This is a genomic window from Ochrobactrum teleogrylli, from assembly GCF_006376685.1.
In the GTDB taxonomy this organism is placed as follows: domain Bacteria; phylum Pseudomonadota; class Alphaproteobacteria; order Rhizobiales; family Rhizobiaceae; genus Brucella; species Brucella teleogrylli.
Genome location: NZ_VEWL01000017.1, coordinates 1 through 57,214 on the forward strand (window position 1 = coordinate 1; position 57,214 = coordinate 57,214).

Genomic DNA, 57,214 nt, shown 5'->3' on the forward strand with positions numbered 1-57,214 from the left:
CGAAAGCTCGCAACCATTCTTAACACCATCCTGCGAAGGCGAACTCCTTGGACCTCTCAACAACACGGTTGCTGAGGGGCGGAGCAAAGCGACACCTCATCCTGAGTTCATCGAAGGATCGGGTAAAAATCCCCTCACGAATTAACTGGCCGATCTGAATGACCGAGATCGCGTTCCGGCCAGACGAGATCGCGCACGCGCTGTTTCAGAACCTTGGCTTCCGGAAAGCCACCATCGCGCTTGCGTTCCCAGATGAGTTCCTCGTTGCCATCGGGCATCAGCACCCGGATTTCAAAAACCCCGCCAGTGCCCGGACGCAATGCGACTTCCGCCAGATCCTGCCCGAAAGTCTGCAACAGCTCCTGCGCCATCCAAGCAGCGCGCAACAGCCAATTGCATTGGGTGCAGTAGGTGATAGAGATGCGGGGATTTGCGGACACGGCTTATCTCACCTTGCTTAACTTCAATTAGAATCTTACTCCTGTTAGTATATCAAATATTAGAACCATGTAATATAAATACAGCCTCTTTGATATGTAAAATTCACCCCTATATTATTATATCTATATTAGAACGGAGCACTCATGCCCAATTTCGGAATTTCTTCATTTCTTAAAATTCTACACTTAAACGAAAAACCTCAAAAGACAGAAATTCGCAAGCGCCTGAATCCTAGTGACGGAGGAGGCTACGACTTTCACGGAAGCGTTCGGAGACTTTGTGCAGAGTTGGCGCTGAATAACGCTAATCCAAGGGCGGTCATTGAACGCCTCAAAGATATTAAAAAAGCATCAGAGAGAGATTCGGCTCGAACCGGTCTTCAAGCGTTTATAAAATGGAAGAATGAATACCCAGCCCAGTTTGTGATGGCCAACAACGTTATCTACAACAGCCCTAAATCTCTGTTTAAACTGACATTTAAACCAAACTTCAGTTTGATTACTGATGACAAGGTTGCTGCGGTCCATATTTGGAATACTGCCCGGCCAGCACTCGATGATCATCTTGTCAGAGCGGTATTATCTGTATTCCCGGCGCTATATACAGTGAACAAGCCCGATGATCTTGCCGTTCTTTGCCTAAGGTCAAAGCGGCTCATTCGGCTAGGCGCACCCGATCCAAAAATACAAGGACTTGGAATTCTGCTAATTAAGAAAGTCGATAAAATTATTACTGACTTAAACGAAGGCGGTGATGGAAAGCCTTACGATACTGGCGACCATCCAACACCACCGTTCTTGCATTAAAGCGCGCACTTGCCTGCCCGCAAAGGCAGGCAATCAATCATCGCCCATCTTGAGCGCCTGAATGAAGGCCTCCTGCGGGATTTCGACCTTGCCGAACTGGCGCATGCGCTTCTTGCCTTCCTTCTGCTTTTCCAGAAGTTTGCGCTTACGCGTCACGTCGCCGCCGTAGCACTTGGCCGTCACGTCCTTGCGCAGCGCCGAGATGGTCTCGCGCGCCACGATGCGACCGCCAATCGCTGCCTGAATCGGAATCTTGAACATGTGCTGCGGGATCAGCTCTTTCAGCTTCTCGCAAAGCGCGCGGCCACGCTTTTCCGCAGCCGAACGGTGCACCAGCATCGACAGCGCGTCGACCGGCTCTTCGTTGACGAGGATCGACATCTTGACCAGATCGCCCTCGCGATATTCCGAGAGATTATAGTCGAACGAAGCATAACCCTTCGAGATCGACTTCAGGCGGTCGTAGAAATCGAACACCACTTCATTGAGCGGCAGTTCGTAGGTGATCATGGCGCGCGGTCCAACATAGGTAAGGTCCACCTGAATGCCACGACGTTCCTGACAGAGCTTCATGATCGCGCCGAGATAATCATCCGGCGTCATGATCGTGGCCTTGATCCACGGCTCTTGGATGGCCGAAATTTTCACCACATCCGGCATGTCGGCGGGGTTGTGCAATTCCTTCTGCGACCCGTCGATCATGTTCAGCCGATAGACAACCGAAGGTGCGGTCGTGATGAGGTCGAGATTGAACTCGCGCTCAAGGCGTTCCTGAATGATTTCGAGATGCAGCAGGCCGAGGAAACCGCAACGGAAACCGAACCCCAGCGCTGCGGAGGTTTCCATTTCGAACGAGAACGAAGCATCGTTGAGGCGCAGCTTACCCATGGCACCGCGCAGATCTTCGAAATCCGCCGCATCGACCGGGAACAGGCCGCAGAACACCACCGGCTGCGCAGGCTTGAAGCCGGGCAGCATTTTCTCGGTCGGGCGGCGATCCTCGGTGATCGTATCGCCGACGCGCGTATCGGCCACTTCCTTGATGGAAGCGGTGATGAAGCCAAGCTCGCCGGGGCCGAGTTCGTCCATCTGCACCATTTTCGGCGTGAAGACACCGGTGCGTTCCACCGGATATTTCGCGCCCGTGCCCATCATGCGGATGGTCTGGCCCTTTTTTAGCACGCCGTCGATGACGCGCACCAGAACGATGACGCCGAGATAGGAATCGTACCAGCTGTCGACCAGCATCGCCTTGAGCGGTGCATTGCGATCGCCTTCCTTCGGCGCTGGAAGCTGGGTGACAATGGCTTCCAGCACATCTTCGATGCCGAGGCCGGTCTTGGCGGAAATATGCACGGCCTGCGACGCATCGATGCCGATGACTTCCTCGATCTGCTCCTTGACGCGCTCAGGCTCGGCAGCGGGCAGATCGATCTTGTTTAGCACGACCACGATTTCATGGTTGTTGTCGATGGCCTGGTAGACATTGGCCAGTGTCTGCGCTTCCACGCCCTGGGAAGCGTCGACCACCAGAAGCGAACCCTCGCATGCCGCCAGCGAACGCGAGACTTCATAGGCGAAGTCAACATGTCCGGGGGTGTCGATCAGGTTCAGCACATAATCTTCGCCGTTCTTCGCCTTATAGGTGAGACGAACGGTCTGCGCCTTGATGGTGATGCCGCGCTCGCGCTCGATATCCATCGAGTCGAGAACCTGATCCTTCATCTCGCGCGTATCCAGACCGCCCGTCAACTGAATGAGGCGGTCGGCCAGCGTCGATTTGCCATGATCGATATGGGCGACAATCGAAAAATTGCGAATATGGTCAAGTGGTGTGCTCATGCGCGCGATTTAACAGCAAGCAGCGAAATCTCAAAGCTCTATTGCGCTTTAATTGCGGGAAAAAGCCCTGCTATCATGATCGTGACAACAAGTCCCCTTTGCCTTGTGGCAAAAAGGCGATAAATCACCGGCAATACAGACACATTGCGGCTGCTGCTCACAAGCGGCGCAACTGGCTTTCATGCAGGAGTTTAGGATGAAGACCGAACCGAACGAAGTCCACAACAGGCCGAAACTGGTCACCGTTTTCGGCGGCTCCGGCTTTGTCGGACGCGCGGTCGTAGCAAGTCTCACCAAGCGTGGCTATCGTGTGCGCGTTGCCGTGCGCAAGCCCGAAGTGGCTTATTACATGGCGCCGCTCGGCAATGTCGGGCAGATCCAGATGGTGCAGGCCAATGTCCGCCATCGCGCTTCGGTCGATCTGGTCGTCAAGGGTTCCGACCATGTCGTGAACCTGGTCGGCATTCTGGCCGAAGGCGGTCGCCAGCGTTTCAACACGGTTCAGGTGCTGGGCGCGAAGAACATCGCCGAAGCCGCCAAGGCCGCCGGTATTCCGATGACCCACATTTCGTCGCTCGCTGCCGATGTAAACTCGGCTTCGGACTATGCGCGCACCAAGGCTGAAGGCGAAAACGCCGTGCTTTCCGTGCTGCCGGAAAGCGTTATCCTGCGTCCTTCGATTATTTTCGGTCACGAGGATCGCTTCTTCAACCGCTTCGCCAATATGGCGCGCTTCTCGCCCTTCCTGCCGGTCATAGGTGGTGGTGAAACGAAGCTCCAGCCGGTCTATGTCGGCGATGTGGCGGAAGCCGTTGCGCGTTCTGTCGATGGCAAGCTGATGCCGGGCGGCATCTACGAACTCGGCGGCCCGGATGTGCAACCGTTCAAGAACTGGATGAAGGACATGCTGCGCGTCATCGACCGCAAGCGCATCCTCATTTCGCTGCCATGGTGGGCTGCCGGTCTTCAGGCGACCGTTCTCAGCGTGCTGCCGAATCCGCCGATCACCAAGGATCAGATACGGCTGTTGAAATCCGACAATGTGGTTTCGCAAGCCGCCATCAAGGAAGGTCGTACATTGCAGGGCATGGGCATTACCCCGGAAGGCGTCGACGCCATTCTGCCCGCCTATCTCTGGCGCTATCGCGTGGCCGGTCAGTATACCAAGACCGGTTTTGCGTGAGATATCGATAGTCGGAAATGAATAAGGGGCCTCACGGCCCCTTTTCTTTTGCTCATCCCCAAATGAGGAGTGCGGCAAGACCAGCCGAGCCGACAATCAGGCGCCACCAGGCAAATAGTTTGAAGCCGTGACGCGAGACATAATCGAGCAGGTAGCGCACGACGAACACGCCCGAAATGAAGGCCATCACGAAGCCGACGCCGATCAACGCGCCATCATTGACCGTGAGCATGTCGCGGCTCTTGTAAAGATCATAAGCGAAGGCACCGGCCATGGTCGGCATGGCGAGGAAGAACGAGAATTCAGCAGCCGAGCGCTTGTCGGCGCCGAGCAGCAGCGAGCCGACAATCGTGGAACCCGAACGCGACACGCCGGGGATCATCGCAAGGCACTGGATGAAGCCGATGGCGAGGCACATCGGCAGCGGATAATCCATCACATCATGATAGCGCGGGCGCAAATTGAGCTGATCTACCCAGAGAAGGATCAGACCGCCGAGGATCAGCATGATGCAGACCAGCATCGGCGTTTCGAAAAGCACACTTTTGATGAAGCCATGCGCCAGCGCGCCAATGACAGCGGCGGGCAGGAAGGCGATCAGGATACCGAAAACAAAACGCCGCGTGCGCGCGTCCCGCGGAAAATCCGCCAGAAGCTTGAGCAATTTCGCCGAATAAACGGTCAGAATGGCTAGAATAGCGCCGAGCTGGATCAGCACCTCGAACGTCTTTCCTGTGGATTCAAAGCCCAGAAAATGCCCGACCAGCAACAAATGCCCCGTGGAGGAAACCGGGATAAATTCGGTCAAACCTTCGATCAGACCGAGAAACGCGGCTTCCAGCAGATTAAAAATATCCATGAAGTCAGTACCTTAGAATGATGAGCACAATGGAGGCATCTGAACTGGCCCGCGATTGCGGGTGTTGAGGTGAAAACGAGCACGTCCAGCGATTGCTTGTCTCCCGCAAACATAGGTCTTATAGACTTTATATTCCGTTGAGGCGGCGCCGAATCGCTTGGCAGCAGAAATAGCCTGCTGCATGCGCAAACGCCATGCCAATCTCCGGACGTTCAATTCAAGCTGTGTCAGTCGAGAGTACCGCGTCGATCATGCTTACGCTGTTTCATCATCCCATGTCTTCAGGCTCGCGTTATGTGCGGCTTATCCTCGGCGAATATGGCGTGGAAGCGGAATTGATCGAGGAAAGGCCGTGGTCGCGCCGCAAGGAATTCCTGGCGCTGAATCCTGCCGCCACTTTGCCGGTGCTGCTGGCGGAAAACGACCTGCCGGTCGTGGGCGCAACGGTGATTGCCGAATATCTCGATGAGACACGCGGCGCATTGAAGCGCAACCGTCGCCTTTTGCCGGAAAGCCCAATGGAGCGCGCCGAAGTGCGCCGTCTGGTAGACTGGTTCCTGCTGAAATTCGAAAACGAAGTCACCCGCCACATCACCCGCGAGCGCGTTTATAAATTGCAGATGGCGGCTGAAATGGGCGGCAGTGCACCGGATTCGACCGCGATCCGCGCAGCCCGCACCAATATCCGCCAGCATATGAAATATATCGACTGGCTGGCCGCCACCCGCGACTGGCTGGCAGGCGCGCATCCAAGCTATGCCGATATGGCGGCGGCAGCGGCAGTTTCCGTGCTGGATTATCTCGGCGAAATCGAATGGGGCGAAACGCGCGCGGCGCGCGACTGGTATGCGCGCATGAAGTCGCGTCCCGCTTTCCGCCCGCTTCTGTCTGATCGCGTGCGCGGGCTTGCCCCGGTGGCCCATTATGGCGATCTCGACTTCTAATTCGAAAACAGAAAAACTGAAGCGCTTCCTCATCGAAGAAGCGAAAGCCGTGGGGTTCGACGCCGTCGCCTTCACCACGCCCGATGCTATCCCGCAGGCGCCTGAACGCCTGCGGCAATATATTGCCGACGGCCATCACGCGGATATGCTCTGGATGGAAGAGACCGAAGAGCGCCGCGCCAATCCCGGCGTGCTGTGGCCCGAAGTCCGCTCCATCATGATGCTGGCCATGAATTACGGGCCGGACACCGACCCGCTGGCTATCCTCGACCAGAAAGATCGTGCGGCCATATCGGTCTATGCGCAGAACCGCGATTATCACGACATCATCAAGGGCAAGCTGAAGCATGTGGCCAGCCGCTTTGCCGCGCGGGCCGGGCAGGATGTCAAAGTCTTTGTCGATACCGCCCCCGTCATGGAAAAGCCGCTGGCGGAAGCCGCAGGGCTTGGCTGGCAGGGCAAACACACCAATCTGGTCAGCCGCGAACTGGGGTCATGGCTGTTTCTCGGCTCGATCTTCACCACGGCGGAAATGCCGCCAGATGAGCCAGACCGGGATCATTGCGGCTCCTGCCGCGCTTGTCTCGACGCCTGCCCGACCAAGGCCTTTCCAGCACCCTATCGCATCAATGCAGGCCGCTGCATTTCCTATCTCACCATCGAGAACAAGGGGCCCATTCCGGCGGAGTTCCGCAAGGTGATGGGCAACCGCATCTATGGTTGCGACGACTGCCTTTCGGTCTGCCCGTGGAACAAATTTGCGCAGGCAACCAGCGAAATGAAGCTGAAGGCGCGCGACGATCTGAAAGCGCCCCGTCTCAGCGACCTGCTGGCGCTCGACGATCCGGCGTTTCGCGCGCTTTTTTCCGGCTCGCCGGTCAAGCGGATCGGGCGCGACCGCTTCATCCGCAATGTGCTGATCGCGGCGGGCAATTCCGGCGATACAACGCTTTTGCCGCAGATCGAAGCGCTGCTTGGCGATGCCGCACCTGTCGTACGCGGGGCGGCAGTCTGGGCCTTGAAGCAACTGGCCGAGCCGGGCCATGTCGATGCCTTGCAAAAACGTCTGGCCTCCACGGAGGAGGATGCTACGGTGCAGGAAGAGTGGAATACGGAGACAGTCTGATATGCGCATTTTCCTGTTCGGGGCCGGATATTCGGCGCAAGCCTTTGCCAAGCGGATGACTGGAGAAATAGAGCGCATCGACGGAACCACCCGTCATGAACAGAAATTCCCGATCCTTGAGAAATCCGGCATTGCGCCGGTCTTGTTCGATGGTGAAACGCCCTCGCCCGACCTTCTGGAACGGCTTGCCAAGGCAACCCATGTGGTGGTCTCGGTTGCGCCCGGCGAAGCGGGCGACCCGACGCTCGCATGGGTCGAAGAAGCGCTGCGCCGCCCAGACAATACGATTCGCTGGATCGGCTATCTCTCGACCGTCGGCGTTTATGGCGATCACAAGGGCGCTTGGGTGGATGAAACCACACCCTGCAAGCCGGTTTCGCGCCGCAGCCTAGAACGCGTCGAGGCGGAGCAGGCCTGGACAGAATTGAGCGAGCGGCATGGAACGCCGCTGGCTATTCTGCGGCTGTCGGGCATTTACGGTCCCGGTCGCAATGCTTTCGTCAATCTGGAGCGCGGCACGGCGCGACGTCTCGTCAAGCAGGATCAGGTTTTCAACCGCATCCATGTGGAAGACATTGCGGGCGCTTTGCGCTTTCTCGCGGGCACCGATACGGGCGGTATTTTCAACATTACCGACAATGAGCCATCGCCGCCGCAGGATGTCGTTGCCTATGCAGCGGAACTGATGGGCGTCACGCCGCCGCCGGAAGTGGCGTTCGAAGAAGCAGAACTGACACCGATGGCGCGCTCCTTCTATGGTGAGAACAAGCGCGTCTCCAATAAGCGTATTGAAGCGCTGGGCTATTCCTTCGCTTATCCCGACTACAGAACCGCCTTTTCGGCCATGTGGCGCGACGAAAACTGGCGCTGATTGCATGCGCGCGCACCTTCGGGTAAAAGCGCTGATACAAATTCAAACCGGGACAAGAACGATGGGTAACAGCAAGTCAGCAGATAAATAAGCCGCAACAGCTTTTCCAACCTGTTGCGGCATCTGTCCCGGACCAATTTCTTCCATTGCAGGCAGATTGCCGCCCGATTGTCTTCGAGCGGATGCTTTGTCATGCCATTTGATCCTCAGAAAACTCCATCCTGGAGCTTCACCTTGCCATTCGCGCTTGCGCTGATGGCTCCCTTCGACATTCTTGCCTCGCTGGCCATGGATATCTACCTGCCGGTGGTGCCCTCCATGCCCGCAATTCTGCAAACGACGCCTTCCATGGTGCAACTGACACTCAGTCTCTACATGGTGATGCTGGGCGCCGGGCAACTCATCTTCGGCCCATTGTCGGACCGCATCGGGCGCAAGCCGGTGCTGCTTGGCGGCGGGGTCGTCTTTGCGCTTTCTTCCTTCGCGCTGGCAGCGACCGATAGCGCCACGCTTTTCGTCGCCTTGCGGTTCACCCAGTCTGTCGGCGCGTCGGCAGCACTTGTCGCAACTTTTGCCACGGTGCGCGACGTCTATGCCAACCGCCCGGAAGGCGCGACGATCTACGGCCTTTTCAGTGCCATGCTGTCCTTCATTCCGGCGATTGGCCCAATCGCTGGTGCACTGATCGCCAGCGGTTTCGGCTGGCGCGCGATCTTCACGACACTCGGTCTACTTGGCCTTATCGCAACAGGACGGGCCTACCGCCACTGGCCCGAAACGCGCCCTGAATGCACTGGCGCGAACAATACAAATACCTTGAAAATATTGAAGGATTTCCCGTTCTGGACCTACACGCTGGGTTTCGGCACCGCGATGGGCACCTTCTTCGTTTTCTTCTCCACCGCGCCGCGCATTCTGATCGAAAGAGGCGGCTACGGAGAAACGGAATTCAGCCTGGCATTTGCAAGCGTTGCCCTTGTCATGATTGCCGCCACGCGCCTCCTGTCGCGTCACACGCGGAAATGGGGTGTGCGCAAAAGCGTGGCGCTGGGCATGGTCGTGCTCCTTGCCAGCGCGCTGGCTTTGCTCCTCACCGAACAGCTGCTGCTGCCATCCTTCGCCAGCCTGATAGCGCCGATGTGGCTGGGGGCCATCGGCATTGTTTTGACAGCATCCATGACGGCAAACGGCGCTTTGGCGGCCTTTGACGACAGCGCGGGCATGGCTGTCGCGCTTTACTTCTGCATACAGAGCCTGATGGTCAGTCTGGCGGGAACGGTCCTCGTCATTTTGCTGCCCGGCGACACGGCATGGCCGCTGATCGCGTTCTGTACCGTCATGCCCCTTGTGGTCCTGACCATGCTTGCAAGGTTGCAACGGAGCTGATCGAAAAGCCGGTCGGTTGTCACAAACCGCCGACCGGCATTGCTGGCCAGCATTTCACACAGCATAATGCCCGCAGTTTCGCTGTTTGATTCGCAATCGCAGCGCCCTTTGGCAAACCATGGAATTGCCCCATGATCGCAAACAAACTGAAGAAATTTGTCCTCATCGCCTCGCTGGCGGCGATGATCGCGCCCGATTTCGTGCCCGTGGCCATGGCGGATGATAGGCCCGCCAAGCAGGCATTCGGTGCGGAAAAGCTGCCCGTGCTGGCTCAATCGCCACAATCGATCGGCTTTTATGCCAAGGGCTGCCTTGCGGGCGCTGTCGCGCTGCCGACAGACGGCCCGAACTGGCAGGTGATGCGCCTGTCACGCAATCGCCGCTGGGGCCATCCGCGTATGATCGGTCTTCTGGAAAAACTCTCCCGCGATGCTGCCAAGGATGGCTGGCCGGGACTGCTTGTCGGCGATATTTCGCAGCCGCGCGGCGGCCCGATGCTGACGGGTCATGCCTCGCATCAGGTCGGCCTCGACGCCGATATCTGGCTGACGCCGATGCCTAAGAAGCGCTTCACCGATGCCGAACGCGAAAGCGTTTCCGCCGTGTCGATGCTGAAGGGGGATTCGCTTTACGTCGATCAAAAGAAATGGACCCCTGCCCGCACGGCGCTGATCAAACATGCCGCGAGCTATCCGGAAGTCGAACGCATCTTCGTGCATCCCGGCATCAAGAAGCAGCTTTGCGATACGGTGACCGGCGACCGAAGCTGGCTTGGCAAGGTTCGCCCCTATTGGGGGCACTTCTACCATTTCCATGTGCGCCTGACCTGCCAGCCCGGCTCGCCGCAATGCAAGTCGCAGCCCAAGGTGGCCGCTGGCGACGGTTGCGACAAGTCACTTGCATGGTGGTTTACCGATGAGCCGTGGAAGCCAGCCAAGCCATCGAAGGAACCGCCGAAGAAGCCCCGCCCCGTCATGGTATCCGATCTTCCAAAGGCATGTGCCGCTGTGCTGGATGGTCCGGCTCCCAATTCGGTCGCCGAAGTGACCTATGGGGTGCAGTAAACAACTATCATGCCCCGACGCTTGACGGCGGGGCATTTTCTCTAAGCCCTCTTTTCACCAGCCTATGCCTCAGCTATAGGTTTAAAACGATTTAGAGCCGAATGACAAGGTTATCAACTTCATGACAGAGCGCCTGCGGATCGCATTGATCGCCCACGATTTGAAGAAAGACGACATGGTCGCCTTTGCGCGCGCGCATGAAAAGGCGCTGTCGCGTTTCGATATCGTCGCCACGGGCACGACCGGCGGGCTGATCCTCGAAGCCTGCCCTTCCCTGACGATCCAGCGCGTCAAAAGCGGCCCGCTCGGCGGCGATCAGCAGATCGGCGCGATGATAGCAGAAGGCACCGTCGAAGTGCTGATCTTCTTCATCGACCCGCTGTCGCCGCTTCCGCATGATGTGGATGTCAAGGCGCTGACGCGGCTTGGCAGCGTCTACGACATTCCGATGGCGTTGAACCCGGCCACGGCGGAAAAGCTGATCAAAGCTTTGGACTGATACGAGCGAAGAAATAACAGCCTTTGGTAAGCTCCCAAGGGCCACAAGAAACGACAGGGAGAGAGAATGCAGGCCATGATCGACGCCGAACAGAGTTTTCAGTTTCCAGTCCTTGTCGGCGATATCGGCGGCACCAATGCCCGCTTTGCGATCCTTGTCGATGCTAACTCCGACCCGAAGGAATTTCCGGTTCTTCAGACGGCGGATTATGCGACCATCGATGAAGCCATTCAGACGGCTATTCTCGACCAGACGTCGCTGCAGCCGCGCTCGGTCATTCTGGCCATTGCCGGGCCCGTCGAAGGCGATGAAATCGACCTCACCAATTGCGATTGGGTTGTGCGCCCGAAGAAGCTGATCGCCGATCTCGGCTTCAAGGATGTGACCGTGCTCAACGATTTCGAGGCGCAGGCGCTGGCCGTGGTGTCGCTCGAAGGTCACCATATGGAACAGATCGGCGGCAAGCCCGACGAGGTGGTTGCAACCCGCGTCGTACTCGGACCGGGCACTGGCCTCGGTGTGGCCGGTCTGGTGCGCACCCGCAAGGCCTGGGTGCCGGTTCCGGGTGAAGGCGGCCATGTCGATGTCGGCCCGCGCAGCGAACGCGACTATCAGATTTTCCCGCATATTGAGCAGATCGACGGGCGCGTTTCCGCCGAGCAGATTCTGAGCGGACGCGGCCTGCACAATCTCTATGTGGCAATCTGCACCGCCGACGGTGTAACCCCGACGCTGGAAACGCCCGCCGACATCACCTCTGCCGGTCTCGATGGTAGCAATGCGCAAGCCAGCGAAACGCTCGACCTGTTTGCGACCTATCTTGGCCGTGTGGCGGGCGACATGGCGCTTGTCTTCATGGCGCATGGCGGCGTTTACCTGTCGGGCGGCATTCCGCAGCGCATTATTCCAGCCTTGCGGGCGGGCGGTTTCCGCGCGGCCTTTGAAGATAAAGCGCCGCATCAGGCTATCATGCACGACATTCCGGTCCGCGTGATCACCTATCCGCTGGCGGCGCTGAACGGCTTGTCGGCTTTCGCCTGCGCACCATCGCGCTTCGAAGTCTCGACAGACGGGCGGCGCTGGCGCATCGGCTAAGTTCTGCCAGCAAGAGGATCAGGGTGTCTGAATCAAAAAGCGGCAGGCCGTGGCGAAAATGGTGATTTCGAGAACCGGAGCGGAGCGTACTTTTAGGTACGTGAGCCTAGGTAAGCGCAGAAATTGCCATTTGCAGACCGGCATGGCGACTTTTGGATCAGATACCAGGGATGGATAATTACGCGACTTAAAGCTATAGAAACGCGTCGGGGAATTGGCTTTCGGCCTTTTCACCGCCGCGTTTTTGGTTTTAATACCAACGCATTTTCAACGGCAGTCTCGGACATACCGAGCTCAGGAATGAAGCGCTTTTGCACGTGAGCCTATTCAAGAAGAAAAAGAAGAAAATCGACACGGGCGAAGCGACCCGCGTAATCCGGCGCATGATGTCGGAAAACATCGGTGAATATAAGAAGAACTATATCATCGCCATCATCGCATCTTTGATCGTCGGCGGATCGAACGCCGCGCTTGCCTATATGATGAAGCCGATGATCGACAAGATCTTCTATGAGCAGAACCTGCCGCTGATCTGGGTCATCTGTGGCACGCTTCTGGCGATCTTCATCCTGCGCGGTCTGTCTGGCTATGTGCAGGCCGTCGAGCTTGCCAAGATCGGCAATAATCTGGTCGCGCGCTATCAAAAGCGCATTTTCGACCATCTGATGAAGCTCGGTCTCGACTTCTATAACGACACCCGCTCCGGCCATCTGGCGGCGCAGATCAACCAGAATGTGTCCGGCATCCGCGACCTTCTGAACATGACGATTTCGTCGATTGCGCGCGATTTCATCTCGCTGATCGGCCTGATCGCCATGATGTTCTACATGGACCCGATGCTGTCGGTTGCGATCTTCCTGATCGGTCCGCCGCTCATTCTGGCCGTCGCCTATATTTCGCGCCGCATCCGCTCGGTGACGCGCGATCTGGTGCATCTCAATTCGCATCTTCTCGGCGCCATGCAGGAATCCGTGCAGGGCATTGCCGTCGTGAAGGCTTTCACGATGGAAGATCAGCTGCGCGCGAAGATCGGCAATCTGATCGACCTGTCGGAAGGACGCAGCAACAAGATCGCCAAGGTGTCCGAACGCACCACACCGATTTCCGAAATACTGGCTGGTATCGCCGTATCCGGCGTTCTGGCCTATAGCGGCTATCGCGCCATCCTCGAACAACAGCCGCCCGGCGCAACCTTTGCCTTCATCACCGCCATGTTGCTGGCCTATGACCCGGCCCGCCGTCTTGCCCGCCTTCAGGTCGGGCTGGAAAAGGCGCTGGTCAATGCCCGCATGATCTATGAAGTGCTGGATATCAAGCCGCACCAGCGCGATTCCGCCGATGCGGTGCCGCTGAACCCCGGCCCCGGCGAAATCCAGTTCGAGAACCTGCATTTCTCCTATAGCGAGCTTGCGCCGGTTCTGCATGGTGTCAGCTTCACCGCCAAGGCAGGGCAAACCACGGCGATCATCGGCGCATCGGGTGCGGGCAAGTCAACGCTCATCAATCTCGTGCAGCGGTTCTACGATCTCGACAAGGGAACGATCCTGTTCGACGGGCAGGATATTTCCAAGGTCACCAAGCGCTCGCTGCGCCACGCCGTGGCCTATGTCTCGCAACAGCCCTATCTGTTCGAAGGCACCATTGCCGACAATATCCGCTATGGACGCCCGGATGCGACCGATGATGAAATCGTCAAGGCGGCCAAGCTTGCCCATGCGCATGATTTCATCCTGCAACAGCCGCAGGGCTACGACACACCGATTGGTGAAAACGGCGCAACGCTTTCCGGCGGCCAGCGGCAGCGCATTTCGATTGCGCGCGCCATCGTGCGCAAGGCGCCAGTGCTGCTGCTTGATGAAGCAACATCCGCACTCGACAACGAATCGGAAAAGCGCGTCCAGCAGGCGCTGGAAACGATCATGAAGGGCCGCACCACCATCGTCATCGCCCATCGCCTGTCCACGGTCGTCAATGCCGACCGTATCGTGGTCATGGAAGCGGGGCGCGTGGTGGAAGAAGGCCGTCATGAACAGCTGATCGCCATACCGAACGGCGTCTATGCCCGCTTCTATCAATTGCAGAGCGGCAGCGCCGACAGTATGACCGAACCGACAATCGAAGAACTGACTGCGGATGATGTGCCTGCGGGCACAGGAGGACAAAATGACCGGTGAACCGGATAGCCGAAACAGCGAAATGGGCCTCGTCGTCGTCGGCGCCGGTGGCCGCATGGGCCAGACCCTTATCCGGACGATCCAGTCGATAGACGGCGCGAAGCTTGCGGGCGCTATTGAGCGCCCCGGCTCGCCGCTGATCGGCAAGGATGCCGGTGAAGTGGCCGGTGTCGGCGCGCTTGGTGTGAAGATTACCGACGATCCGCTGCCGGTCTTTGCAAAGGCGCAAGGGGTACTCGACTTCACCAGCCCTGCCGCGAGCGTGGCATTTGCCGGGCTCGCTGCACAGGCCCGCATCGTCCATGTCATCGGAACCACGGGATGCTCGGCAGAAGACGACGAGAAATTCCGCGCCGCCGCCCGCCATGCAACCATCGTCAAGTCGGGCAATATGAGCCTTGGCGTCAATCTGCTTTCCGTCATGGTACAGAAGGCCGCAAAGGCGCTGGGACCGGAAGATTTCGATATCGAAGTTCTCGAAATGCACCACAAGCACAAGGTGGATGCGCCAAGTGGCACCGCCCTGCTTCTTGGCCAAGCGGCCGCCGAAGGCCGCGGCATCAGCCTTGAAGACAACAGCGTGCGGGCGCGTGACGGCTATACCGGCCCGCGCACGGAAGGCACCATCGGCTTCGCCACGCTGCGCGGCGGCTCGGTAATCGGCGACCATTCGGTGATTCTCGCTGGCCCCGGCGAACGCATTGTGCTGTCGCACCATGCCGAGGACCGCACCATCTTCGCACGCGGCGCCGTCAAGGCCGCACTCTGGGCTTATGGCAAAAAGCCCGGCCTCTATTCCATGCTCGACGTGCTCGGGCTGAGTGACTAGAGCGCGTTTCGATCTGATTGCATCAGATCGGCGCTCTACTATTTTGTTTGAACGCGCATCTTTTCCGAAAACCGTTTCACACTTTTCGGGATGCGCTTTGATTTACCCACCAACGGAGCCTTGCCTATGTCTCGTACTCTCGTCCTGGTTCGCCATGGCCAAAGCGAATGGAACCTGAAGAATCTTTTCACCGGCTGGCGCGATCCGGGCCTGACCGAACAGGGCCATGCCGAAGCCAAGGCCGCTGGCCAGCGCCTCAAGGCCGCAGGTCTCAAGTTCGATATCGCCTATACGTCAGTGCTGACCCGCGCGCAGACCACCTGCCAGCACATTCTGGATGAGCTGGGCCAGCCCGGCCTTGAAACGATCCGCGATCAGGCGCTGAACGAGCGCGATTATGGCGATCTGTCCGGTCTCAACAAGGACGATGCCCGCGCCAAGTGGGGCGAAGAGCAGGTTCATGTCTGGCGCCGTTCCTATGACGTGCCTCCTCCGGGCGGCGAAAGCCTGAAGGATACGGGCGCGCGCGTCTGGCCTTATTATCTGCATCAAATCCAGCCGCATGTGCTGCGCGGCGAGAGCGTTCTGGTGGCTGCACACGGCAATTCGCTGCGCGCGCTGATCATGGCGCTCGACGGCCTGACGCCGGAACAAATTCTCAAGCAGGAACTGAATACCGGCGTGCCGATCATTTACCGGCTCAATGCTGATTCGACTGTGGCCTCGAAGGAAATTCTGGAAGCCTGACATGCAGTTGGCGGCAAATTTATCGGGCGCGACACCGCGCCCGATAGCGTTTTCAACATGGAAAACGGACAGCTTGAAAAAAAGCTGACATTATTTCGAAAACGCGATTGACAGAGGCAAGCCGACCCCTTAGATGGGTCCTCGTCGCCCAGATGGCGGAATTGGTAGACGCACCAGCTTCAGGTGCTGGCGCTCGCAAGGGCGTGGAGGTTCGAGTCCTCTTCTGGGCACCATTTCCAAGTCTTCGGACCACTACCAAGGTTCAGAAGCACCCCAAAAAGGCCCGCGCAAGCGGGCTTTTTTGCTTTCTGGGCCCGTCGCATTCCCAAGCGTCCAAACCCCGGCCTGAGCTTCAGGAAGACAGATATGCAATTCACCGACGCTGATCGCGACACCTTTTTCGAGCTTCTGAAATGGCGGCGGGATGTTCGTCATTTTCGCAGCGATCCGATAGACGAAGCGATGGTCGCGGCGTTGCATAGGACAGTGAGCGGCCCGACACGCCTATCGGTCACGAGACGTTAATTTGCGCGGCAGACGATCAAGCAATAACTTCGCGACGCCGTCCTTGTCCTTGAGCTCACACTCCCAGACAGTCGTGACGTTCCAGCCGAGCGCGGTCAACTCCGCCTCCGTTTTCGCATCTCGCGCAATGTTACGTGCTATCTTTGCCGCCCAGTAGTCGGTGTTGGTCTTCGGCTTACGCATTCCTCGCGGACAATCATGGCCATGCCAAAAACATCCCTGGACACGTATCACCGCGTTCCTGGCCGGCATCACGATATCCGGCGTGCCCGGCAAGTCTTTTCTATGAAGCCGAAACCTGATTCCCAGAGAGTGAAGCGCTCGGCGCACCGTCAACTCGGGAGCGGTGTTCTTTGACCGAACAAACGACATTTCGGCGCTTTTCTTTGCTGTGGGCAAGCGGTTGCTGGTCATCATTGAGCCATGCTAGAATAGGAACAAATCAGAAACTAATTTGATTCATTATTCAGTGAACATAAATCGGCTGCGTGGGGATTTTATGTCCAAGACCTTTTCATTCTACGAGTTTTTTGCAGGTGCTGGAATGGCGAGAGCCGGTCTTGGTTCCAACTGGCAGTGCCTATTTGCAAATGACTTTGACGGTAAAAAGGGTCTGACATATCAAGATAATTGGGGAACGAGCGGCGAGCTCTTTGTGGGTGACGTTCGCGATGTGACCACCAAGATGCTCTCAAGCACGGCTGATCTCGCATGGGGTTCATTCCCCTGCCAAGATTTATCTTTGGCGGGCGGCGGAGCTGGGCTACGAGGCGAACGATCTGGGACGTTTTATCCTTTTTGGGACGTTATGCGCGGCCTGATTCGAGACAACCGCGGCCCCAAAGTGATCGCGCTAGAGAACGTCTGCGGCGCGCTCACCTCGCATCAAGGCGCCGACTTTCGGGCGATCTGCCAAACATTCTCGGACGCAGGCTACCGCTATGGGGCGCTTGTTATTGATGCTGAGTTGTTTTTGCCGCACTCTCGTCCGCGCCTATTCGTGGTCGGCGTTCGCAAGGACATTGCGATTAATCCTTGCCTGTTGTCTCCTGGGGCGACTGTACCGTTCCACACACGCAGTCTCCAAAATGCGTATGCCCGTATCAGTGACAGTGCGAAGGCCGATTGGGTTTGGTGGAACCTGCCTTCTCCACCGCTTCGCACCACAACGTTCTCAGATATTATCGAAGATCACCCTGTCGATGTGAAGTGGCACACGCCTGCTGAAACCAACCGGCTTCTGGCATCTATGACCCCCGTCAACGTGGCGAAAGTCGAAGCCGCCAAACGAGCCGAAAGACGTATCGTCGGGGGTGTTTACAAGCGCACAAGGCCTGAAGCCAATGGGCGCGTTGTTCGCGCTGAAGTCCGTTTTGACGATATTGCCGGATGCCTTCGTACGCCGAATGGCGGATCTTCAAGGCAGACGCTTTTGGTGGTCGAGGGTGAGCGAGTCCGCTCCCGGTTGATCTCTGCGCGTGAAACCGCCCGCTTAATGGGGCTTGCAGAGAGCTACCGACTACCGAAAAAATATAACGAAGCTTATCACCTGACTGGTGACGGCGTAGCTGTCCCCGTCGTTCGGTTCCTCTCCCATTATCTCTTCGAGCCGCTGGCTATTGGAAAACAAATAGCAGCAATCGACAGCAACAAAGTAGCATCTCTTGGCCGTTAATTTTGCTTTCCGAAAAAAAGCGGTAAAATCTCTTACCACAAACGTCGGCGTCTATGTTCTGGCAGATCTTGACAATGTGCCGATCTATGTCGGTCAAACCAAAGACGGCATTCGCTCGCGTGTCAGTCGCCATCTGACTTCTGCCCGATCAGACATCATCGCCAACCGTCAGATCGATGTCTGGGAGATCGCATTTGTTTGGGCCTTTCCTGTCGAGGACAAGGCAGAAATTAATAGCCTTGAAGCGGTCCTGTTCCATCATCTAGACCCGCGTTCTCAGTTGATGAATGGCACGCTGCCCAAGATGCCGGCTGAACTTCCTGATATGCCCGAACCATTCCAGATCGTCCAAGTAATGTCGGACGAAGAAATAGATGATCGCAAACAGCCCGAACAGCGGCTTCCCAGACAGGCAAGCCATTACGCCCAGATCGTGGGCCATTTCGTCGCCGTCAAAAATTCCTCTCAAGTCGCGCGCGCGATGGACGCTCATTTCGAACGCTTGAAACGGTATCATCTACTGCTGCTCGGCAAGGCGGAAGAAATGCCTGATGAGAAGGAAGAATAGCGGTCGCCTTCAGGCTGGCAGGAAAACAGCAGGACCGACTGGCGCTCCTGCTGATTCAATTTACGAACAGAAGCCCGACCCCAGCCAAGTTTCTCCGTTCGTGTAATACATGTTGAGGACTTCCCGCTCTGCAAAAACGCTGGGCGGCCCCTTGTCATTCAGCAAGGCAAACAGCGTTTCCTCGGTGAACGGAACGCTGACCCGCTCAAGGTAAAGCACCGTAGGACATCGTATAGGACGGGGCCAGAAGACGAGCTGTTCTTCGACTTCTTTCAGTGTCCTTTGTATTGCAGCTTCGGCGTCTGCCAAGTCCACATAGAACACGTCATCCCATTCCGTCATCTTGTCATCGGTGATTGCATAGAAACTGAGCATTTTCGCCACGATCGGTCTCCACCCCGGCGCACTCTCGCGGTACGCCCCCGCGTTGTGCCCTTCGATCTCTGGTGATCGGGGTGTTCGCAACCGTATTTCGACGGCCCTGCGCCTTTAGCTCGGGTGAACCTGTACATAGCAACAGGCACCCCGATCATAAAGAACGAAGGTTCGGTACCTTTCGGCGATACCAGCCACGAAATCGAGGTTGCGAAGCCCCAGACCGCCGCGTAGCGGTCCACCCTTAGGCGTAGAGGATTTCTGACGGCTTGTCACACGCTAAATCTGTCACGCGACAGGCTTCTGCCGGATGATCGCAACGCACTGTGAAACAAGCGAAATCGATGGCTGGCTAATCGCAGCGACCATACGATATCTCTGTTTTAGAATGAAGTAATATTCAGAGGCCGTTTTGCACGGGAAGCACGCGCGCTGAGCCTGCGCGTGAACCTTGGTGACCGGGGAGTTGGAAAAGCCGTTCAAGACGGCCCCTGCGGCCTTTGGTTCTTCGAACCTGTTGTATACGCCACAGGCTCCCCGACCATACAGAACAGTGGACCACCGCGTGGCGGTCCACTTCATGATCCTTGGCGGTCAGGGCGTTCGTAACCGTGTAGTGACGGCCTCACGACCTTTAGCTCCTGAGAAGCCTGAACATTCGTCGTGGGCACCCTGACCATAAAGAGCGAAGGACCGCCGCAAAGCAGCCCCCTGCAATTGGTAATCCTGCTCAGTTGATTTGTCTCGCGGAGATTGCCGTGCGACCGGCAATCCTGCCAACGGCCTTTACTCTGCCCTGTGCGAACTATATCCAAAGACTAAGCAATTCTGTTGGAGCAAGTGTCGATGCGCGCCTTTGTCCTCGCCCTCTTTCGCGCCACCAGTTCCTTCAGCGCCACGGGACTGGCGTTCGGCACGTTATTCTTTGCAGCCGCGCTGACGCCGAGCCTCATTCCCCGAACCTATGTCATTCAGGGCGCGCTGTGCGGGCTGGTCTTCGCAATCGGCTATGGCATCGGCGTGCTTTTCGGCGCGCTGTGGCGCTATCTCGAACTGCCGGAGATCAAGGGCCGCAAGCGCGCGCTCCTGAAGATCGGCGTCGGCATTGTCTGCCTTGCCGTCGCGCTGATCGCGCTTCGCTCATCCGCTGGCTGGCAAAATTCGATCCGCACCGCGATGGACATGCCGCCGGTGCCCTCCGCCTATCCCGCGACCCTGACCGCGATTGCCATCGCTGTCTTTCTGGTGCTGCTGGTCATTGCCCGCATTCTCATTCGCATTGGGCGCTATTTCTCGTCGAAGATGCGCCGCATCATGCCAAGGCGCGTTGCAAACGTCATTGCGGCCTCGGTGACGGCTTTTCTGATCTGGACCGTCGCCAACGGCGTGCTGATCAATACGGCGTTCAAATCGCTCGATGCGTCCTTCAAGCGCTATGACGCCCTGATGGAGCCGGACCGCGTGCAGCCCTCCTCCCCCGGCAAGACAGGCAGCGCCGCCTCGCTTATCCGCTGGGAGGATCTTGGCCGTGCCGGACGTGAATATATCGCCTCAGCGCCCACCGCCGCCGAGATTTCCGCCTTTACCGGGCGCGCGGCCATGGACCCGATCCGCGTCTATGCCGGGCTCAATGTCAGTCGTACGCCAGAGGAAAGGGCCAGACAGGCGCTGGAGGAACTGAAGCGGCAGGGCGGTTTCGACCGCTCTGCGCTGGTGATCATCGTGCCGACCGGTACGGGCTGGGTCGATCCCTCCGCCATGATCGGGCTGGAATATCTGCGCGACGGCGACGTGGCCAGCATCGCCGTGCAATATTCCTATCTGAACAGCCCGCTATCGCTGCTGTTTCAGCCGGAATATGGCGCGGAGTCGGCGCGCGCGCTGTTCGAAACGGTCTATGATTACTGGAAAAGCCTGCCTGCCGACAAACGACCGAAGATTTATCTGCATGGTCTGAGCCTCGGCGCTTTCAATTCGCAAAGCTCGGTATCGCTGTTTGAAATACTGGATGCGCCCCTGAACGGCGCCCTGTGGAGCGGCCCGCCCTTCCCCAGCGCGCTGTGGCGTTCGCTGACGCGCAGCCGCAATCCCGATACGCCGGAATGGCTGCCGGTGGTGCGCGACGGCGCCTTCGTGCGCTTCATGAACCAGAATGGCGAAGCGCCCGGCAATGGCAACGAATGGGGCGTGATGCGCACGATCTATCTGCAATATGCCAGCGATGCCATCGTGTTCTTCAACAGCAGCATGTTCTATCGCGAGCCGGACTGGATGAAAGAGCCGCGCGGTCCCGATGTATCAGCCGATTTACGCTGGTATCCGATCGTGACCGCGCTGCAACTGGTGGTCGACATGGCATTTGCCGACAGCGCGCCCATGGGGCATGGACATGTCTATGCCCCGGAGCATTATCTGGAAGCCTGGCGTGACATCACCGGCGCAGAAAACTGGCAGAGCGACGATATCAACCGGCTTAAGCAATATCTGCGTCACAAGGTGGACGAAGGTAATGCCGAAGGTTTCGAGGAACGCGGGGGGTAGCCCCGAGAAATTTGATTGTAACGGCTGTTGCAGTCATCTGAAAATCGACCGTAACAGCCCGGCTTTGAAAAGAAATTGGCGGCAAACGATCCGTTTGGCCACCCTGCTAACGAACTCAAAAAAAATTATGCGGTGCCGCTATCCGAAACGGAAAGCGCCCGGTCACGCCATGCGCTGACGGCGGTACCCTGTGTCTGGTTTTCGACGACGATGTGGTGGCCTTCATAAATGCCGGAAGCAACCCACTGCTTCGCCGCTTTCTGATACACATCGATCGTGATTCCGAGTTGGTCTACCTTGGCTTGTGACAGCATGTATTCCCTCATGAATGGTGAATATGAAAAGCGAAGCTGGAATATATAATCGATTTGACGACAATCTGATGTCACTTTTTCGCTACCGGATTGTAATTCTGACAAAACACAATGTTTTGAACATCTTACGGCTGTATAAACCCATATCTGACCGACGAGGATTTATTTAGAAGAATTACCATGTTTACTTAATTGATTTATACTTGAACCTGCGTTCAATTTGCTTCTGCATTAAGCTGAAACATCACAAACTGAGTAAACTGTTCCGGGTTGAAATTATTATCGGAAGCGATGACCACCGTTTTATGTCCGCCGATTGTCGGCCCCCAACTGACCGACTCGATATTATCGATGTCGAGGCCGAAATCACCTTCGCCCAGCCGCAGCACAGCTTCCTTGGCCATCGGCGTTAGCGAAACATCCTTGAGCGTCGCCATGCCGCTCACGTCCGTCGCACCGGCAAAGCGCGCGCGGTAGAAATTAATCTCGTTGCCCACGCCATGCGCGTAAGAGCGCTCGACCGTCAACAGATCGTCGCCCCAGGCGAGAAATTCCGACATGCCGTTGTCGTTCCAATAGGGCAGTTTGGTCGCCTTGGTGAAGATCGGCCCGGTATCATAGGCATATTCCGCCTTCACACCGCCGGACAGAATATCGAAGGCGAGTATGCGGGCGCGACTGCCTTTTTCCAGCGTTGCCTTGTCACCATCCTGAAGCAGCGCATTTTCCAGCCCGACGAGCAGCGTCTTGCCATCCGGCGAAAAGGTCAGGCTTTCAAAGGACAGGTTATTGCGAATACCGCGTGTGCCGTCGGCATTCGGGATGTAATAATCGGGCAAGGCAAACTCACGGATCAGGCTGCCATCGATGCGCGATTCCCGCACGGCCGGTTTGCCGTTGCGGTCGCCCTCGCTGGTCCAGAACAGCGTGCCGGTGCCCGCATGATAGCGAATGGATTCCGGATCGACATCCTTGTTCGCAAACGGCTTGCCATCGGCATTCAACAGCGTGACGGTAGAAAGGATATCGACGCTGTGCAGTCCCTTTTCGTCGGCGACGATCCTGAGCGTATAGAACCGCGCGGGAGCCTTCTCGGAACGGTCGTCGGAAATGGCGTAATAGATATCCTGCGCCGCATCATAGTCGAGGCCGGATACGCCGCCGAACTCAACGCCTTTAATTTGCAGGCCGGTTGGCAGCACGATCTCGCCCAGCAGCACTGGCTTTTTGAAATCCTGCGCGAAAGCCGCTGACGTCAGGGAAACAGCGGCGCAAAATGCTGCAACAAAAAGCGGAGACTTCATCAAACGCACCTTGGTCGGGTCAGAAACAGGAAGCCTATCTGATAGCGGCAAGATTTGAAGCGTTCATGACGCTGACATTTTCCGCCTTGCAACGGAACGCATTTCCAGCAAAAGTGTGAAATGGTTTTGTGTTTGATATGCGTAAAAACAATTAGTTAGCAATAAAATTGGTATCGCCCGTCCCGGTAGAATGGTCAAGAGGTTCGCCATGGAACAGCCCGATTACGACCGCGCATTCGGCGAGATTATCCGGTGGCTGAAGCAGGAAGGCTTGATCCTGCAAACCGATCTCGAGGGCAATACGGAGCTTTCCACCCGGGCCGAGCGCATGGGTCGCAAAAGGCGGCGCGAAGCGGCGGCAACACAAGAATAAAAAACCGGCATCATAAACGGGGGAGTTGAGATGCGGCATAAAGGCCTGCTGGAATTCGGGCGGAATCGGACGCTCTATGGTCTTTTCCTGTTTTGCGCGGTCTGCGCCATCGCAGGCAGTCTGCTGAGCTATCCTGGCGAAACTTCGTTCTGGCGCTGGCTGCATTATCTCACCAAGCCGACCGCAACGCTGCTTCTGCTGGCGGCGGTGCTCTGTTCCGCCAAGCCGCGCTCGAAATCCCATGGCCTTGCCGTGGCTTTCGGCCTTGCCTTCGCAGCGCTTGGCGATTTTTTCCTGATGCTGCCGGGTGATTATTTCATGGCCGGGCTGATCTGCTTTCTCATCACCCATTGCGCCTATATTTACGCCCTGTCGCGCCATAGCCGCTTTGCGCAGAACAAGGGCGCCTTCGTCGTCTTCGCGTTTGCGGCAGTTGCGCTGATCACCGGTCTTTGGACGGCCCTGCCGGGGGCCATGAAAATCCCCGTCATCATCTATGCCGCCGCCTTGGGTCTGATGGCCGCGCAGGCTTTCAGCCGCGCAAGCGGCACCGAACCAGAAACACCACAACATTACGCCGCCTGGCTCGCGGCATGGGGTGGCTTGTTCTTCATGGTCAGCGACACGCTTCTCGCCTATGACCGGTTCCGCTTCGATATTCCGCTGAGCGGGCTATGGGTGCTCGCCACCTATTATGTGGCGCAATTCCTGTTCGCCCGCTCGACCGAGGATTTCACCCATGAGCGATGATCTCGACGCGGTTTTCGCACGTCTGCGTCAGGCATGGCTGGATCATCGCCCGCCCTATGAGCAACGCATCGATGACCTCAAGCGCCTGCGTGCTGGCCTGGCCGCACAGCTCGACGATATGGCGAAGGCGATCAGCGCCGATTTCGGAAAGCGCTCTGCCCATGAAACCCTGCTTGGCGAAGCCAGCGTGGTCTTTGCCGAAATCGATGACGCGCTGCACCATCTCAAGCGCTGGATGAAGCCAAAGCGCCGCAAGGCGGGCTGGAAATTATGGCCCGCGAAAGCCGAAGTCCGCTTCGTGCCGCTGGGTGTTGTGGGCGTCATCGCGCCGTGGAACTATCCGGTCAATCTGGCGCTCGCGCCGCTGGTGGCGGCCATTGCGGCAGGCAACCATGTCCTGCTCAAACCATCTGAACACACGCCACAGACGGCAGCCTTCCTGCAAAAGCTCATCAGCACGGTCTTTCCGGACAATCGCGTTGCCGTGGTGCAAGGCGATGCAGCGCTTTCCGCCCGCTTTGCCAGCCTGCCTTTCGACCATCTGTTCTTCACCGGCTCCACCGCCGTGGGGCGCAAGATCATGGCAGCGGCAGCTGCCAATCTGACGCCGGTAACGCTGGAACTTGGCGGCAAATCTCCCGCCATCATCAGCGAAAACGCCAATCTGGTGCGGGCGGCGCGCGCCATCGCAAACGGCAAGTTTTTCAATGCCGGGCAAACCTGTATCGCGCCGGATTATGTGCTGATCCACCACAGCAAGCGCGATGAATTCATTGCCTTGCTCAAAGCCGAAATGCAGGCCCGCTATGGCGGCGCATCCGCCGGTCAGGACCGCTCCACCATCATCAACGATGCGCAGTTGCAGCGGTTATCCGGCCTGCTGGCCGATGCGAAGGACAAGAGCGAAGGCATCGTCGAGCTGCTCGCGCCCTCCACCGAAACGCGCCTGATGACGCCGACGCTCATTCTTGAGCCGCAAGTGACCAGCGCCATCATGGAGGAAGAGATTTTCGGACCGCTGCTGCCTGTCATCAGCTATCGCTCGACCGATGACGCCATTGCCTATGTGCTGGGCCATGACCGCCCACTGGCGCTTTATTGTTTCAGCGAGAACACCGCAGAGATCGAGACCATCCTCGCCCATGTGGTCGCGGGCGGGGTCTGCATCAACGATACGCTCTATCATTTTGCCTGTAGCAGCCTGCCCTTCGGCGGCGTGGGGGCCAGCGGCATGGGCCAGTATCACGGTTATGACGGCTTCCTGACCTTTTCCAAGGTCATGCCTATATTGACCAAATATGCGCCCGCCCCGAGCGATCTCATCAAGCCGCCCTATCGCGGCCTGACCGACTGGCTGGTTCGCTTCATTGCCCGCTGAACTTTCGCCCCAAACACTCAATTGTGCGTGGCGGCTCTGTTCAAATCGCATAGCAAACTATCTATATAGAAGAGTATAAATTTGAAATATTCATCTTGAACTGGCGACCTTACGGGTGAAAAGGGTGCAGAAGAAAAAGGAAGCAAACCGGATATCGAAGTCGATCCTGACGGCGATCCGCAACAGGCCGGGCTTCAGGCCTCTCAACGCCAATATCACTGGCGGTGATATTGTCATTGCATCCTATAATGTTCACAAATGCATCGGCATCGACAAACAGTTCAATCCGCAGCGCACCGCCGACGTGATCAGCGAAATCGACGCGGATGTTATAGCGTTGCAGGAAGCCGACAAGCGTTTCGGTGAGCGGTCCGGTCTGCTCGACCTCGGCCTTCTGGAGCGCCGCCACGGCCTCATTCCTGTCCCCATCAATGCAACGATGCCGAAGGGGCATGGCTGGCACGGCAATGTGCTTTTGTTCCGCGAAGGCATTGTGCGCAATGTGCAGCAGCTGAAACTGCCCGGCGTGGAGCCGCGCGGCGCGCTCGTCGCCGATCTGGAATTTCCCGCCGGTCCGCTGCGCGTCATTGCCGCGCATCTGGGCCTCCTGAAACGCTCCCGCGAGCAACAAGCGGAAAGCATTCTCACCGCCTTGCAGGAAGCCGACACGCTGCCGACGCTGTTGATCGGCGATCTGAATGAATGGCGTATCGGCAAGCGCTCTTCGCTGGCCGCGCTGATGCCGACCTTCAACCATGTGGCGACGGCAGTGCCGAGTTTTCCGTCACGCTTCCCGGTCTTCGCGCTCGACCGCGTGATGGGCGCGCCGCATAATCTCGTGACCTCGGTGGAAGTTCACAACACGCCGCTGGCGCGTATGGCCTCCGACCATCTGCCGATCAAGGCGCATCTCGACCTGAAGACGGCGATAGAGCATTTCCAGCAAAAGTGTGAAACGGTTTTGCGTCTGGAAATGCGTGAAAATAAATAGATCTTCTGCACAATCTCAATCCGGAGATACCCGCAAGCAGGACCGGCTCATAGATAAGGCGAACCGAGCCAGATAATCCGGTCGATGAGACGCACCAGAAACGGGCGGTTGTTGAGACGTGTCAGATTGACCTGACGGCTCTCCTCGATGACCTTCCCGATCCGCTCTTCCACCTGACGCGCCACATCGCGATCCAGAATTTCCAGATCGATCTCGAAGTTGAGCCGCAATGAGCGCGGGTCGATGTTGGACGAGCCGACATAGGACCATGTGCCATCAATCGTCATCAGCTTGGAATGGTTGAACGCGCCGCCCGCCCGCCAGATGCGGCAGCCATCCTTCAAAAGCTGGTCGAACTGGGCGCGCATGGCGCGGTCCACCAGTTTGAGATTATTGACCCCCGGCACGACGATATCCACCGACACGCCCCGCCGCGCCGCCGTGACCAGCGCGCTGATCAGTTCGCGGTCGGGCAACAGATAGGGCGACATGATGAGGATGTGCTGCTCGGCTATCGAGAACGCGCCCATCATCATGCGGTGGTTGGTTTCCACATTCTTGTCGGGACCGGAGCCGACCACGCGCACCAACGTGCCGGTGCCGGGCGGATTTTCCGGCGGGGCAATGCGCCAGGCGTCGCCGGTCAGCAGTTCACCCGTTGCAAATCGCCAGTCCTCGGATGCGATGTGAAAAAGGTCGGCAATGGCCGGTCCTTCCAGCCGAAAATGCGTGTCGATGGCCACCGCATCGCCAGCAATCGCCCGCACAAAACCCGCACGGATATTCATGCCGCCGGTAAAGCCATATCGCCCGTCCACGACGAGGATTTTGCGGTGGGTGCGTAAATTGGCATAAGGTAGGCGCAGGCCGATGATGATGTTGCCGTTGAAGACATCCACTGTCACGCCATTTTCCTTGAGCAGGCTGACAATGCTCGGGATGGAATAACGTGCGCCAACCGCATCGATCAGCACCCGCACTTCCACGCCGCGCTTGACGGCCTCGCCCAGCGCCTCGGCAAACCGGATGCCAATGGCGTCACGGTCAAAAATATAGGTTTCCAGCAAGATGCTGCGCTCTGCCTTACCGATGGCTTCCAGCATGGCCGCATAGGCTTCGTCGCCGGTTTCCAGCATTTCAATGCGATTGCCGCTGGTGAAATCATAAAGGCTGACGGCGTCGCCCAGAATTTTCATCGCGCCGAACTGCCGCCCGAATGCGGCGCGCACGAGGTCGTTGGTCGTGTCGAAATGCGAGAGGTGATAAAGCGCAATATGCCCCAGCGCGCGCTGCTGGGTGAGCGTCGAGCGCCTGATCCGGTTGACGCCCGCAATGGCATAGACCACCGCCCCCACGATGGGCGACAGCACGATCACGCCGACCCAGCCGAGTGCAGTGCGCACCTCGTCCTTGGTCATGGTCGCATGAATGGCGGCTATTGCGCCGAGCACGATCGACAGAACAGCCAGAATATGCGGCCAGTAATGGGAAATCAGATCGAACATCGAACAGACTTTTCCAACAACAATTGAGTACCGGGAAACCGGCAGCGCCCCCGCGTCAAGTTCCAGAAATATGTAGCCGATAGAGATTAAAACAGGTGTAACGGCAAAGAGATAGAGCCCAACGGGCCAAAAAAGTGCAACTGCAGCGAATTAGTTTATGCGCAAAAACAAAGAGATATCGCCGTTTTTCCCGGTCTCGGTCGTCGGTTCAAGCGCGCAAAAGGCTGGCGCGGCGGCCTCACGCAGCCAAAGCTGGTCAAAAGCTCCATCTGCCTTATATTGTTGCGTGGGCTACGAAAATTGGGTCACGACAATTCGAGGGACAAGAGGGTTATTCGATGGCAACGACGAACAAAGATTTCGACAATCCCGTGCTGCCGACAGAGCTGACGTCCAAGTGGGGCTGGTTCGTCGCGCTGGGCGTGGCGCTTCTCATTCTGGGCGGCATCGCCTTCGGCAATCTGGTGCTGGCCACAGTTGTCTCGGTCTACTATGTCGGCATGATGATGCTGATCGCTGGTGTGATCGAAATCATCCATGCTTTCGGCGTGAAAACGTGGGGGCGGTTTTTCTTCTGGCTCCTGAGCGGCCTGCTTTATGCTGCGGCGGGTGTCGTCACCTTCATCAATCCCATATTGGCGGCGGGCGTGCTGACATTCCTGCTGGCGGCCGCCCTTCTCGGCTCCGGCCTTTTCCGCGTCTGGATGGGCTTCAAGTCGAAACCGGCCTCCGGCTGGGGCTGGATCGTGGCCGGTGGTGTCATAACCGCGCTGCTCGGCCTCATCATCGCCATCCAATGGCCGGTCAACAGCCTGTTCATCCTTGGCCTTTTCCTGGCCATCGATCTGATTTTCCAGGGCTGGACCTACATCGCCTTCGGCCTCGGCATCAAAAGCCGCTAATCAAGCGCAGCATTTTCCTTAAAGCGGCGTGTTCAGCGCCGCTTTTTCATTTCAGGCCCGATGAGCGGCACGGCGCTTGTTGAGATTTTGCCCAATGACTGCTAGATGCAGCGCAACATCTTCGCGGCGCGCCTTTGCGCGGCCCAACATTTCGCCATCACGAGTTTCTTCATGCCTGCTGACAATCCCGTTTCCAAGCGCCGCACATTCGCGATCATCGCGCACCCGGACGCCGGTAAGACCACGCTGACCGAAAAGCTGCTGCTGTTTGGCGGCGCCATCCAGCTTGCCGGTGAAGTGAAGGCCAAGAAGGATCGCATCCAGACCCGTTCGGACTGGATGAACATCGAACGCGACCGTGGCATTTCGGTCGTCACCTCGGTGATGACGTTCGAATACAAGGACTGCATCTTCAACCTGCTCGACACGCCGGGCCACGAAGACTTCGCGGACGACACCTACCGCACGCTGACCGCCGTCGACAGCGCCGTCATGGTCATCGACGCCGCCAAGGGTATCGAGCCGCGCACGCTGAAACTGTTCGAAGTCTGCCGCATGCGCGATATTCCGATCGTCACCTTCGTCAACAAGATGGACCGCGAAGCACGCGATCCACTCGAAATCCTGGACGAGATCGAAGAAAAGCTGGCGCTCGACACGGCGCCGATCACCTGGCCTATCGGCTCGGGCAAGAGCTTTGCAGGCACTTTCGACCTGCATAACGACACGATGCGTCGTCAGGATAATGAAGAGCAGCCAACCAAGGTCAGCGGCCCGGGCGAGGCTGCAGCGCTGCTGCCTGAAAACGAACGCGAAGCCTGGCTGGAAAATATCGAACTGGCGCGCGGCGTTTGCCGTCCGTTCGATCTCGCTTCCTTCCGCGAAGGCCATATGACGCCGGTTTATTTCGGCTCGGCGCTGAAGAATTACGGCGTGCGCGACCTGATCGAAGCCTTCTGCGATTTTGGCCCCGCGCCCCGCGACCAGCAGGCCGACACGCGCATGGTCGGTTCCACCGAAGACAAGATGACCGGCTTCGTGTTCAAGATTCAGGCCAATATGGACCCGAACCACCGCGACCGCATCGCCTTCCTGCGCGTTTGCTCCGGCAAGCTGTCACGCGGCATGAAGGCCAAGCTCGTGCGCACTGGCAAACAGATGAGCCTGTCTGCACCGCAATTCTTCTTCGCGCGTTCGCGCCAGATCGCCGACGAAGCCTTTGCCGGCGATGTGGTCGGCATACCAAACCACGGCACACTGCGCATCGGGGATACGCTGACCGAGGGCGAGGATATCTTGTTCCGTGGCGTACCGAACTTCGCGCCGGAAATTCTGCGCCGCGTGCGTCTCGACGATGCGATGAAGGCCAAGAAGCTGCGTGAAGCGCTGCAACAGATGGCCGAGGAAGGTGTCGTGCAGCTGTTTGTGCCCGATGACGGTTCTCCGGCGATTGTCGGTGTCGTCGGCGCGCTCCAGATCGACGTTCTGACCGAACGTTTGAAAGTGGAATATTCGCTGCCGGTCGGGTTTGAAATGTCGCGCTTCTCGGTCTGCCGGTGGATTTCCGCCGACGACCCGGCTGAATTGCAGCGCTTCATCACCTCGCATCGCGCCGATATCGCGCATGACCTCGACAATGATCCGGTTTTCCTAGCGCAGAACGGCTTCTCGCTCAATTACGAGGCCGAGCGCTGGAAGGATATCCGTTTCGCAACCATCAAGGACTATCAGGTCCGTGACAAGGCATGATGCGGTAAGTTGCTATGACCGATCCTGTTCTGGCTGCTCTCGATTTGCCTGATGCCTTGCTGCATCGGCTTGCAGGTTATAGCAGCCAGCAGGATGAGCTTGGCCGCTCGAGCGCCAATGTCCTGCTGCTCGATCATGATGCGCACGAACCGCTTGTTCTGAAAATCGAACCGGCAAGCACGGTCAGCGAACTGGCCGATGAGCGCGCCCGGCTTGAATGGCTTTCAGCCCAAGGGCTGCCCTGCCCCAGCGTCGTCGCTTACGAGAGGATGGCCGACCGCCATTTTCTCCTGATGACGCGCCTTGCCGGATCGGATCTCGCTTCGTCTGTCGGCACTCTTACGCCTGACCGCATCGTCTCCATTCTCGCTACAGCCTTGAAGGCGCTGCACAGCGTTGACCCTGCCGCCTGTCCATTCGACCACCGGTTGGAACATCGCATTAAAGATGCACGCAAGCGCGTTGAAGCGGGCGCGGTCGATGAAGATGATTTCGATACCGAGCGTGAAGGCCGCACCGCGGAAGACCTGTTCTCCGAACTGCACCGCCTGAAACCGTCGCAGGAAGATGTTGTGGTCACCCATGGCGACGCCTGCCTGCCCAATTTCATGGCCAGCGACGGCACATTCACCGGCTTTATCGACTGCGGCAGGCTCGGCCTTGCAGACCGTCATCAGGATCTGGGACTCGCCTGCTGGAGCATCCGCTATAATCTTGGCAACGAATGGGTGAAGCCTTTCCTCGACCTTTATAGCGCAGAAGCCATCGACGAAGCAAAGATCGCCTATTACCGCTTACTGGACGAGTTCTTCTAAGCGTCAGTGCTCCTTTTCCAACAAGCGTTGCGCAATCTTTTCCGCCAGCTTTTCGGCCACCTCGTTTTTGCTCATTTCCGGCCAGTCCTCGATGCCGGAGCGGCTTAGAATTCGTACGCGGTTATGGTCGCCGCCCATGACGCTGCTGCCATCCGAGCCATAGGATACATCGTTGGCGACGATCCAGTCCGCGCCCTTTTTCTCAAGCTTGGCGCGCGCATTGTCTGCCACGTCCTGCGTTTCCGCCGCAAAGCCGACCACGAGACCCGGGCGCTTTTCGCTATGACCGACACCGGCCAGAATGTCGGGGTTCTCGACCATAGCCAGTGTCGGCGCGCTTTCGCCGGGCTTTTTCTTGATCTTCTGCCCGGCTTCATTGGCCGTGCGCCAATCGGCGACAGCAGCCACCATGATCGCCGCGTCGGCGGGCAGATGCCGCTCCACAGCCGCCTGCATTTCACGCGCCGTCTCGACATGAATGACGTTAACGCCTTCGGGATCGGGAATGGTGACCGGACCAGACACCAGTTGCACCGTTGCACCCAGCCGCGCCAAAGCGGCGGCGATGGCATGGCCCTGCTTGCCCGACGAGCGGTTGGCGATATAGCGCACCGGATCAATCGGCTCATGCGTCGGGCCGGAGGTCATGACGATGGATTTTCCAGCCAGTGGTCGTGCACGCGGTGCGAGCAGCGTTTCCACTGCCGCGACGATGGCGAGCGGCTCGCTCATACGGCCCGTTCCCGCCTCGCCGCTCTCGGCCATCTCGCCCTTCTCGGGGCCGATGAAATGCACGCCGTCTTTTTCCAGTGTCAGACGATTGCGCCGGGTCGCCGGATTGTCCCACATGGCCGGGTTCATGGCAGGCGCAATCAGAACCGGAACCTTGCGCGCCAGCAGAACTGCACTGGCAAGATCGTCAGCCAGACCGTTCGCCATCTTCGCCATCAGATCGGCAGTCATCGGCGCGACGACGATCAGATCCGCATCGCGGGCGAGCCTTATATGCCCGACATCCTGCTCATCCTCTCGGGCGAACAGATCGGTAAAGACATGATCGGCGGAAACGGCACCGATGGTCAGTGGTGTCACGAATTGCTGCGCTGCCGCCGTCATCAACGGGCGAACCTGCGCACCACGCTCACGCAAGCGGCGGATCAGGTCGGGCGTCTTATAAGCGGCAATACCGCCACCAATAATCAGCAGAACGCGCTTGCCAGTGAGTGACGCGCCTGTGATCGCACCGGACTGAGGCGGCGTAACCTGCGCGGGTTCTTCCAGCGCGGTCAGAAGAAGCCGCGCTTCCTCTTCCATGGAACGCCCATTGCGCGCGGCGCGCACACGCAGCTTTTCCTTGGCGGCATCGTCGAGATTGCGAATAGTGATACTGGCCATTTGATTGCACCGGCTTATTGCAAATGCAATCAATGAAATCATCTTATGGGTGATTTGTCACTTTAAAAGTGTATTTATAGCCAAATATAGAGCTTGATCGCGATCGCAGCGAGCGCAATTGCAATCACTATTTGCGCGATGCGGCCCCAACGCGAATGCTTGGCTTCGGCGCGACCGATGGCTTCCGCCGTGGCTGCATCGAAGCGCAAGCCATTGGCGGCCATATCGTCCAGCGCAACCGAAACGCGCTCCACACGCGCCACCAGCTCCGGCGTTTTGCGGGTAAAATGCAGCAGGGAATAAGCGCTGTCCTTCGCGTCGAGCAACATGCCCTGCGGCCCAAGATTCTTGCGAATCCAGTCGCCGACAACCGGCTCGGCTGCTTTCCACATGTTGAAATGCGGATCGAGCGTGCGCGACACACCTTCAACCACAACCATGGTTTTCTGGAGCATCAGAAGCTCGGGCCGGGTCTCCATGTCGAAAAGCTCGGTCACTTCGAACAGCAGCGTCAAAAGCTTGGCCATCGAAATGGTTTCCGCCGGCTGGCCGTGGATCGGCTCGCCAATGGCGCGAATGGCCTGCGCAAAACTCGCCACGTCGTGCGTATGCGGCACGTAGCCTGCTTCGAAATGCACTTCCGCCACGCGCATATAATCGCGTGTAATAAAGCCATAGAGAATTTCTGCCAGGAAGCGCCGCTGCTGTTTGTTGAGCCGTCCGGTGATGCCGAAATCGACCGCGACGATGATGCCCTGCGGATCGACAAACAGATTGCCGGGATGCATGTCGGCATGGAAAAAGCCGTCGCGCAGCGTGTGGCGCAGGAAAGACTGGATCAGCGTTTCGGCAAGCTTCTTCAGATCGAAGCCCGCAGCGGCCAGCGCCGAAACATCCGACATCTTGGTGCCGTCGATCCATTCGAGCGTCAGCACATCGCGACCGGTCCGTTCCCAGTCCACCTGCGGAACGCGGAAACCTTCATCGCCCTTGATGTTTTCGGCAATTTCGGAAAGCGCTGCCGCTTCCAGTCGCAGATCCATCTCGATGCGGGTGGTCTGCTGCAATGTCTCGACCACCTGTACCGGACGCAGGCGGCGCGTGAAGGGCACATGGCGCTCCTGCATGCGCGCGACCATGTAAAAGCCTTCGAGATCGCGGGCGAAACGCTGGCGAACGCCGGGGCGGATAACCTTGACCGCAACCTTCTTCGGCTTGCCGTCTCTCATGACTTCGGCAGGATGCACCTGCGCCATCGAGGCCGCCGCTATCGGCGCGTCGAAATGCAGGTAAAGATCGTCGATCTTGCGACCAAGCGAACCTTCGATACCGGCAATCGCGTCGGCTTGCGGAAAATAATCGAGACGATCCTGCAAAAGCTCCAGATCGGCAGCCACGTCGCGCCCGACAATATCCGGGCGTGTGGCCAGAAACTGGCCAAGCTTCACATAGGATGGGCCAAGCTTGTTCATCGCCCGCGACATGCGCTCGGAACGCTGCATGTGCCGCGCGCGCGGGCGCGCCAGCATGCCTGCAATCTTGTGGCCGAAAGCCGGAAGACCGGACAATCCTTCGACCGGCAGCGCACTGATCACGCCTTCGCGTGTCAAAATCCATCCGGCCCGCGCCAACCGGAAAGCGGCGGAAAGATTACTCATGCGATAATGCCCGCCCAAAACTCATGACAGGCACGATCACAGCTTCCAGCCCGAATGAAGCGCCGCAATACCGCCGGTGAAATTGCGATAGCTCACGCGCTCGAAACCGGCGGTCTCGATCATGGCGGCGAAATCCTGCTGCTTGGGGAATTTGCGGATCGATTCGACCAGATAGCTGTAGGAATCCGCATCGCCGGTAATCATCTTGCCGATGCGCGGTATGGCCTGGAACGACCACTGGTCATAGACCTTGTCGAGGATCGGCAATTCGACCTCGGAAAATTCGAGGCACAGAAAACGCCCGCCCGGCTTCAGCACGCGATAGGCTTCTGACAGCGCCTTGTCGATATGGGGTACGTTGCGAATGCCAAAGGCAATTGTATAGGCATCGAAACTGTTATCCTCGAAAGGCAGTTCCTCGGCATTGGCTTCAACGAATTCGAGATTGTCGGCAAGGCCCTTCTTGATCGCGCGCTCACGACCGACACCCAGCATCGAGCCATTGATGTCGAGAATGGTGACATGCGCCTGACGGCCCGAAGCCTCGACAATGCGAAAGGCGATATCGCCGGTGCCGCCAGCCACGTCGAGCGAGGTCCAGCCCGGACGCTTCGACGGCGCCAGCCAGGCGATCATCGCATCTTTCCAGACGCGGTGCATGCCTGCCGACATGAGATCGTTCATCACGTCGTATTTGTTGGCGACCTTGTGGAAAACGTCATTGACCAGGGTTTGCTTTTCGTTTTCGTCCACCGACTTGAAGCCGAACGAGTGTTCCATGCCACCTTGCGCGCCCACGCGGTCCGCATTGCCGTTTTGCTGGCTCATAGCTCATCCTGCTTTTTGAATAGTCTGACGAAAACAATTTCGGTTATGCATATAAAGCTTGTGCCGGACGATACAAGCACAGACGTTTTCCCACTACCCCTTTTGTGATCGCAGCTTGCGTTGGCGTTGAAAAATGGCCAAAGAGACATAAAACTGTGCGTGTGCGCTTGCCACGCGTTTTCTCCGGCGCAATCTGCCGCTAAAGTTCAAAACGATAAGAAGAAAAAGTGGAAAGATCATGGGCGTTACAGTCGTCAGCCATCCGCTTGTCCAGCACAAGCTTACCATCATGCGCAAGCGCGAGACTTCCACGGCCAGCTTCCGGCGGCTTCTGAAAGAAATCTCGCTTCTGCTTTGCTACGAAGTGACGCGCGATCTCGAACTCACCACCATGGAGATCGAGACCCCGCTTATGCCGATGGAAGCGCCGATCCTCGAAGGCAAGAAGCTGGTCTTCGCTTCGATCCTGCGCGCGGGCAATGGCCTTCTGGAAGGTATGCTCGATCTGGTGCCCGCAGCCCGCGTCGCCCATATCGGCCTTTATCGCGATCACGACACGCTGCAGCCGGTCGAATATTACTTCAAAGCGCCGGAAGATATCGTCAATCGCCTCATTATCGTGGTCGATCCGATGCTCGCTACCGCCAATTCGGCCATTGCCGCCATCGACAAGCTGAAGGAACGCGGCGCGACCAATATCCGCTTCCTGTGCCTGCTGGCCGCACCCGAAGGCATCGAACGCTTCACCAAGGCGCATCCGGATGTGGATGTCTACACCGCTTCCATCGATGAGCGCCTCGACGAAAAGGGCTATATCGTTCCGGGCCTCGGCGACGCGGGCGACCGCATGTACGGCACGAAATAGACTAAAACGTAACCAGACAGTAATCCGCGCCGGATACTTTGCCTTCAGAACGGGGTGAGCATGGCGCGGATTTTCTTTATTGTTCTGATGCTGGCGGGACTGGCCACGGCCTTTCCGGTTCTCTTCGAGAAATTCCAGTCGGCAACGGTCGAGCAATCCGCGACGGCAAAACCCTCCCCATCATCCCAACAGAACCCATCCGCCTATAGCGGACGCCGTGCGCAGATTGCGCCGGACAGTCGCGGGCATTTCATTACCGATATCCGCTTCAACGGCCAGAACCTGCGCGGGATGATCGATACAGGGGCAAGCTCGGTTGCGATCAATGCCAGCACCGCCCGACGCATTGGGCTTTCGCTGCGGCCCGACGATTTCCGCTATCGCGTTTCAACGGCCAATGGCGAAACACCGGCAGCGCGCGCTATGCTCAGCAGCGTGGAAATCGGACGCATTCGCGTGGAAAATGTCGAAGCAATCGTGCTGCGCGACGAAGCGCTGTCCGGCATTCTGCTCGGCATGAGTTTTCTCAAGCGCCTGCGCCATTATGAAGTAGCAAATGGCGCGCTCATCCTCACGCAGTAACCTGTTTCTCTGATAGGATGCGCGCTTGAGATTCTTATCGAAACGGAACCGACCATGACTGCGGACCAACGCCTGACCGAGCTCGAAATTCGCGTCGCCGAACAGGAAAAGACCATCGACGAACTGTCGTCCGTGCTGGCCGAGCAGTGGAAGCTTATCGACCAGCTTTCCAAGAAGCTCAGCGCTCTGACCGACCGTTTTCTGGAACTGGAAGAACAGACCGCGCCTGACGTGCCGGTCACCAAACCTCCGCATTGGTAAGATCATGCTTCAGATAATCGACCTCGCCGACCGCCCCGACCTCATAGCTGCCTGCGCGACATGGAACTTTGGCGAATGGGGCGAATTCAACGGCGGAACGCTGGAACAGACCATCGCCGGCTTCCACGATCTCGTGCGAACCAACGATGGGCAGATCGCGCGCGCAGCGCTATCAGATGGAGAACTGGCCGGATTTGCACTGCTGATCGACAATGATCTGGAGACGCATCCCCATTTGAAGCCATGGGTGGCGAGCGTTTTCGTTTCGCCCGCCTATCGTGGTCGGGGCATCGCCAAGAGCCTTGTCCGGGCCATCGAGAAGGCCGCGGCAGAGCTTGGTCACGGCGAGGCCTTTCTTTATACGAACAAGCCTGACCTCTACCGGCAGATCGGCTGGGAGGATTACGAACAGCTCGACGGCGACTATGCCGACATGCTGATCCTGAACAAGAAAATCGCGCGATAGGATCGCGCGATTTTTTTTTGAGACCGTTTTACTGTGCCAGCGGAATTGGGCAGCTCACGCCAGTGCCGCGCAGGCCACAATATCCGTTCGGATTCTTCGCCAGATATTGCTGGTGATAATCCTCGGCATAGTAGAACACCGGCGCATATTCGATTTGCGTGGTGATCGGGCCCAGACCGCGCGCTGCCAGCGCCTTTGCATAAGCATCACGGCTTTTTTCAACCGCCGCCCGATCCGCGTCATCGAAAGTGTAGATCACCGACCGATAGGTCGTGCCGATATCATTGCCCTGTCGCATGCCCTGCGTCGGATCATGCTCTTCCCAGAACAGGGTCAGCAGCTCATCAAGGCTCACGACTTTCGGATCATAGACCACCAGCACCACTTCGGCATGGCCGGTCAATCCGGTGCAGGTTTCTTCATAGGTCGGGTTTGGCGTGATGCCGCCCGCATAGCCTGCCGCCGTCACATAGACGCCCGGCACCTGCCAAAACAGCCGTTCCGCGCCCCAGAAGCAGCCCATCCCGAACATGATCTGCTTGAGGCCGTCAGGCCATGGGCCTTTCAACGGATGGCCGGAGACGAAATGCGTCGCGGATGTAGGAATGGCTGTTGCGCGGCCCGGCAAAGCCTCATCCGTGGAGGGCATCTGTACTTTCTTGCGATAGCTGTCGAGGAAACTCATAGATTTCTACCTCCTATGGCCCTGTGGTGGGATTGACCGTCAGGCCGTGAAGCGCCCCAGGGGACGTCCGCGCCGATGACCGATCACATAGAACAACAAAGCGAGCACGCCGAAGAAGAGCCATCCCGGCTGCTCGAGCAAAGGAACACAGACCGTGTTCCAGAATGTAGCTCCTATATAGTGCGTCACGAGCGTTTCTGCATCGGCCAACGTTTCCGGCGCGTTACGCGACCACATGGAAAGCAGCGGTTTGGCCACCAGCTTCGACGCGCCGACCGAACGGGCGCCGTCGAGAATGGCGAAGATCACCGCCAATGCCAGAAAAACAACCGCGAAACTACGCAACACAAACCGGATCACGATTCCCTGCCCCAGACATTCAGGCACACATTCAAGCGCGTCGGGCACATCCCGACGTCATTGACCTGGCCTTTTCATACCGCCAAATCCTCACGGAAGGAAGCCATTACGCCTCGAGCCATTGTGCCTCTTAATTATACACATAAATTTATCATTTAAAAACAGTTAGTTATGAGAGGATTGAGACTACCAGCATAACTCCTGCCGATTTGGCGCAAAAACTTGCAAAGAGCTATTGAACATATGCGTATTCTGGCTATATTGCGCGCCGCTACCGCATGTTGGCGAATAACCAGCGCCAGACGAAATGCGGTATCTCGTTTGCAGTCAGATTTCGCCGTTAACGCGGTTTTCCCCGACAGCAAGGCAGACGGAGAGGTGGCCGAGTGGTTGAAGGCGCACGCCTGGAACGCGTGTATACGGGAAACCGTATCGAGGGTTCGAATCCCTCTCTCTCCGCCAGTATTATCCCCCTTCTGCGCTATCACGTTCAGGTCGCCATCACCGAACCATGTATGGCGCTTGCCGCCCATTCGCGACGATGCGCAGGCGGCTTGTTTTCATGTGAAATTGGGATGCTTTTCAGCTGAAATGCTCGTGGCAAAAATGGCAGAGCGTGACACGAAACAACGTGATGGGGCTCAAACGGAGTCGGAAAACCGAATGCATCTTGTGAGACGAGCGATTTTGACAGGCCTGACCAGCTTGTCCTTCGGCTTTTACAGTTCCGCGACTGAGAGCTTTGCGCAAGCGGCAGACGGAGCTGTCGCGGCGCAAACCGAAAACGTCAGCGAACGCCCCGCACCTGCAACGGACAGCTTTGGCGGGACGCAATTCATCCTGTCCGGCGACCCAATCGTACCGCCGCGTGCCTATAGCAAAGGGACCGATCTCCCTCGCGCTCAGGATTATGACGCGAATGAAAGCGGCAGTATTTACGACATCCTGTTCATAGGGATCGAAAAGGACAAAATGCAGTTCGAAATTCGCGGCTATTCCGGCCACGACCTGCAGCACCCAGCGAGCGGGCAGACAATGGAATTCCCTGTCGCCCAGTCAAGTATTGAGATCCGTGATCTTACCATCAAGATCGAGGAAGTGACGCCGGGCAGCCTGACATATAAGGTACAGCCCCTGAAATAGCGCAGGCTTTCTCACTTGGGGAACCGAAATACGCGTTACATCCGCTGTCAGTCGCCCGTGCGGCTCCCGCTCGATAAGCTGGTAACCGCACGTGAGTTTGGCTTTACTACGTCATGTTGCAGACCGGGCCAGGTCAGAACTTAATATTGAACGAGGCCTTGAACCCGTTTTGCCTGGCACCGCTGCCATACCGGCCGATATAGCTGAGACCGAGCGTCGAGGCCCGCGTCACATCGAAATCAAGCCCTGCTTCCAGCAAAGCCGTATCCTTGGCAATCGGCGCACCTGCCACACTGAAGGCATCACCGCCCGCGAAGGCCTGCGTTGAGGCCGGTATGATGTCGCCATAGGCATGGCGCCAGCCGAGCGAACCCTTCAGATTAACGGATGTTGATCCAAGCAACAGTGGAGCCTCCGCCCGCAGGCCGAGAGTCGTAAAGGTCGTGTTGGTCGTTTCGCTTTCGACATTCAATGCCGCAGCGCCACCCGTTTCTGTGAAAGCGTCCGTGCGCAATCTGATATGCGCGAGATTGGCGAACGGTTCGAAGGATGCGGCGGCCGTGTCGATCCGATATCCGACCTCGCCGAAAGCTTGGAGCGTGCGCGCATCATAATCGGCCTCCAGCGAGTTGGAGAGACCGGTAAATGCAACCGACCGCGATGCATCGAGGCTATGCCATGTCTGGATCAGCCCGGCGCGCAGTCCCAGCGGGCCCCACTGGTTGCCGCCATAGATGCCGAGATGCCAATTGTCACTCGTCGCAGCCGCATGTCGCTCCTTGAGATCGATATCCGCCCGGCTGTAACCGCCCGCGAAACCAAGGCGCCAGCCCTCTCCCAGCCCAACATCGAGACCGGAGATGAAGCCTCCTGTCGATGTAGAGACACCGGCAGCATTGGCATCCCCATCCTGCTCAACCCAGGAGCCGAAGCCTGTCGCCCAGAACCCATATTGCCCCAGGGATGCGTCATCGCTGACCGCATCAATTGCGGCAGACGCACGGGACGGTTCTTTTGTTTTCGCATAAGAAAGTGCCGGAACGTCCTTCGATCCGACACTGGCAAATGCCGAGCGCAAGCGATTGTTTATCGCATCCGCCGCCAAATGCGATGTCTCGATCAAGCCTGTCTTAGTGGACGCATATCCATCACCGGACAGTTGGTCGAAAGCCTGCCTTGCCCCCGCAGCACCCAGAAAGGCGACAGAATTCGCAACCGGATTGCCCAGCCTCAGACTGTCGATTACACCAGCGACAGTCCGCTGATTGTCTGTCTGCGCAACACTTGCAAGCGAAACTGCATTGCGCCCGATGGTCAGGAAAACATTATTCGCATCATAGCTGAGGCTTGGCGCGATGAAATCAGTCGATCCGGTCCAGGAAACGCTGCTGAATGTCGTGCCTGCAAGATTGCCTGCGGTCAGGATCGTGTAAGGCCGGTTCAGCTGATAGCCACCGAGCGTAGATACGGTCACCGCACCCGCCAGATTGGCGGTTCCGCCCACCTTGATCAGATCAGATCCGCCCTGCGCGTCGATTTCCGCCGCATAGACCGAAGACGATGCCAGCGTCAGGTCGCCATCGACCGACACGATGCCGACGGAATTGCCGGGCGTGATCGTGCCTGAGCTGGCCAGACCTCCGGCTATATGCCAGTTGCCGCCAAGAGTGGATGTAGGATCGACACTGACATCGCCACTCACGGTAATCGGTATCGCAATCGTGCCGCCACGGGTTGCGGAGCCCTCCGCAAGCAGGACATTGCCGCCGATGAAATCGCCTTCATCCCCAAAATCGAAATTGCTCTGGACGCCGGAAAGGTTTCCTTCGATCACCGATTGCCCCGCGAAAACCAGACTGCTGCCGCGTTTCGCCTCGATATGCGTGATCCCCTGAATTTGGCCCTTCCAGTCTGCGCCATTCTGCAGAGTCAGAACGGTGTTTCCTGCCCCGGTTTTAGCCTGCGTGTCGATAATATCGCCCATGCTGACGGAGCCTGCATCGAGTTCGATATCGACAATGCCGCCGGAACCCGCTCCACTGGAGCGATCCACCTGTAGCAGGACGCCATTATTCTCCGTCGCAACGGTTCCACTGCGGAGGCGAATTTGCGCCACATCGTCAGCGCTGGCCAGAACCACGCCAATTGTCGGTCCCTGCGCAGTTTTAAGAACCGTGCCTTCGGCGACGATCGTGCCCGAGCCTGAAATAGCCAGAGCGGACGCTGCCTCGCCCTGTGCGGTGACACTGCCACCCATCAGCGAAATCGAACCGCCCGCCTGCGCCAAGGCCCCGGCAGCACCAGCACCGGAAGTCACAATCTGCGTATTGGTGGCCGAAATCGAGCCGCCTACCGTTCCCTGATCATTATTGGCCAGAAGCCCATGGGCCTGATCGCCGGTCGTCTGGATGGTTGAAGCGGAAAGCCTGATCGTGGAAGCGGATTCGGCGAAGGCGCCAAAGCTCGATGCGCCAACGGTTTCGACGGCGATATTCTCGGCATCGATCAGCCCCTCATCGACGGTATGCAGGCCGACAGCGAAACTGCTGGCCTCGGTGCGGATGGTGCCGCCAGTCAGAGAGACCGTGCCGGACGTGGTTCCGTCATAAGCGTAACCCGGGTGATTGGTGCCGAATGCGCCCGCCTGCACGGCATGGGCATTGTTGCCTAAGGTCGTGATATCAGCGCTTGACGTAATCAAGCCGCCATTGCTGGCAAGCAGACCGTAATTGCGCAGACCATGGGTCGTGATTGAACCGCCGTTGAGCGTCACGCTCGCATTGTTGTGCGACTGGACGCCTTCGGAAAAGCGGGCCGCGTTGTTGGTCACGATTGCCACATCATTGGCGATGACCGTCGCGTTGTCGACCTGAATGCCCCTTGCGTTGCTGCCCGAAGTGGTGATCGAACCGCCGTTCAACGTGACGGCGCCACCCGACAAGGCTTCGACGCCGTGCGCAGTAGCGCCGCTTGTCGTAATATTGCTCTGTGTCAGCAGAACCTGACCGCCGCCATCGACATAAGCCCCGGATGCATTGGCTCCAGCGGTCGTGATGCTGAGTGCATCGCCGGAAATCTGCCCGGCGACAGTGCCCATGTCATTATTTGCGATAAGGCCGAATGCCTTCTGGCCGGACGTGTTGATTGCCGAGTGCGATAGATTTATCGTCGACCAGCTTTCTGCGAACGCGCCAAAGCCGCTGGCGCCCGTCGTCGTGATCTGAACTGAGCCGTCAATCGTGCCGCCATCAATCGCATGCAATCCATAGGAACCGACGCCGTCAGCTGTGACAGCTACCCCGCCGAGCAGATGAATGAGCGAATGATCCATGCCATTCGCGTTGCTTCCCTTCGCACCGACCTGAATGCCATGTGCTTTCGGTCCCGAAGTGATGACGTTGATGTTCGACACGTTCAGCGTCGAAGCTGATCCGGCTGCGGTCGAGACAAGCACGCCCCATGCGCGCCCATTATTGGTCGTCGCCACTTCGTAGGTCGCGCCCGAGCCGTCCAGGTTAGCCGTACTGCCCCCGGCATAACGATAGGCCGCGCCGTTTACCACAACGCTCGTCGCGGCAGCCACTGTGCTCGACAGAATGAGCGCCACGGCTGTTGAGCCCAGCACCCGCACCAGATCTTTTGAAATGACCGACATCATTGCCCCTAAATGCGCCCCTACAGCCCCCCGGCCCATGGCGAATAATCCAACAAATAAATTTAGCAATTCCGCAAATAAAATGCAGAATACTTACAGATCATATCGAATCCATATCCAATGTTGAAGATTCGTACAACGCAGAATACGCTTATATTTATAATAAATCGCAATTTTATGCTCATATATTTAATGAAATTGCACTTATATATTCAATATTACGATTATATAAATACTAAATTAGAAATTTATACATTTTATAATTATAATTTTCGGAAATTAACTGCGCTCCAAATAGCAAAAAACACACCTCCCCAAGCATGCGCAAAGGGAGGCCGACACAATCAGAAAATTGCAATGAAAAGAATGGCTTTTGCAGGCCGGGCAATAAGCAGCCGGTCGATGCGAGGGCTCAAAGCCTTGAGCGAAAAGCGCAGCAATAGAAGCAGAACAGCCGGAGCCATAATGGCTCCGGCTGCGAAGGATCAGATCAGACCTTCTTCCTTCAGCGCCTTCTGCGCCGCTGGACGCGCCATGACGCGTTCACGCAGGGCGAGCGCCTTCGGATAGGCGCTGAGATCGACCTGCATCGCAAAGCCCCAGCCAAGGACGACCGACGAATAAACATCGGCTTGGGTCAGTTCTTCGCCCAACCAATAGCTGCGACCATCCACCAGCATGGCTTCAAACTGGCCCATGCGGCGCGTGATATTGGCAAGCACACCCGCCTTCGCTTCTTCCGTCAGGTTCGGTGCAAACAAGCCGCCGAAGGCAGAATGCAGATCGCCGCAGAAGCCGAGTGCTTCCTGCAAGCGTGCGCGTTCCATCGTACCATAGGCAGGCTTGAACGCTGCGACATCCGAATGATCGCCGATATATTGCAGGATAGCGGCGTTCTGGGTGATCACGACGCCCGACTCGATCTCCAGCGCTGGAACCGCGCCACGCGGATTGACCGCCAGAAAATCGGCGCCGCTGGCGGTGACCTTGGTTTTCAGGTCCACGGCTTCAAACGTGTAAGGCAGGCCGGTTTCGCTGAGAACGATATGCGGTGCGAGCGAACAGGCACCGGCTTTGTAATAGAGCTTCACTGAAAGATGTCTCCGAAGAATTGCAACGCGGGATGTCTATCAGTTCCCGCTGCCCCTGCAATATTGTTGGGGGCAATTTTTCGTGTAGTCAGCCGATGCCGGAAATTCTTTGCGCAGATCTGTTTCGATCAGAAAAGCGACGCAATGCGCGCCGGCTTGGATGATGACATGCGGGGCACCACGACCAGCTTGTTGAACTCGCCGCGCTTGAAGGCGCGCAGGAAGCGCGGATAATCCCGGAACACCACGCAGCCATTGGAATCGCCGTTGCGTCCCAGCATGAATGTATGCGCCAGAAGCCCGTCACGATTGTAGCGGTTGTTGCCGTCAGCGGGTGTCAGGCGGATCGCTTCAACGCCGTGGAAGAGCGCCTCGCGCATGCGCAGATTGTAGCTGTGCGGCGGCGTGGGGCCGCGGTTCTTCTGGTTCACATAGCTGGGGTTGTCACGCATGCGACCGATGCCGGAATGGGCTTCGAGCTTTTCCCCGCTCGGCAAATAGACGGTTGCAGCAGAAATATCGTAGATCGCCACGCGGCTGCGCGCAGCCTGATTGAGCAATGGGCTGAAGAGGCCCGGCTCAGGACTGTCCGTCAGGCCGCTTTCGGGCGCGTAGGCAAGCTGCGTCTTCGGACGCATGCGCGATGCGCGCAGCGCAGGCTTGGCACCCGGCAAAGGCACATCATCCGGCACGAACATATCGCTATCGGTATCGTCGTCAGCCGCCATGTCCGTTTTCTGGTCAGGCGCGGATTGCGGCAACGGTATCGCCTTGCCGACCGGCAGATTGGGCGTGGCGCCACCCTCTGCATCAGCTTCTTCGGCCTGCGACAGAGGCAAAATACCGGACGGGTTCTGCGGTTGGATCTGGGCCAGCGCGACAAGAGCGGCAGGCGTTTGCGGCGCGCTGGCATAGCCAAGCGCGACAGCCGCTGCTGTGGCGGGTTTCGCCGCCGTGTCGCCCGTTTTATCCATGGCCGTGGCGGCTGAAGCAACTGCAACCGGCTCGGGCAGTTTGACCCGGTCGGCGCGCGGTTCGACCACCGATGCGACGTCTACGGATTTTGGTTCGATGACCGAATCCGGACCGATATCGGCAATGATCGGCTGATCGTCGGTCACTTTGTTGCGGTGCCAGTCGAGATTGGAATAGGCGCCATCCGCCGTATAGGCCTTGATGAAGCTCTCGCGCATCTTGTGCGATGGCGTTCGGGTCTGATCGACAAGGGCGAGCGCCTGCGGCATGGCCCCGGGCGCGCGCCGCATGACCGGCGCGACAGGTGCAAATGCCGGGATGACCGTTTCAAGCGCGCCGAGCGTGGTCAGCATCCAGCCACCGGCGAAAAGCCCTGTAACGGCAAAAGCCGTCAAGCGCGCAAAACCGCGCAAACTGAACGGAACGCTGATACGGCTGCTACGCGGAGCCGCATAGCCATACACTTCTGTCACACACGCCATGATACTAACCCGACTGGAATTCGACTTCGCGGCCCCACTTTCGGGCCCTCGCCTCGCATGGCAGTTCGGCAAAAAAGCGAACAGGACATGGCAAAGCAGTGGCCGAAGCAAAGCAGTGACCGCAATGGTCGCTTCCAGCATGGCGAATTATGGTAACCAAAGTCTTTACGAACGGCGTCCGTCTGATAATTCCTCTCGCGGAGAGGAACGCCTCATCAACCCGTCAGGCGATAAGGGGGCGGCGTATCGTCCGAAATTTCGGGGAATTCCTTGCCCTCGGTCACCGTGCGATTGCGCCCGCGATGCTTGCCGCGCATCAAGGCAAGATCGGCCCGGGACACCGTTTGCCATAAGGTTTCGTCGCGACGCAGCATGGCGACACCGAAACTGCATGTCACATGACGACCACTGGGCAGCGCCGCAAAGTCATGACGGGCAACCCGGTTGCAAAGTCGCTTGGCGAAGCGTTCGCAATATTGGGCGCTGCCCGCGACCAGCAGAACGAATTCCTCGCCGCCGACACGACTGACAAGCGCGTCCTTTCCGACCAGCGACTGCAACAGATGCGCAAACTCGACCAGCACCCGGTCACCGGTCGCATGGCCCAACTGGTCGTTGATCGCCTTGAAATGATCGATATCGGCAATGATGACCGCATGGGTCGCGTCCAGCGGAGCCTGCGCCAGCGCGCGCTTTGCGCATTGTTCCATGCCACGCCGGTTGAGAAGGCCCGTCAACGGATCGGCATCGCGTTCATTGCGCAATTTGTCGATGATATCGAGCGCGGCCACCGTCAGAATGAACAGGCCGAGCAGCACGCCGCCCATCGACGCAGCCACCGTCACCCATGACCAATAAGGCAAGGACAGCAATTGCCTGGAACTCAACACATCATCGAGCATGATGATCGTGAAGACACTGCGCAGGAAGAAATGCGCCGCCAGCAGCACCAGCACCAGACGCAGCGCAGATTCCACCCACCGGTCGCCCGGCACGCGCCGGGCATACACACACAAAAGAGCGGCCAGCGTTCCAAGGCCGATATTGGCAGCAACGACCAGATAGCTGTAGATCGCGCCATACCATGCAAGGAGGCCGACGACCGCCAGCGTCGAAATGGTGATCAGCGACGCGATTCTCGGCGGAAAGCCGCGCCCCAGCCGCACCATTACCGCCTGACAGAACAGCCAGCCAGCCGCAAATTGCAGCAAGATTGCCAAAAGGAATGTATGGCGCAGATTGGGCAGAAACGGTGAAATCTGTACGAAATGCCCCAGCGAAAATGCTGCAAAGCTCAGGCCGAACAGCAGCATATGCGTCCGCCGCCTGTCGAGCACCCATAGACTCGACATCGCGACCGCAAACAGCATGATCAGCAAAGAGGGAACAATTTTCACGAGAAGCCGAACCAAAAATCGATTGAATTATAATTCAACAAGTAGTGGCGCCCATCTGGAAGTGCAATTGCACATATGAGTCAAATTAACTTTTGTAGCACAATTAATAGTTACAGAATAAAATATTCACTTATTTAAATAAAGGAAGCGCTAATATAAAATTGCAAACAATGACCTCCACGCAAAAGCTGAATTCTATTCTTAAATAGGCGCATAATTTTTATCCCCAGTTATTGCTCGCGAAAGTCAAACAGCACGCGCTTGAAGCCATTTCCGGCCATTATTACCTGTTACTAATGCGAATGAAGGCTTGGTCTGGAAAAGGCTAAATGTCATCCTGTGCCCATGCTATTCGAGCGGGTCCGGCCTCAATCTGGCCGGTGACGCTCTGTTTGGAGAATTTCGATGCGCCACCAGTTCGACCTTTTTACTCCCGCTGCGAAGGCTGGGGAAGAACGGGCGGAGCTGCGTCCTGCCCGCGCGAAACCGAAGCGCGACATCGGCAAAGCACCGGCCTTGAACGAGGCGGAAATGGTGCGTCAGCTGAACGACAGCGGGCGTTATCGCATTTTGCAACGGCTCGATCCTCTGCCTGTGGTGCCTGATGCCGACAGAATGGCCTTTCCTCGCCTTGGCGTTGTCGTGGATACGGAAACGACCGGACTGAATGCCGCGCAGGAAGAAATCATCGAAATCGGCGCCGTCGCCTTCTGCTACGCCGATGACGGTTCGATTGGCGATGTCTGCGCCACCTTCGGCGCTTTGCAGGAACCATCAAAGCCGATCCCGGCAGACATTACCCGTATCACCAACATCACCGATGAGATGGTGAAGGGGCAGACGATCCCGCTGGCGGAGCTGGAAGCATTGATCGCCGATGCCGATCTGATCATCGCGCATAATGCCGGTTTCGACCGTCCGTTTCTGGAGCGGTTCTCACCGGTCTTCGCCAACAAGCCGTGGGCCTGTTCTGTCAAGGAAATCGACTGGACCGGACGCGGTTTCGAAGGCACCAAGCTTGGCTATCTGATCGGCCAGAGCGGGTATTTCCATAATGGGCACCGCGCCGAGGATGATTGTCAGGCGCTGCTCGCAGTACTGAAGGAACAGTCGGGCGATATGACGCCCTTTGCCGAACTGCTGCAAGCCAGCCAGAAATCGCGCCTGCGCATCTATGCCGAAAACAGCCCCTTCGAAATGAAGGACAAGCTGAAGGAGCGCCGCTATCGCTGGTCGGACGGTAGCGACGGTCGCCCAAAATCCTGGTGGACGGAAATCGGCGAAGACGAACTCGATGCCGAACTCGACTATCTGCGCACCGAGATTTACGGCTGGCGCGACGCCGAGCCGCTGATCCAGAAGCTCACCGCCGTGGACCGCTACAAGGAACGCGCGCCGCTCAGGCCCAACAGATAAGAAGGGCCGCTCAGCGTCCCCTCTCGTCCTGAGGAGGTGTCCTGAGCTTGTCGAAGGACACCGTCTCGAAGGGTGAGGATGAGACGGGACAAAATTTTGGCCTTGCAGCCCCGCTCCTCGCCCTTCGAGACGGCGCTTCGCGCCTCCTCAGGGTGAGGGATGCGGGGTTGGCGATCATCTCGCCTCTATGGATCAGACGAGAACCGGCCAAGGCTTCTGCGCAGGCCGCATCCCCTCATACGCTTTTGCCATCCGCAACACGCCCAGATCATCGAAACGCTGGCCGAAAATCTGCAGGCCGATCGGCAGGCCCGTCGATGTATAGCCGCAATTGATCGAGATCGCCGGTTGTTCCGACATGTTCATAGCGACTGTAAAGGCAATGTGTTCGAACGGACGCTGCGGATCGTTGATCGGCGATGCCCATTCCGCCGGATAGGTCGGCATTGGAGCAGTCGGCGAGATGATGAAGTCAAAATCCTTGGACGCGGCGAGCGCCGTATGGCGCATTGCGTCGATCTGCGCGAAGCCGGAATAGACCTCCTCGCCGTTCAAGCCTTCGGCGGTCTCGGTCCACTGATAGATGTAAGGCAGGATTTTCGCGCGGTTTTCCGGCGTCATCTTCTTCACATCGGCCCAGGAGCGCGCGCGCCAGAAGCGGTCGAGACCGTCGATCATGGTGCGATTGAGGAACGGCGCAACCGGCTCGATGATCGCGCCCGCATCGGCGAAAGCTTTCGCGGCTGCTTCCACCGCGGCTCGGGTTTCATCGCCGGTCGGCTCGCCGAAACCGGCATCGAGCCAGAGACCGATTTTCAGGCCCTTGACGTCGATATCAAGGTCCATCCAGTCAATGTCCTGATAAGGCAGGCTCATGGCGTCGCGACGGTCCGGACGCGACAGCACCGACATGTAAAGCGCGCTGTCGGCAACCGTGCGGGTCATCGGACCGGCAACACGTCCGAGAAATGCCGGATCAATCGGAATACGCCCGAAGGACGGCTTCAATCCAACGAGACCGCACCAGCCAGCCGGTAGGCGGATAGAGCCGCCAATATCGGTGCCAATATGCAAGGGACCGTACCCGGCGGCACCGGCGCTGCCTGCACCGGCGCTTGAACCGCCCGGATTGGTGTTCAGGTCCCACGGATTGCGCGCAAGCTTGTGGAAGCTCGACAGCCCCGACGACAACATGCCGAGATCGGGCATGGTCGTCTTGGCGAGCAGCACGCCGCCAGCCTCACGGGTACGGGCCGCAGGTGGGGCATCAGCGGCGGCAGGCTTCAGCGGCAGCGCCGCGCAGCCAAGCGGAACCGCCGTTCCCTCGGTCGCTATGTTTTCCTTGATCGTCAGCGGCACACCATCAATGGGGCCTGCCGGTTCACCCTTCGCCCAGCGCGCTTCGGAAGCTCTGGCCGCCGCCCGCGCAGCATCCGGGTCATAGGCCCAAAGCGCGTTCAGCTTCGGCTCATAGGCTTCGATGCGGGTGATGACGGCTTCCGTGACTTCGACCGGCGAAAGCGACTTCGCCTGATAGGCGGACACGAGTTCAACGGCTGACAAATCGGCAAGATTCGACATTGGATATTTCCTCAAATCACTCAGGCAATTTCAGTGTGGAATCGGATCGCCGCACGCGCTTGCGGCGACCGGAAAAAGGTTTTGGCACGGCATCGACCAGCGCCCGCGTGTAGTCATGTTGCGGATTGTCGAACACCGCATTGGTCGGTCCCTGCTCGACGATATTGCCACGATAGATCACGGCAACACGGTCGGTAATTGCGCGCACCACACCGAGATCATGGCTGATGAAGAGATAGGAAAGGCCGAACTTTTCCTGCAAATCCATCATCAGATTCAACACCTGCGCCTGAATGGAAACGTCGAGCGCGGAGACCGGCTCGTCGGCCACGATCAGCGCCGGTCTGGTGATCAAAGCGCGGGCAATGGCTATGCGCTGGCGCTGCCCGCCGGAAAACTCATGCGGATATTTTTCCGCCGATGCTTTGGGCAGGCCGACCGCTTCCAGCACTTCCGCCACACGGTCGTCGCGATCTTTGGCGCTCGTGCCGCTTTCAAGCGACACAATCGGCTCGGAAATAATCCGCTTCACCGTATGGCGCGGATCGAGCGAGCCATAGGGGTCCTGAAAAATCGCCTGAAAGCCTTTGCGCGCCTCGCGCAGACCAGCGCGGTCGAGAGCGTAAATATCCTGCCCGTTGACGAGAATCTGACCCGACTGCGGACGTTCCAGCCCCATCACGGCGCGGGCCAGCGTGGATTTGCCGGAACCGCTTTCGCCAACGATGCCAAGGCTTTGTCCTGCTTCGATCTCGACATTGACGCCATGCAGAACACGCAAGGAGCCCGGCCTCGAAAAGAAAGACGCGCGCGGAAGCTGATATTCGCGCACCACATCGCGCACCTGCAAAATCATCTGGCTCATGAAACCACCTCGCCTTCACGCGGGTGCAGGCAGGCGGCACGATGCACGATGCCGTCATTCTCGGCGATGAAATCGAGACCCGGTATTGCCTTTCGGCAATCATCCTGCACAAAGGCGCAACGATCGGCGAAGGTGCAATGAGGCGGACGCGTCAGCGGATCGGGCACCACGCCGGGAATGGCGGCAAGGCGCAGGCGTTTGCCCGTCGCGTGACTGCGCACAAGGGCGGCGCCATGCGGCGAGGCTGCAAACAGCCCGCGTGCATAGGGATGCGCCATGCGTTGAAACACGGCTTGCGTGCGTCCGGTCTCGACGATGCGGCCCGCATACATGACGGCTATCCGGTCGGTCATTTCCGAAACCACACCGAGATCGTGGGTAATCAGCATCAGCGCCGTGCCGGTTTCGTCGATCAGTTCGTCCATCAGATCAAGAATCTGCGCCTGCACCGTCACGTCGAGTGCAGTGGTCGGCTCATCGGCGATCAGCAGGTCCGGCTCGCAGGCAATCGCCATGGCGATCATCACACGCTGGCGCTGCCCGCCCGAAAGCTGGTGTGGATAAAGATCGAGATTGAAGCGCGGCGCAGGCAGGCCAACGCGGTCGAGCAGTTCGCGCGCTTTACGCTCGGCATCCGCACGGCTTTCGCCTAAATGCAGACGGCGGCCTTCGGCAATCTGCGCGCCGATGGATTTGACCGGATTGAGCGCCGTCATCGGCTCCTGAAAGATCATCGCCATGCGCCGTCCGCGCATTTTGCACAGTTCCGCTTCCGGCGTGGCGGCAAGGTCCTGACCGTCGAAGCGCAACGTGCCGCGCACACGCATCCGTTCCGGCAGCAGGCCCATGGCGGCAAGCGCGGTGATCGACTTGCCGCTACCGGATTCACCAACGACACCGAGGCGTTCGCCACGGTTCAGCGTCAGCGTGATGCCGGAGACAATATCTGCGGAACGAGTGCCGAAGGGCAGCTCGACGGACATATTGTCCATTTCAAGAAGGGGTGCTGTCATCTCTGCCTCCGCACGCGCGGGTCGAGCACATCGCGCAATCCGTCACCCAGCATGTTGAGGCCCAGCACGGCAAACGTGATGGCGAGGCCGGGGAAAATGGCGAGCCATGGCGCGTCATAAATAAAGGTCTGTGCGTCGTTGAGCATCTTGCCCCAGCTTGGCATCGGCGGCTGGGTGCCAAGACCGACATAGGAAAGGCCCGCCTCGGCAACGATAGCGAGCGCGAACTGGATCGTCGCCTGCACGATCAGTACATGATTGATATTGGGCAGCACATGCAAAAGCGTGATCGACACATCGCCACGACCAGCGCAACGGGCTGCCTGCACATATTCGCGTTTCCAAAGCCCAAGCGATGCGCCGCGTGTGACACGGGCAAAGACCGGAATGTTGAAAATGCCGATGGCGATCATCGCATTCACCGCACCGGGACCGAAGACCGCCGTGATGATGACGGCGGTAAGCAGCGCGGGAAAGGCGAAAGCCAGATCGGTCATGCGCATGACGAAACCGTCCACCATGCCGCCGCGTGCCGCCGCGAAAGCGCCCAGCGGAATGCCGATCCCGGCACCGACAAGCACGGCAATGATCGACACGGCGATGGAATTGCGCGCGCCGACCATGATCATGGAAAACACGTCGCGACCGAAATTATCCGTGCCGAACAGATGATTGAGGCTCGGCCCCTGCAACTTGTCGCGGAAATTCATGGCCGTCGGCGAATAGGGCGTCCAGAAAAAGGAGATGAGCGCCATCGCAACGAGGATAACCGTAATCAGCGTGCCGATGGTCAGGCTGCGGCTCAAAAGCACCGTTCGGAAAATGCCGGGTTTCGGCAAGATTTGCGTGTCGCTCATCGGCTGCCTCCCGTCGAAAGGCGCGGATCGATGAAGCCATAGACCAGATCGACGATGAAATTGACCGCGATCACGGAAGCGGCAAGCAGCGTCACCAGCGACTGCACGGTGACGAGATCGCGCTGCGCGATGGCCTGAAACACCAGCCTTCCAAGGCCGGGCAAATTGAAGACGTTTTCGATGATGATGGTTCCCGCCAGCAGAAAGGAAAATTGCAGGCCGATGATGGTCACGACCGGGATCAGTGCATTGGGCACCGCATGACGCCAGAGCGCGGACTTGCGCGTCAGGCCCTTGGCACGCGCGGTGCGCACGAAATCCTCACCCAGCGTTTCGATGACGGCGGATCGGGTGACACGCGCCAGAATGGCGGCAAGCGGCAGCGCCAGCGCCAGTGCTGGCAGAAACAGCGAGCGGATGCCGTTCCAGAAACCGCCTTCCCAACCCGCGAAACCCGAAGCCGGAAACCAGCCGAGCTGCAAGGCAAACAGCAGGATCAGGAGCAGGCCGAGCCAGAAATTCGGGATGGCGACGCCGACCTGCGCCACCCCCATGGACAGCACATCACCAGTCTTGCCGCGCTTCGAAGCCGCATAGACGCCGACCGGAATGGCAACCGCGACCGACAGAACCATCGACAAAAGAGCCAGCGGCAGCGTGACCATGATGCGCGGTCCGAGCAGTTCGCTGATCGGAACGGAATAGGTATAGCTCGTGCCGAAATCGCCTTTAAGAAAACCGCCGATCCATGTGAGATAGCGCCACCAGATCGGCTGGTCGAGGCCGAGCTGCGTATGGAGCGCGGCCAGCGTTTCAGGCTGCGCATTGATGCCAAGGATCACCGCCGCCGGATCACCCGGCAGCACCTGCATCAGCAGAAAGACGATGACGGAAGCCGCAAGCGTCGTCAGCAAGAGCGAAACCAACCGCCCGGATATGTAAGCCAGCAAGGCGACCTCCTTGAAAAGACGGATATCCGCTTTCCACATTCCAACTCACCATACGCCCTCCCCTTATCTTTATGGGGCGCACGGCATTCGTTATGAGTATCCGCCCCGTTGCCAAAGCGCCGGGGCGAAGGTTCTTATTCGGCCCAGTAAGCCTGCGTCAGATCATCAGCCGGGATCGGCATGTTCTTCCAAAGACCTTTTACGTTCTTGTTCCAGACGCCGATTTTCGGCAGCGCATAGAGGAAGACATTCGGCTCGTCGGCGGCCAGCTTTTCCTGCAACTTCTTGACGAGTTCCAGCTGTTCCTCGTCGCTGCCAGCCTCGGCATAAGACTTGTAGAGCGCCTTATAATCCGGGTTATTGTAGTTGAAGTAGTACTTGTCGCGGGCATAGATATCGAGATCGCGCGCTTCGGTATGGGCGATGATCGTCGCGTCGAAATCCGACCGCTTGAACACCTGATCCAGCCACTGCGCAAACTCGATCGGCACGAGATTGACCTGAATGCCGACCTCGGCCAGCATCGCCGCAATGATCTCGCCGCCACGACGCGCATAGGCCGGTGGTGGCAGCGTGATGGTGATCGACGTGCCTGCCGGAACACCTGCCTCTTCCAGAAGCTGCTTGGCCTTGGCCGGATCATAGGGATAGGTCTGCGAAAGATCGACATAGCCCGGATCGACCGGCGAATAATGCGAACCGATCGGCGTGCCGAAACCGGAATAGGTGCCTTCGATCAGCGCCTTGCTGTCGATGGCATGGGCCAGCGCCTGACGCACTTTCACGTTGTCGAACGGCGCCTTGGCATTGTTGAGCGACAGCAGAACCTTGCCCGCCGTATCGCCCACTTCGACTTGCAACTTGTCGTCGCTCTTGAAGCGGCTGATCAGCTCCGGCGCTTGAAACATCGGGAACACGTCGATGTCACCGGCAAGGATCGCGGCGGCGGCAGCCGAAGGATCGCTGACAAAACGGAACGTGACGGCGGAAAGCTTTGCAGGCTCACCCCAGTAATCCGCATTGCGTTCCAACTCGACGCGGTCGCCCTGCACCCAGCGCTTGAACTTGAAAGGACCGGTGCCGACCGGCTTGGTCTTGTTTTCGCCAGCCGAATTCGGCGCGACCATCACCGCATCGCCCCAGCCCATATTGAACAGGAAGTTCGAGGTCGGGCGCTTCAGCGTCACAACGGCGGTCGCCGGATCGGGACATTGCGTGCTTTCAATCGGCGCAAACAGGCCCTTCTGCGCATTGGTGGAATCTGGAGCGACGGCGCGCTCATAGGAGAATTTTACCACCGAGCAGTCGAACGGCGTGCCGTCATGGAACTTCACGCCTTGACGCAGCTTGAACGTATAGGTTTTCTTGTCGTCGGAGACGGTCCAGCTTTCAGCCAGAAGCGGCTTCACCGTGCCATCCTCGACAATGCGCACCAGACCCTCATAAAGGTTGGCATAGGTAACCTGCCGGATACCGGCGGCGGCATTGGCGGTCGGGTCCAGACCCGGCGGCTCCAGCACTTCGCCGACCACCAGCGTATCTTTCGCGAAGGCACCGTTGATCGATGCCAGCATCGTAGCCGTTATAAGCCCGGCTTTAAACAGTTTACCCATGGTTCCCCTACAACCTTTCTGGATTTAAATCGAGCGCCCGCCATCCACGTCGAGCGCAACCCCGGTAATCATAGAGGCAGCGGGCGAGCAAAGGAAAGCCGCCGCTTCAGCCAGATCGTCGGGTTTCAACAGGCGGCCCATCGGGATGGAATCGCGGAATTTCTTGCGGATTTCTTCCGTGTCCTCACCCATGAACGTGGTGAGAAGCGGCGTTTCACCGGCAACCGGGTTCAGCGCCACAACACGGATTTTCGACGGTGCAAGCTCGATGGCGAGCGCCTTCGTGACCGAAACGACCCAGCCCTTGGTGGCATTGTACCAGGCAAGATTCGGGCGCGGGCGACCAGCACCCGTCGAAGCGACGTTCAAAATGACGCCTTCGCCATTGCCCTTGAAATGCGGGATGAGCTTGCGCGTCATCAGATAGACGCCGCGCACATTGACGCCGAGAATGCGGTCGAACTCGTCCGGCTCTACCAGTTCGGCATTTTGCGGCTTGTGGCCAATACCGGCATTATTGATGAGAATATCGACCTTGCCGAATTTCGAAAACGCGGCTTCCACCGCTGCATCAACATCGGCTTCCTTGGAAATATCGGCAGCCACGGCCAGCGCCGCATCGCCGATTTCGCCTGCGACGCGCTCAGCGCCTGCCTTGTCGCGGTCGACGATGACGACCTTTGCGCCGCCTGAAGCAAAGCGCTTCGCCATGCCTTCGCCAAACCCCGAACCTGCTCCTGTAATGAGCGCGACCTTACCTTCAAGCGACACTATGCTTCTCCTTAACCGTGATACACGGAAATCGTCTTCAGCGAGGCAAACCCGTAGAGCGCCTCAAAACCTTTTTCGCGGCCATGGCCGGATTTCTTCACGCCGCCGAACGGCAGTTCGATACCGCCGCCAGCGCCGTAATTGTTAATGAACACCTGCCCCGAATGGATCGCATGGGCGAGGCGGAACTGGCGTCCGCCATCCTTGGTCCAGATGCCGCAAACGAGACCGTAGGACGTGCCATTGGCAATGGCGATGGCTTCCTCTTCGGTATCGAACGGCAGGATAACCTGCACCGGACCAAAGATTTCCTCCTGCGCCAGTCGATGATCGGCAGGCACGTCGCGGATCAGCGTCGGCAACACATAGGCCCCGCCTTCCGGCGCGTCTTCGGTCAGCACGCCTTGCGCGGCAATGGACAGTCCGCTTTCCTTGGCGAGATCCAGATAGCTTTCGACAATCGCCTTCTGGCGCTGCGACACCACCGGACCGACGGACGGATCAGCACTTGCAGGGCCAACCTTCAATGCGCGGTAGCGTTCGCTCATGCGCGCGACAACATCTTCGTAAATGCTGCGTTCGACCAGAATGCGCGACGAAGCCGAGCAGGTCTGACCGGCATTTTGAATGCCGGCATTGACCAGAAACGGCAAAGCGCGGTCGAGATCGGCATC

The 57,214-nt window shown here is 58.1% G+C and carries 53 protein-coding genes, 2 tRNA genes and 1 pseudogene (1 of these 56 cut by a window edge); 31 read left to right on the forward strand and 25 right to left on the reverse strand.

Going from position 1 to position 57,214, the window contains the following annotated elements; all coding sequences use genetic code 11:
* Positions 1-134: 134 nt before the first annotated feature.
* Positions 135-440, reverse strand: a complete 306-nt coding sequence (locus tag FIC94_RS19850) for an Rdx family protein (protein ID WP_140026145.1) — start codon at positions 438-440, stop codon at positions 135-137.
* A 144-nt stretch (positions 441-584) separates the two neighbouring features.
* Between FIC94_RS19850 and FIC94_RS19855 the strand changes: the two genes are divergently transcribed.
* A complete protein-coding gene (locus FIC94_RS19855; protein ID WP_140026146.1) occupies positions 585-1,247 on the forward strand; it encodes a hypothetical protein in 663 nt (220 codons plus the stop codon).
* Positions 1,248-1,280: 33 nt separating this feature from the next.
* Here the strand turns inward: FIC94_RS19855 and lepA are convergent, their stop codons facing one another.
* Positions 1,281-3,089: a translation elongation factor 4 gene (gene lepA / locus FIC94_RS19860; RefSeq protein ID WP_140026147.1), complete on the reverse strand. Its 1,809-nt coding sequence runs from the start codon at positions 3,087-3,089 to the stop codon at positions 1,281-1,283.
* Between the two features lie 196 nt (positions 3,090-3,285).
* On the opposite strand from lepA, the gene FIC94_RS19865 reads away from it, so the two are divergent.
* Positions 3,286-4,272, forward strand: a complete 987-nt coding sequence (locus FIC94_RS19865) for a complex I NDUFA9 subunit family protein (RefSeq protein WP_140026148.1) — start codon at positions 3,286-3,288, stop codon at positions 4,270-4,272.
* 52 nt (positions 4,273-4,324) lie between these two features.
* On the opposite strand, the gene FIC94_RS19870 is transcribed toward FIC94_RS19865, so the two are convergent.
* A complete protein-coding gene (locus FIC94_RS19870; RefSeq protein ID WP_109369654.1) occupies positions 4,325-5,131 on the reverse strand; it encodes an undecaprenyl-diphosphate phosphatase in 807 nt (268 codons plus the stop codon).
* A gap of 251 nt (positions 5,132-5,382) precedes the next feature.
* Between FIC94_RS19870 and FIC94_RS19875 the strand changes: the two genes are divergently transcribed.
* The 12 genes and pseudogenes from FIC94_RS19875 to FIC94_RS22920 form a co-directional block, all read left to right on the forward strand.
* On the forward strand, positions 5,383-6,075 hold the full coding sequence (locus FIC94_RS19875; protein WP_140026149.1) for a glutathione S-transferase family protein: 693 nt from the start codon (positions 5,383-5,385) through the stop codon (positions 6,073-6,075).
* A complete protein-coding gene (gene queG / locus FIC94_RS19880; RefSeq protein WP_140026150.1) occupies positions 6,056-7,201 on the forward strand; it encodes a tRNA epoxyqueuosine(34) reductase QueG in 1,146 nt (381 codons plus the stop codon). Before FIC94_RS19875 ends, queG begins: the two co-directional genes overlap by 20 nt.
* A 1-nt stretch (position 7,202) precedes the next feature.
* Entirely contained in the window at positions 7,203-8,072 is an 870-nt protein-coding gene (locus tag FIC94_RS19885; protein ID WP_140026151.1) for an SDR family oxidoreductase, read from the forward strand.
* A 192-nt stretch (positions 8,073-8,264) separates the two neighbouring features.
* A complete protein-coding gene (cml, locus tag FIC94_RS19890) occupies positions 8,265-9,458 on the forward strand; it encodes a CmlA/FloR family chloramphenicol efflux MFS transporter (RefSeq protein WP_140026152.1) in 1,194 nt (397 codons plus the stop codon).
* A 131-nt stretch (positions 9,459-9,589) separates the two neighbouring features.
* Entirely contained in the window at positions 9,590-10,522 is a 933-nt protein-coding gene (gene mepA / locus FIC94_RS19895; protein WP_109369658.1) for a penicillin-insensitive murein endopeptidase, read from the forward strand.
* A gap of 121 nt (positions 10,523-10,643) precedes the next feature.
* Positions 10,644-11,021 carry a methylglyoxal synthase gene (locus FIC94_RS19900; protein WP_109369659.1) on the forward strand — a complete coding sequence of 126 codons (378 nt, stop codon included), beginning with the start codon at positions 10,644-10,646 and terminating at the stop codon, positions 11,019-11,021.
* 66 nt (positions 11,022-11,087) lie between these two features.
* The gene (locus tag FIC94_RS19905; RefSeq protein ID WP_140026153.1) at positions 11,088-12,116 is read left to right on the forward strand and encodes a glucokinase; all 1,029 of its coding nucleotides are present in this window, start codon (positions 11,088-11,090) and stop codon (positions 12,114-12,116) included.
* Positions 12,117-12,433: 317 nt separating this feature from the next.
* The gene (locus FIC94_RS19915) at positions 12,434-14,290 is read left to right on the forward strand and encodes an ABC transporter ATP-binding protein (RefSeq protein ID WP_140026155.1); all 1,857 of its coding nucleotides are present in this window, start codon (positions 12,434-12,436) and stop codon (positions 14,288-14,290) included.
* A complete protein-coding gene (gene dapB, locus FIC94_RS19920; RefSeq protein ID WP_140026156.1) occupies positions 14,280-15,119 on the forward strand; it encodes a 4-hydroxy-tetrahydrodipicolinate reductase in 840 nt (279 codons plus the stop codon). Before FIC94_RS19915 ends, dapB begins: the two co-directional genes overlap by 11 nt.
* 126 nt (positions 15,120-15,245) lie before the next feature.
* Complete coding sequence (locus tag FIC94_RS19925; protein ID WP_109369662.1) at positions 15,246-15,866, forward strand: 2,3-bisphosphoglycerate-dependent phosphoglycerate mutase; 621 nt, start codon at positions 15,246-15,248, stop codon at positions 15,864-15,866.
* Positions 15,867-16,012: 146 nt separating this feature from the next.
* Positions 16,013-16,099: transfer RNA gene (locus FIC94_RS19930), tRNA-Leu, on the forward strand.
* A pseudogene (locus FIC94_RS22920) lies at positions 16,070-16,343 on the forward strand (5,6-dimethylbenzimidazole synthase); the annotation flags it as partial. The gene FIC94_RS19930 and the pseudogene FIC94_RS22920, both read left to right, overlap by 30 nt.
* Before the next feature lie 27 nt (positions 16,344-16,370).
* Here the strand turns inward: FIC94_RS22920 and FIC94_RS19940 are convergent.
* Entirely contained in the window at positions 16,371-16,808 is a 438-nt protein-coding gene (locus FIC94_RS19940) for a very short patch repair endonuclease (RefSeq protein WP_210237312.1), read from the reverse strand.
* An 82-nt stretch (positions 16,809-16,890) separates the two neighbouring features.
* Between FIC94_RS19940 and FIC94_RS19945 the strand changes: the two genes are divergently transcribed.
* Both FIC94_RS19945 and FIC94_RS19950 read left to right on the forward strand, forming a co-directional pair.
* Positions 16,891-18,066 (forward strand): DNA cytosine methyltransferase, encoded by a 1,176-nt coding sequence (locus FIC94_RS19945; protein WP_140026157.1) that lies wholly within the window; start codon positions 16,891-16,893, stop codon positions 18,064-18,066.
* Positions 18,056-18,634: a GIY-YIG nuclease family protein gene (locus FIC94_RS19950; RefSeq protein ID WP_140026158.1), complete on the forward strand. Its 579-nt coding sequence runs from the start codon at positions 18,056-18,058 to the stop codon at positions 18,632-18,634. Before FIC94_RS19945 ends, FIC94_RS19950 begins: the two co-directional genes overlap by 11 nt.
* 60 nt (positions 18,635-18,694) lie before the next feature.
* Here the strand turns inward: FIC94_RS19950 and FIC94_RS19955 are convergent, their stop codons facing one another.
* Positions 18,695-19,018 carry a hypothetical protein gene (locus FIC94_RS19955; RefSeq protein ID WP_109369664.1) on the reverse strand — a complete coding sequence of 108 codons (324 nt, stop codon included), beginning with the start codon at positions 19,016-19,018 and terminating at the stop codon, positions 18,695-18,697.
* Positions 19,019-19,855: 837 nt separating this feature from the next.
* Here FIC94_RS19955 and FIC94_RS19960 point away from each other — a divergent pair.
* Positions 19,856-21,550, forward strand: coding sequence for an alpha/beta hydrolase (locus tag FIC94_RS19960; RefSeq protein ID WP_140026159.1), 1,695 nt, complete (start codon positions 19,856-19,858; stop codon positions 21,548-21,550).
* Between the two features lie 125 nt (positions 21,551-21,675).
* Here the strand turns inward: FIC94_RS19960 and FIC94_RS19965 are convergent, their stop codons facing one another.
* Positions 21,676-21,864, reverse strand: a complete 189-nt coding sequence (locus tag FIC94_RS19965) for a hypothetical protein (RefSeq protein ID WP_109369667.1) — start codon at positions 21,862-21,864, stop codon at positions 21,676-21,678.
* A 215-nt stretch (positions 21,865-22,079) separates the two neighbouring features.
* Positions 22,080-23,168, reverse strand: coding sequence for an esterase-like activity of phytase family protein (locus FIC94_RS19970; RefSeq protein WP_140026160.1), 1,089 nt, complete (start codon positions 23,166-23,168; stop codon positions 22,080-22,082).
* A 208-nt stretch (positions 23,169-23,376) separates the two neighbouring features.
* Here FIC94_RS19970 and FIC94_RS22510 point away from each other — a divergent pair, with 208 nt between their 5' ends.
* From FIC94_RS22510 to FIC94_RS19985, 4 genes are all read left to right on the forward strand, one after another.
* Entirely contained in the window at positions 23,377-23,541 is a 165-nt protein-coding gene (locus FIC94_RS22510; RefSeq protein ID WP_167836107.1) for a hypothetical protein, read from the forward strand.
* Between the two features lie 30 nt (positions 23,542-23,571).
* Positions 23,572-24,291: a lysoplasmalogenase gene (locus FIC94_RS19975; RefSeq protein WP_140026161.1), complete on the forward strand. Its 720-nt coding sequence runs from the start codon at positions 23,572-23,574 to the stop codon at positions 24,289-24,291.
* Positions 24,281-25,669 (forward strand): coniferyl aldehyde dehydrogenase, encoded by a 1,389-nt coding sequence (locus tag FIC94_RS19980; protein WP_235892073.1) that lies wholly within the window; start codon positions 24,281-24,283, stop codon positions 25,667-25,669. Before FIC94_RS19975 ends, FIC94_RS19980 begins: the two co-directional genes overlap by 11 nt.
* 124 nt (positions 25,670-25,793) lie before the next feature.
* A complete protein-coding gene (locus FIC94_RS19985) occupies positions 25,794-26,660 on the forward strand; it encodes an endonuclease/exonuclease/phosphatase family protein (protein WP_140026163.1) in 867 nt (288 codons plus the stop codon).
* 47 nt (positions 26,661-26,707) lie between these two features.
* On the opposite strand, the gene cls is transcribed toward FIC94_RS19985, so the two are convergent.
* Positions 26,708-28,165 carry a cardiolipin synthase gene (cls, locus tag FIC94_RS19990; protein ID WP_109369672.1) on the reverse strand — a complete coding sequence of 486 codons (1,458 nt, stop codon included), beginning with the start codon at positions 28,163-28,165 and terminating at the stop codon, positions 26,708-26,710.
* 338 nt (positions 28,166-28,503) lie between these two features.
* Between cls and FIC94_RS19995 the strand changes: the two genes are divergently transcribed.
* The 3 genes from FIC94_RS19995 (at position 28,504) to FIC94_RS20005 (ending at position 31,631) form a co-directional block, all read left to right on the forward strand.
* A complete protein-coding gene (locus FIC94_RS19995; protein WP_140026164.1) occupies positions 28,504-29,067 on the forward strand; it encodes an HdeD family acid-resistance protein in 564 nt (187 codons plus the stop codon).
* A gap of 171 nt (positions 29,068-29,238) precedes the next feature.
* Entirely contained in the window at positions 29,239-30,816 is a 1,578-nt protein-coding gene (locus FIC94_RS20000; protein ID WP_140026189.1) for a peptide chain release factor 3, read from the forward strand.
* Between the two features lie 14 nt (positions 30,817-30,830).
* On the forward strand, positions 30,831-31,631 hold the full coding sequence (locus FIC94_RS20005; RefSeq protein ID WP_140026165.1) for an APH(3')-II family aminoglycoside O-phosphotransferase: 801 nt from the start codon (positions 30,831-30,833) through the stop codon (positions 31,629-31,631).
* A gap of 3 nt (positions 31,632-31,634) precedes the next feature.
* On the opposite strand, the gene coaBC is transcribed toward FIC94_RS20005, so the two are convergent.
* The 3 genes from coaBC to ubiE all read right to left on the reverse strand — a co-directional run bounded on the left by coaBC (position 31,635) and on the right by ubiE (position 35,512).
* Entirely contained in the window at positions 31,635-33,026 is a 1,392-nt protein-coding gene (gene coaBC, locus FIC94_RS20010; RefSeq protein WP_235892074.1) for a bifunctional phosphopantothenoylcysteine decarboxylase/phosphopantothenate--cysteine ligase CoaBC, read from the reverse strand.
* Between the two features lie 74 nt (positions 33,027-33,100).
* Positions 33,101-34,684: a 2-polyprenylphenol 6-hydroxylase gene (gene ubiB / locus FIC94_RS20015; protein WP_140026166.1), complete on the reverse strand. Its 1,584-nt coding sequence runs from the start codon at positions 34,682-34,684 to the stop codon at positions 33,101-33,103.
* Positions 34,685-34,720: 36 nt separating this feature from the next.
* A complete protein-coding gene (gene ubiE, locus FIC94_RS20020) occupies positions 34,721-35,512 on the reverse strand; it encodes a bifunctional demethylmenaquinone methyltransferase/2-methoxy-6-polyprenyl-1,4-benzoquinol methylase UbiE (protein ID WP_140026167.1) in 792 nt (263 codons plus the stop codon).
* Positions 35,513-35,750: 238 nt separating this feature from the next.
* Here ubiE and upp point away from each other — a divergent pair, with 238 nt between their 5' ends.
* The 4 genes from upp to FIC94_RS20040 are packed head-to-tail and all read left to right on the forward strand — an operon-like array spanning position 35,751 to position 37,686.
* Entirely contained in the window at positions 35,751-36,377 is a 627-nt protein-coding gene (gene upp / locus FIC94_RS20025) for a uracil phosphoribosyltransferase (protein ID WP_109369677.1), read from the forward strand.
* Between the two features lie 60 nt (positions 36,378-36,437).
* Positions 36,438-36,959, forward strand: coding sequence for a retropepsin-like aspartic protease family protein (locus FIC94_RS20030; protein WP_140026168.1), 522 nt, complete (start codon positions 36,438-36,440; stop codon positions 36,957-36,959).
* A gap of 54 nt (positions 36,960-37,013) precedes the next feature.
* Positions 37,014-37,220 (forward strand): SlyX family protein, encoded by a 207-nt coding sequence (locus FIC94_RS20035; RefSeq protein WP_109369679.1) that lies wholly within the window; start codon positions 37,014-37,016, stop codon positions 37,218-37,220.
* 4 nt (positions 37,221-37,224) lie between these two features.
* Positions 37,225-37,686, forward strand: coding sequence for a GNAT family N-acetyltransferase (locus FIC94_RS20040; RefSeq protein ID WP_140026169.1), 462 nt, complete (start codon positions 37,225-37,227; stop codon positions 37,684-37,686).
* Between the two features lie 28 nt (positions 37,687-37,714).
* On the opposite strand, the gene msrA is transcribed toward FIC94_RS20040, so the two are convergent.
* The gene (gene msrA / locus FIC94_RS20045) at positions 37,715-38,371 is read right to left on the reverse strand and encodes a peptide-methionine (S)-S-oxide reductase MsrA (RefSeq protein ID WP_140026170.1); all 657 of its coding nucleotides are present in this window, start codon (positions 38,369-38,371) and stop codon (positions 37,715-37,717) included.
* A 39-nt stretch (positions 38,372-38,410) separates the two neighbouring features.
* Entirely contained in the window at positions 38,411-38,731 is a 321-nt protein-coding gene (locus tag FIC94_RS20050) for a hypothetical protein (RefSeq protein ID WP_140026171.1), read from the reverse strand.
* A gap of 372 nt (positions 38,732-39,103) precedes the next feature.
* Here FIC94_RS20050 and FIC94_RS20055 point away from each other — a divergent pair.
* Positions 39,104-39,193 (forward strand) — tRNA-Ser (locus tag FIC94_RS20055).
* 60 nt (positions 39,194-39,253) lie between these two features.
* A complete protein-coding gene (locus FIC94_RS20060) occupies positions 39,254-39,874 on the forward strand; it encodes a hypothetical protein (protein ID WP_140026172.1) in 621 nt (206 codons plus the stop codon).
* A 133-nt stretch (positions 39,875-40,007) separates the two neighbouring features.
* On the opposite strand, the gene FIC94_RS20065 is transcribed toward FIC94_RS20060, so the two are convergent.
* The 4 genes from FIC94_RS20065 to FIC94_RS20080 form a co-directional block, all read right to left on the reverse strand.
* Positions 40,008-43,529, reverse strand: a complete 3,522-nt coding sequence (locus FIC94_RS20065) for an autotransporter domain-containing protein (RefSeq protein WP_180918070.1) — start codon at positions 43,527-43,529, stop codon at positions 40,008-40,010.
* Positions 43,530-44,014: 485 nt separating this feature from the next.
* Positions 44,015-44,620, reverse strand: coding sequence for a glutathione transferase (gene gst, locus FIC94_RS20070; RefSeq protein WP_140026174.1), 606 nt, complete (start codon positions 44,618-44,620; stop codon positions 44,015-44,017).
* Positions 44,621-44,748: 128 nt separating this feature from the next.
* Entirely contained in the window at positions 44,749-46,077 is a 1,329-nt protein-coding gene (locus FIC94_RS20075; protein WP_235892075.1) for a DUF2778 domain-containing protein, read from the reverse strand.
* Positions 46,078-46,292: 215 nt separating this feature from the next.
* Positions 46,293-47,474, reverse strand: a complete 1,182-nt coding sequence (locus FIC94_RS20080; RefSeq protein ID WP_235892076.1) for a GGDEF domain-containing protein — start codon at positions 47,472-47,474, stop codon at positions 46,293-46,295.
* 405 nt (positions 47,475-47,879) lie between these two features.
* Between FIC94_RS20080 and FIC94_RS20085 the strand changes: the two genes are divergently transcribed.
* A complete protein-coding gene (locus tag FIC94_RS20085) occupies positions 47,880-48,890 on the forward strand; it encodes a 3'-5' exonuclease (protein ID WP_140026176.1) in 1,011 nt (336 codons plus the stop codon).
* Positions 48,891-49,082: 192 nt separating this feature from the next.
* On the opposite strand, the gene FIC94_RS20090 is transcribed toward FIC94_RS20085, so the two are convergent.
* From FIC94_RS20090 to FIC94_RS20125, 8 genes are all read right to left on the reverse strand, one after another.
* Positions 49,083-50,471 (reverse strand): amidase, encoded by a 1,389-nt coding sequence (locus FIC94_RS20090; RefSeq protein ID WP_140026177.1) that lies wholly within the window; start codon positions 50,469-50,471, stop codon positions 49,083-49,085.
* 16 nt (positions 50,472-50,487) lie between these two features.
* Positions 50,488-51,336 (reverse strand): ATP-binding cassette domain-containing protein, encoded by an 849-nt coding sequence (locus FIC94_RS20095; RefSeq protein ID WP_109369688.1) that lies wholly within the window; start codon positions 51,334-51,336, stop codon positions 50,488-50,490.
* A complete protein-coding gene (locus FIC94_RS20100) occupies positions 51,333-52,349 on the reverse strand; it encodes an ABC transporter ATP-binding protein (protein ID WP_140026178.1) in 1,017 nt (338 codons plus the stop codon). The genes FIC94_RS20095 and FIC94_RS20100 overlap by 4 nt, the downstream gene beginning before the upstream one ends.
* Entirely contained in the window at positions 52,346-53,206 is an 861-nt protein-coding gene (locus FIC94_RS20105) for an ABC transporter permease (protein WP_109369690.1), read from the reverse strand. The genes FIC94_RS20100 and FIC94_RS20105 overlap by 4 nt, the downstream gene beginning before the upstream one ends.
* Positions 53,203-54,156 carry an ABC transporter permease gene (locus tag FIC94_RS20110; RefSeq protein WP_140026192.1) on the reverse strand — a complete coding sequence of 318 codons (954 nt, stop codon included), beginning with the start codon at positions 54,154-54,156 and terminating at the stop codon, positions 53,203-53,205. Before FIC94_RS20110 ends, FIC94_RS20105 begins: the two co-directional genes overlap by 4 nt.
* 134 nt (positions 54,157-54,290) lie before the next feature.
* Positions 54,291-55,769: an ABC transporter substrate-binding protein gene (locus FIC94_RS20115; protein ID WP_140026179.1), complete on the reverse strand. Its 1,479-nt coding sequence runs from the start codon at positions 55,767-55,769 to the stop codon at positions 54,291-54,293.
* A gap of 24 nt (positions 55,770-55,793) precedes the next feature.
* On the reverse strand, positions 55,794-56,540 hold the full coding sequence (locus tag FIC94_RS20120) for an SDR family oxidoreductase (RefSeq protein ID WP_121538871.1): 747 nt from the start codon (positions 56,538-56,540) through the stop codon (positions 55,794-55,796).
* Positions 56,541-56,551: 11 nt separating this feature from the next.
* Positions 56,552-57,214, reverse strand: partial view of an aldehyde dehydrogenase family protein gene (locus tag FIC94_RS20125; RefSeq protein ID WP_140026180.1) — the 3' portion only. Its footprint extends 810 nt past the window's final position; only the last 663 of its 1,473 coding nucleotides appear in the window; its start codon lies off the right edge, out of view — the gene reads right to left on this strand; its stop codon occupies positions 56,552-56,554.

Excerpts from the sequence above, each read along its gene's own strand:
- FIC94_RS19855 (WP_140026146.1), top strand. The coding sequence starts at position 585 with ATGCCCAATTTCGGAATTTCTTCATTTCTTAAAATTCTACACTTAAAC.
- lepA (WP_140026147.1), bottom strand. The coding sequence starts at position 3,089 with ATGAGCACACCACTTGACCATATTCGCAATTTTTCGATTGTCGCCCAT.
- FIC94_RS19865 (WP_140026148.1), top strand. The coding sequence starts at position 3,286 with ATGAAGACCGAACCGAACGAAGTCCACAACAGGCCGAAACTGGTCACC.
- FIC94_RS19870 (WP_109369654.1), bottom strand. The coding sequence starts at position 5,131 with ATGGATATTTTTAATCTGCTGGAAGCCGCGTTTCTCGGTCTGATCGAA.
- FIC94_RS19875 (WP_140026149.1), top strand. The coding sequence starts at position 5,383 with ATGCTTACGCTGTTTCATCATCCCATGTCTTCAGGCTCGCGTTATGTG.
- queG (WP_140026150.1), top strand. The coding sequence starts at position 6,056 with ATGGCGATCTCGACTTCTAATTCGAAAACAGAAAAACTGAAGCGCTTC.
- FIC94_RS19885 (WP_140026151.1), top strand. The coding sequence starts at position 7,203 with ATGCGCATTTTCCTGTTCGGGGCCGGATATTCGGCGCAAGCCTTTGCC.
- cml (WP_140026152.1), top strand. The coding sequence starts at position 8,265 with ATGCCATTTGATCCTCAGAAAACTCCATCCTGGAGCTTCACCTTGCCA.
- mepA (WP_109369658.1), top strand. The coding sequence starts at position 9,590 with ATGATCGCAAACAAACTGAAGAAATTTGTCCTCATCGCCTCGCTGGCG.
- FIC94_RS19900 (WP_109369659.1), top strand. The coding sequence starts at position 10,644 with ATGACAGAGCGCCTGCGGATCGCATTGATCGCCCACGATTTGAAGAAA.
- FIC94_RS19905 (WP_140026153.1), top strand. The coding sequence starts at position 11,088 with ATGCAGGCCATGATCGACGCCGAACAGAGTTTTCAGTTTCCAGTCCTT.
- dapB (WP_140026156.1), top strand. The coding sequence starts at position 14,280 with ATGACCGGTGAACCGGATAGCCGAAACAGCGAAATGGGCCTCGTCGTC.
- FIC94_RS19925 (WP_109369662.1), top strand. The coding sequence starts at position 15,246 with ATGTCTCGTACTCTCGTCCTGGTTCGCCATGGCCAAAGCGAATGGAAC.
- FIC94_RS19940 (WP_210237312.1), bottom strand. The coding sequence starts at position 16,808 with ATGATGACCAGCAACCGCTTGCCCACAGCAAAGAAAAGCGCCGAAATG.
- FIC94_RS19945 (WP_140026157.1), top strand. The coding sequence starts at position 16,891 with ATGTCCAAGACCTTTTCATTCTACGAGTTTTTTGCAGGTGCTGGAATG.
- FIC94_RS19960 (WP_140026159.1), top strand. The coding sequence starts at position 19,856 with ATGCGCGCCTTTGTCCTCGCCCTCTTTCGCGCCACCAGTTCCTTCAGC.
- FIC94_RS19965 (WP_109369667.1), bottom strand. The coding sequence starts at position 21,864 with ATGCTGTCACAAGCCAAGGTAGACCAACTCGGAATCACGATCGATGTG.
- FIC94_RS19970 (WP_140026160.1), bottom strand. The coding sequence starts at position 23,168 with ATGAAGTCTCCGCTTTTTGTTGCAGCATTTTGCGCCGCTGTTTCCCTG.
- FIC94_RS22510 (WP_167836107.1), top strand. The coding sequence starts at position 23,377 with ATGGAACAGCCCGATTACGACCGCGCATTCGGCGAGATTATCCGGTGG.
- FIC94_RS19975 (WP_140026161.1), top strand. The coding sequence starts at position 23,572 with ATGCGGCATAAAGGCCTGCTGGAATTCGGGCGGAATCGGACGCTCTAT.
- FIC94_RS19980 (WP_235892073.1), top strand. The coding sequence starts at position 24,281 with ATGAGCGATGATCTCGACGCGGTTTTCGCACGTCTGCGTCAGGCATGG.
- cls (WP_109369672.1), bottom strand. The coding sequence starts at position 28,165 with ATGTTCGATCTGATTTCCCATTACTGGCCGCATATTCTGGCTGTTCTG.
- FIC94_RS19995 (WP_140026164.1), top strand. The coding sequence starts at position 28,504 with ATGGCAACGACGAACAAAGATTTCGACAATCCCGTGCTGCCGACAGAG.
- FIC94_RS20000 (WP_140026189.1), top strand. The coding sequence starts at position 29,239 with ATGCCTGCTGACAATCCCGTTTCCAAGCGCCGCACATTCGCGATCATC.
- FIC94_RS20005 (WP_140026165.1), top strand. The coding sequence starts at position 30,831 with ATGACCGATCCTGTTCTGGCTGCTCTCGATTTGCCTGATGCCTTGCTG.
- coaBC (WP_235892074.1), bottom strand. The coding sequence starts at position 33,026 with ATGGCCAGTATCACTATTCGCAATCTCGACGATGCCGCCAAGGAAAAG.
- ubiB (WP_140026166.1), bottom strand. The coding sequence starts at position 34,684 with ATGAGTAATCTTTCCGCCGCTTTCCGGTTGGCGCGGGCCGGATGGATT.
- ubiE (WP_140026167.1), bottom strand. The coding sequence starts at position 35,512 with ATGAGCCAGCAAAACGGCAATGCGGACCGCGTGGGCGCGCAAGGTGGC.
- upp (WP_109369677.1), top strand. The coding sequence starts at position 35,751 with ATGGGCGTTACAGTCGTCAGCCATCCGCTTGTCCAGCACAAGCTTACC.
- FIC94_RS20030 (WP_140026168.1), top strand. The coding sequence starts at position 36,438 with ATGGCGCGGATTTTCTTTATTGTTCTGATGCTGGCGGGACTGGCCACG.
- FIC94_RS20035 (WP_109369679.1), top strand. The coding sequence starts at position 37,014 with ATGACTGCGGACCAACGCCTGACCGAGCTCGAAATTCGCGTCGCCGAA.
- FIC94_RS20040 (WP_140026169.1), top strand. The coding sequence starts at position 37,225 with ATGCTTCAGATAATCGACCTCGCCGACCGCCCCGACCTCATAGCTGCC.
- msrA (WP_140026170.1), bottom strand. The coding sequence starts at position 38,371 with ATGAGTTTCCTCGACAGCTATCGCAAGAAAGTACAGATGCCCTCCACG.
- FIC94_RS20065 (WP_180918070.1), bottom strand. The coding sequence starts at position 43,529 with ATGTCGGTCATTTCAAAAGATCTGGTGCGGGTGCTGGGCTCAACAGCC.
- FIC94_RS20075 (WP_235892075.1), bottom strand. The coding sequence starts at position 46,077 with ATGGCGTGTGTGACAGAAGTGTATGGCTATGCGGCTCCGCGTAGCAGC.
- FIC94_RS20085 (WP_140026176.1), top strand. The coding sequence starts at position 47,880 with ATGCGCCACCAGTTCGACCTTTTTACTCCCGCTGCGAAGGCTGGGGAA.
- FIC94_RS20090 (WP_140026177.1), bottom strand. The coding sequence starts at position 50,471 with ATGTCGAATCTTGCCGATTTGTCAGCCGTTGAACTCGTGTCCGCCTAT.
- FIC94_RS20095 (WP_109369688.1), bottom strand. The coding sequence starts at position 51,336 with ATGAGCCAGATGATTTTGCAGGTGCGCGATGTGGTGCGCGAATATCAG.
- FIC94_RS20100 (WP_140026178.1), bottom strand. The coding sequence starts at position 52,349 with ATGACAGCACCCCTTCTTGAAATGGACAATATGTCCGTCGAGCTGCCC.
- FIC94_RS20105 (WP_109369690.1), bottom strand. The coding sequence starts at position 53,206 with ATGAGCGACACGCAAATCTTGCCGAAACCCGGCATTTTCCGAACGGTG.
- FIC94_RS20115 (WP_140026179.1), bottom strand. The coding sequence starts at position 55,769 with ATGGGTAAACTGTTTAAAGCCGGGCTTATAACGGCTACGATGCTGGCA.